At 67.9% G+C, this 45,567-nt stretch carries 52 protein-coding genes and 1 tRNA gene (1 of these 53 only partly in view); 36 read left to right on the top strand and 17 right to left on the bottom strand.

The window, feature by feature from the left end; translation table 11 throughout:
- From AB0I43_RS08165 to AB0I43_RS08215, 11 genes are all read left to right on the top strand, one after another.
- On the top strand, positions 1 to 1,294 hold the 3' portion of the coding sequence (locus AB0I43_RS08165) for a phage tail protein (RefSeq protein ID WP_356972164.1). It extends 323 nt beyond the left edge of the window; 1,294 of the gene's 1,617 nt are visible here — the last part of the coding sequence; its start codon lies off the left edge, out of view; its stop codon occupies positions 1,292 to 1,294.
- A gap of 15 nt (positions 1,295 to 1,309) precedes the next feature.
- Positions 1,310 to 2,362, top strand: a complete 1,053-nt coding sequence (locus tag AB0I43_RS08170) for a hypothetical protein (protein WP_357431581.1) — start codon at positions 1,310 to 1,312, stop codon at positions 2,360 to 2,362.
- Positions 2,363 to 2,368: 6 nt separating this feature from the next.
- Entirely contained in the window at positions 2,369 to 3,439 is a 1,071-nt protein-coding gene (locus AB0I43_RS08175) for a hypothetical protein (RefSeq protein WP_357431583.1), read from the top strand.
- Positions 3,439 to 4,488: a hypothetical protein gene (locus AB0I43_RS08180; protein WP_356972167.1), complete on the top strand. Its 1,050-nt coding sequence runs from the start codon at positions 3,439 to 3,441 to the stop codon at positions 4,486 to 4,488. The genes AB0I43_RS08175 and AB0I43_RS08180 overlap by 1 nt, the downstream gene beginning before the upstream one ends.
- Before the next feature lie 58 nt (positions 4,489 to 4,546).
- Positions 4,547 to 5,830, top strand: a complete 1,284-nt coding sequence (locus AB0I43_RS08185; protein ID WP_356972168.1) for a hypothetical protein — start codon at positions 4,547 to 4,549, stop codon at positions 5,828 to 5,830.
- On the top strand, positions 5,830 to 6,255 hold the full coding sequence (locus AB0I43_RS08190; protein ID WP_356972169.1) for a hypothetical protein: 426 nt from the start codon (positions 5,830 to 5,832) through the stop codon (positions 6,253 to 6,255). Before AB0I43_RS08185 ends, AB0I43_RS08190 begins: the two co-directional genes overlap by 1 nt.
- Positions 6,256 to 6,269: 14 nt before the next feature.
- A complete protein-coding gene (locus AB0I43_RS08195) occupies positions 6,270 to 6,635 on the top strand; it encodes a hypothetical protein (RefSeq protein ID WP_356972170.1) in 366 nt (121 codons plus the stop codon).
- Between the two features lie 2 nt (positions 6,636 to 6,637).
- On the top strand, positions 6,638 to 7,924 hold the full coding sequence (locus AB0I43_RS08200; RefSeq protein WP_357431585.1) for a hypothetical protein: 1,287 nt from the start codon (positions 6,638 to 6,640) through the stop codon (positions 7,922 to 7,924).
- The gene (locus tag AB0I43_RS08205) at positions 7,924 to 8,367 is read left to right on the top strand and encodes a hypothetical protein (RefSeq protein ID WP_356972172.1); all 444 of its coding nucleotides are present in this window, start codon (positions 7,924 to 7,926) and stop codon (positions 8,365 to 8,367) included. Before AB0I43_RS08200 ends, AB0I43_RS08205 begins: the two co-directional genes overlap by 1 nt.
- Positions 8,368 to 8,577: 210 nt before the next feature.
- Entirely contained in the window at positions 8,578 to 8,757 is a 180-nt protein-coding gene (locus AB0I43_RS08210) for a hypothetical protein (protein ID WP_356972173.1), read from the top strand.
- An 80-nt stretch (positions 8,758 to 8,837) separates the two neighbouring features.
- Complete coding sequence (locus AB0I43_RS08215) at positions 8,838 to 9,416, top strand: ImmA/IrrE family metallo-endopeptidase (protein ID WP_356972174.1); 579 nt, start codon at positions 8,838 to 8,840, stop codon at positions 9,414 to 9,416.
- Positions 9,417 to 9,481: 65 nt separating this feature from the next.
- Here the strand turns inward: AB0I43_RS08215 and AB0I43_RS08220 are convergent, their stop codons facing one another.
- Complete coding sequence (locus AB0I43_RS08220) at positions 9,482 to 9,742, bottom strand: hypothetical protein (RefSeq protein WP_356972175.1); 261 nt, start codon at positions 9,740 to 9,742, stop codon at positions 9,482 to 9,484.
- 278 nt (positions 9,743 to 10,020) lie between these two features.
- Here AB0I43_RS08220 and AB0I43_RS08225 point away from each other — a divergent pair, with 278 nt between their 5' ends.
- The 5 genes from AB0I43_RS08225 to AB0I43_RS08245 all read left to right on the top strand — a co-directional run bounded on the left by AB0I43_RS08225 (position 10,021) and on the right by AB0I43_RS08245 (position 13,236).
- The gene (locus tag AB0I43_RS08225) at positions 10,021 to 10,401 is read left to right on the top strand and encodes a helix-turn-helix transcriptional regulator (RefSeq protein ID WP_356972176.1); all 381 of its coding nucleotides are present in this window, start codon (positions 10,021 to 10,023) and stop codon (positions 10,399 to 10,401) included.
- A gap of 54 nt (positions 10,402 to 10,455) precedes the next feature.
- The gene (locus AB0I43_RS08230; protein ID WP_356972178.1) at positions 10,456 to 10,881 is read left to right on the top strand and encodes a hypothetical protein; all 426 of its coding nucleotides are present in this window, start codon (positions 10,456 to 10,458) and stop codon (positions 10,879 to 10,881) included.
- A gap of 157 nt (positions 10,882 to 11,038) precedes the next feature.
- The gene (locus tag AB0I43_RS08235) at positions 11,039 to 11,800 is read left to right on the top strand and encodes an N-acetylmuramoyl-L-alanine amidase (RefSeq protein ID WP_357431587.1); all 762 of its coding nucleotides are present in this window, start codon (positions 11,039 to 11,041) and stop codon (positions 11,798 to 11,800) included.
- A gap of 189 nt (positions 11,801 to 11,989) precedes the next feature.
- A complete protein-coding gene (locus AB0I43_RS08240) occupies positions 11,990 to 12,232 on the top strand; it encodes a hypothetical protein (protein WP_356972180.1) in 243 nt (80 codons plus the stop codon).
- Positions 12,233 to 12,867: 635 nt separating this feature from the next.
- Positions 12,868 to 13,236 carry a hypothetical protein gene (locus tag AB0I43_RS08245; RefSeq protein ID WP_356972181.1) on the top strand — a complete coding sequence of 123 codons (369 nt, stop codon included), beginning with the start codon at positions 12,868 to 12,870 and terminating at the stop codon, positions 13,234 to 13,236.
- An 83-nt stretch (positions 13,237 to 13,319) separates the two neighbouring features.
- On the opposite strand, the gene AB0I43_RS08250 is transcribed toward AB0I43_RS08245, so the two are convergent.
- Together AB0I43_RS08250 and AB0I43_RS08255 are read right to left on the bottom strand one after the other, a co-directional pair.
- Positions 13,320 to 14,402: a DUF4185 domain-containing protein gene (locus tag AB0I43_RS08250; RefSeq protein WP_356972182.1), complete on the bottom strand. Its 1,083-nt coding sequence runs from the start codon at positions 14,400 to 14,402 to the stop codon at positions 13,320 to 13,322.
- A 127-nt stretch (positions 14,403 to 14,529) separates the two neighbouring features.
- Positions 14,530 to 16,356 (bottom strand): acyl-CoA dehydrogenase, encoded by a 1,827-nt coding sequence (locus tag AB0I43_RS08255; protein ID WP_356972183.1) that lies wholly within the window; start codon positions 16,354 to 16,356, stop codon positions 14,530 to 14,532.
- 291 nt (positions 16,357 to 16,647) lie between these two features.
- Between AB0I43_RS08255 and AB0I43_RS08260 the strand changes: the two genes are divergently transcribed.
- Positions 16,648 to 17,244, top strand: a complete 597-nt coding sequence (locus AB0I43_RS08260) for an alpha/beta family hydrolase (RefSeq protein ID WP_356972185.1) — start codon at positions 16,648 to 16,650, stop codon at positions 17,242 to 17,244.
- A gap of 3 nt (positions 17,245 to 17,247) precedes the next feature.
- Here AB0I43_RS08260 and AB0I43_RS08265 read toward each other — a convergent pair whose 3' ends face one another.
- Positions 17,248 to 17,937, bottom strand: coding sequence for a class I SAM-dependent methyltransferase (locus AB0I43_RS08265; protein WP_356972186.1), 690 nt, complete (start codon positions 17,935 to 17,937; stop codon positions 17,248 to 17,250).
- 116 nt (positions 17,938 to 18,053) lie between these two features.
- Here AB0I43_RS08265 and AB0I43_RS08270 point away from each other — a divergent pair, with 116 nt between their 5' ends.
- Complete coding sequence (locus AB0I43_RS08270) at positions 18,054 to 19,487, top strand: alpha/beta hydrolase (RefSeq protein WP_356972187.1); 1,434 nt, start codon at positions 18,054 to 18,056, stop codon at positions 19,485 to 19,487.
- Between the two features lie 56 nt (positions 19,488 to 19,543).
- Here the strand turns inward: AB0I43_RS08270 and AB0I43_RS08275 are convergent, their stop codons facing one another.
- The 3 genes from AB0I43_RS08275 to AB0I43_RS08285 all read right to left on the bottom strand — a co-directional run bounded on the left by AB0I43_RS08275 (position 19,544) and on the right by AB0I43_RS08285 (position 22,296).
- Positions 19,544 to 20,632 (bottom strand): DUF4185 domain-containing protein, encoded by a 1,089-nt coding sequence (locus AB0I43_RS08275; RefSeq protein ID WP_356972276.1) that lies wholly within the window; start codon positions 20,630 to 20,632, stop codon positions 19,544 to 19,546.
- Positions 20,633 to 20,827: 195 nt separating this feature from the next.
- Positions 20,828 to 21,577 (bottom strand): crotonase/enoyl-CoA hydratase family protein, encoded by a 750-nt coding sequence (locus tag AB0I43_RS08280; protein WP_356972188.1) that lies wholly within the window; start codon positions 21,575 to 21,577, stop codon positions 20,828 to 20,830.
- 20 nt (positions 21,578 to 21,597) lie between these two features.
- Positions 21,598 to 22,296, bottom strand: coding sequence for an HAD family hydrolase (locus tag AB0I43_RS08285; RefSeq protein ID WP_356972189.1), 699 nt, complete (start codon positions 22,294 to 22,296; stop codon positions 21,598 to 21,600).
- Positions 22,297 to 22,399: 103 nt separating this feature from the next.
- Here AB0I43_RS08285 and AB0I43_RS08290 point away from each other — a divergent pair, with 103 nt between their 5' ends.
- Genes AB0I43_RS08290 through AB0I43_RS08300 form a run of 3 tightly spaced genes read left to right on the top strand, consistent with a single transcriptional unit; the run spans position 22,400 to position 25,333 of the window.
- A complete protein-coding gene (locus AB0I43_RS08290) occupies positions 22,400 to 23,902 on the top strand; it encodes an acetyl-CoA acetyltransferase (protein ID WP_356972190.1) in 1,503 nt (500 codons plus the stop codon).
- Between the two features lie 13 nt (positions 23,903 to 23,915).
- The gene (locus AB0I43_RS08295) at positions 23,916 to 24,680 is read left to right on the top strand and encodes a crotonase/enoyl-CoA hydratase family protein (protein ID WP_356972191.1); all 765 of its coding nucleotides are present in this window, start codon (positions 23,916 to 23,918) and stop codon (positions 24,678 to 24,680) included.
- Entirely contained in the window at positions 24,665 to 25,333 is a 669-nt protein-coding gene (locus AB0I43_RS08300; RefSeq protein ID WP_356972193.1) for a TetR/AcrR family transcriptional regulator, read from the top strand. The genes AB0I43_RS08295 and AB0I43_RS08300 overlap by 16 nt, the downstream gene beginning before the upstream one ends.
- Here the strand turns inward: AB0I43_RS08300 and AB0I43_RS08305 are convergent.
- A complete protein-coding gene (locus tag AB0I43_RS08305; RefSeq protein ID WP_356972194.1) occupies positions 25,330 to 26,103 on the bottom strand; it encodes an alpha/beta fold hydrolase in 774 nt (257 codons plus the stop codon). The genes AB0I43_RS08300 and AB0I43_RS08305 overlap by 4 nt on opposite strands.
- A 111-nt stretch (positions 26,104 to 26,214) precedes the next feature.
- On the opposite strand from AB0I43_RS08305, the gene AB0I43_RS08310 reads away from it, so the two are divergent.
- Both AB0I43_RS08310 and AB0I43_RS08315 read left to right on the top strand, forming a co-directional pair.
- Positions 26,215 to 26,439: a hypothetical protein gene (locus AB0I43_RS08310; RefSeq protein WP_356972195.1), complete on the top strand. Its 225-nt coding sequence runs from the start codon at positions 26,215 to 26,217 to the stop codon at positions 26,437 to 26,439.
- On the top strand, positions 26,426 to 26,722 hold the full coding sequence (locus AB0I43_RS08315; RefSeq protein ID WP_356972197.1) for a hypothetical protein: 297 nt from the start codon (positions 26,426 to 26,428) through the stop codon (positions 26,720 to 26,722). The genes AB0I43_RS08310 and AB0I43_RS08315 overlap by 14 nt, the downstream gene beginning before the upstream one ends.
- A 4-nt stretch (positions 26,723 to 26,726) precedes the next feature.
- On the opposite strand, the gene AB0I43_RS08320 is transcribed toward AB0I43_RS08315, so the two are convergent.
- Positions 26,727 to 27,026, bottom strand: a complete 300-nt coding sequence (locus AB0I43_RS08320) for a DUF1905 domain-containing protein (RefSeq protein WP_356972198.1) — start codon at positions 27,024 to 27,026, stop codon at positions 26,727 to 26,729.
- Positions 27,027 to 27,082: 56 nt separating this feature from the next.
- Here AB0I43_RS08320 and AB0I43_RS08325 point away from each other — a divergent pair, with 56 nt between their 5' ends.
- Together AB0I43_RS08325 and AB0I43_RS08330 are read left to right on the top strand one after the other, a co-directional pair.
- Complete coding sequence (locus AB0I43_RS08325) at positions 27,083 to 27,433, top strand: hypothetical protein (RefSeq protein WP_356972199.1); 351 nt, start codon at positions 27,083 to 27,085, stop codon at positions 27,431 to 27,433.
- A 130-nt stretch (positions 27,434 to 27,563) separates the two neighbouring features.
- Positions 27,564 to 28,340, top strand: coding sequence for an N-acetylmuramoyl-L-alanine amidase (locus AB0I43_RS08330; protein WP_356972200.1), 777 nt, complete (start codon positions 27,564 to 27,566; stop codon positions 28,338 to 28,340).
- A 32-nt stretch (positions 28,341 to 28,372) separates the two neighbouring features.
- Here the strand turns inward: AB0I43_RS08330 and AB0I43_RS08335 are convergent, their stop codons facing one another.
- Together AB0I43_RS08335 and AB0I43_RS08340 are read right to left on the bottom strand one after the other, a co-directional pair.
- Positions 28,373 to 28,600 carry a hypothetical protein gene (locus AB0I43_RS08335; protein WP_356972201.1) on the bottom strand — a complete coding sequence of 76 codons (228 nt, stop codon included), beginning with the start codon at positions 28,598 to 28,600 and terminating at the stop codon, positions 28,373 to 28,375.
- A 27-nt stretch (positions 28,601 to 28,627) separates the two neighbouring features.
- Positions 28,628 to 28,698: transfer RNA gene (locus AB0I43_RS08340), tRNA-Gly, on the bottom strand.
- 250 nt (positions 28,699 to 28,948) lie between these two features.
- Between AB0I43_RS08340 and AB0I43_RS08345 the strand changes: the two genes are divergently transcribed.
- The gene (locus AB0I43_RS08345; protein ID WP_356972203.1) at positions 28,949 to 29,116 is read left to right on the top strand and encodes a hypothetical protein; all 168 of its coding nucleotides are present in this window, start codon (positions 28,949 to 28,951) and stop codon (positions 29,114 to 29,116) included.
- A 20-nt stretch (positions 29,117 to 29,136) separates the two neighbouring features.
- Complete coding sequence (dcd, locus tag AB0I43_RS08350) at positions 29,137 to 29,736, top strand: dCTP deaminase (protein ID WP_356972204.1); 600 nt, start codon at positions 29,137 to 29,139, stop codon at positions 29,734 to 29,736.
- On the opposite strand, the gene AB0I43_RS08355 is transcribed toward dcd, so the two are convergent.
- The 3 genes from AB0I43_RS08355 to AB0I43_RS08365 all read right to left on the bottom strand — a co-directional run bounded on the left by AB0I43_RS08355 (position 29,682) and on the right by AB0I43_RS08365 (position 31,523).
- A complete protein-coding gene (locus tag AB0I43_RS08355; protein WP_356972206.1) occupies positions 29,682 to 30,083 on the bottom strand; it encodes a hypothetical protein in 402 nt (133 codons plus the stop codon). The two genes, dcd and AB0I43_RS08355, sit on opposite strands and share 55 nt — an antisense overlap.
- A gap of 10 nt (positions 30,084 to 30,093) precedes the next feature.
- Positions 30,094 to 30,933: an AraC family transcriptional regulator gene (locus AB0I43_RS08360; protein WP_357431589.1), complete on the bottom strand. Its 840-nt coding sequence runs from the start codon at positions 30,931 to 30,933 to the stop codon at positions 30,094 to 30,096.
- A 140-nt stretch (positions 30,934 to 31,073) separates the two neighbouring features.
- A complete protein-coding gene (locus tag AB0I43_RS08365; RefSeq protein WP_356972209.1) occupies positions 31,074 to 31,523 on the bottom strand; it encodes a hypothetical protein in 450 nt (149 codons plus the stop codon).
- 606 nt (positions 31,524 to 32,129) lie between these two features.
- On the opposite strand from AB0I43_RS08365, the gene AB0I43_RS08370 reads away from it, so the two are divergent.
- The 3 genes from AB0I43_RS08370 to AB0I43_RS08380 all read left to right on the top strand — a co-directional run bounded on the left by AB0I43_RS08370 (position 32,130) and on the right by AB0I43_RS08380 (position 36,023).
- Complete coding sequence (locus AB0I43_RS08370) at positions 32,130 to 33,131, top strand: XRE family transcriptional regulator (protein ID WP_356972210.1); 1,002 nt, start codon at positions 32,130 to 32,132, stop codon at positions 33,129 to 33,131.
- 41 nt (positions 33,132 to 33,172) lie between these two features.
- The gene (locus AB0I43_RS08375; RefSeq protein ID WP_356972277.1) at positions 33,173 to 34,429 is read left to right on the top strand and encodes a pyridoxal phosphate-dependent aminotransferase; all 1,257 of its coding nucleotides are present in this window, start codon (positions 33,173 to 33,175) and stop codon (positions 34,427 to 34,429) included.
- Between the two features lie 298 nt (positions 34,430 to 34,727).
- Complete coding sequence (locus tag AB0I43_RS08380) at positions 34,728 to 36,023, top strand: YibE/F family protein (protein ID WP_356972278.1); 1,296 nt, start codon at positions 34,728 to 34,730, stop codon at positions 36,021 to 36,023.
- A gap of 41 nt (positions 36,024 to 36,064) precedes the next feature.
- Here AB0I43_RS08380 and AB0I43_RS08385 read toward each other — a convergent pair whose 3' ends face one another.
- A complete protein-coding gene (locus AB0I43_RS08385) occupies positions 36,065 to 37,528 on the bottom strand; it encodes an Hsp70 family protein (RefSeq protein ID WP_356972211.1) in 1,464 nt (487 codons plus the stop codon).
- Positions 37,529 to 37,652: 124 nt separating this feature from the next.
- Positions 37,653 to 38,975, bottom strand: coding sequence for a UDP-glucose/GDP-mannose dehydrogenase family protein (locus tag AB0I43_RS08390; protein ID WP_356972213.1), 1,323 nt, complete (start codon positions 38,973 to 38,975; stop codon positions 37,653 to 37,655).
- A gap of 311 nt (positions 38,976 to 39,286) precedes the next feature.
- Between AB0I43_RS08390 and AB0I43_RS08395 the strand changes: the two genes are divergently transcribed.
- From AB0I43_RS08395 to AB0I43_RS08420, 6 genes are all read left to right on the top strand, one after another.
- On the top strand, positions 39,287 to 39,766 hold the full coding sequence (locus AB0I43_RS08395; RefSeq protein ID WP_356972214.1) for a hypothetical protein: 480 nt from the start codon (positions 39,287 to 39,289) through the stop codon (positions 39,764 to 39,766).
- 54 nt (positions 39,767 to 39,820) lie between these two features.
- Positions 39,821 to 40,354: a YdcF family protein gene (locus AB0I43_RS08400; protein WP_356972216.1), complete on the top strand. Its 534-nt coding sequence runs from the start codon at positions 39,821 to 39,823 to the stop codon at positions 40,352 to 40,354.
- A gap of 142 nt (positions 40,355 to 40,496) precedes the next feature.
- Positions 40,497 to 41,726 carry an acyl-CoA dehydrogenase family protein gene (locus AB0I43_RS08405; RefSeq protein ID WP_356972217.1) on the top strand — a complete coding sequence of 410 codons (1,230 nt, stop codon included), beginning with the start codon at positions 40,497 to 40,499 and terminating at the stop codon, positions 41,724 to 41,726.
- The gene (locus tag AB0I43_RS08410) at positions 41,726 to 42,868 is read left to right on the top strand and encodes an acyl-CoA dehydrogenase family protein (RefSeq protein WP_356972218.1); all 1,143 of its coding nucleotides are present in this window, start codon (positions 41,726 to 41,728) and stop codon (positions 42,866 to 42,868) included. The genes AB0I43_RS08405 and AB0I43_RS08410 overlap by 1 nt, the downstream gene beginning before the upstream one ends.
- Positions 42,869 to 42,915: 47 nt before the next feature.
- Positions 42,916 to 43,383 (top strand): hypothetical protein, encoded by a 468-nt coding sequence (locus AB0I43_RS08415; protein ID WP_356972219.1) that lies wholly within the window; start codon positions 42,916 to 42,918, stop codon positions 43,381 to 43,383.
- A 14-nt stretch (positions 43,384 to 43,397) separates the two neighbouring features.
- Positions 43,398 to 43,748, top strand: a complete 351-nt coding sequence (locus AB0I43_RS08420) for a hypothetical protein (protein WP_357431591.1) — start codon at positions 43,398 to 43,400, stop codon at positions 43,746 to 43,748.
- Between the two features lie 54 nt (positions 43,749 to 43,802).
- On the opposite strand, the gene AB0I43_RS08425 is transcribed toward AB0I43_RS08420, so the two are convergent.
- On the bottom strand, positions 43,803 to 45,567 hold a 1,765-nt coding region (locus AB0I43_RS08425; protein ID WP_357431593.1), incomplete at its 5' end, for a heterodisulfide reductase-related iron-sulfur binding cluster.

A 45,567-nucleotide genomic window follows, 5' to 3' on the forward strand; every position in this document is an offset into this window, starting at 1 on the left:
CGTACGAGACGACAACGGCGTGGAGTCGGTGGATATCGAGGCGATCCACGCCTGGAACCATGTGTCGACGATCTGCTGCTGGGCGAGTCCGTTCGCGCCGATCCTGGCACAGTTCCCACGGCACCATATCTTGTTCGGGCCGGTCCGAAGCCTGGTCACGACGTATTTGACGATGAACCTCATGCGGTTGCAATCCGCTGGTTGGAAGCCCCCGGCTGCGGATGATTCGCCGGACTGGAGCGGCGTCGGAGACGCACTGTTCCCGATCGCCGTGGTCCCGGTCGATCCGCGATACGACACCAGTCGTTGGAGCGCAGCGTCGGCCCGCTTCGACATGGCGGACAAGCTCTTTCAACCGATGTTGGAAGACTCGGGCGTGATGCTCACGGCTCGGTTCTTCATTCCCGACGAGGACGAGCAGCCGGCGCCCGAGTGGTTCTATCTGGATAAGCCGACAGTGGTACTTGAGACGGTGGACAAATCGGGGGTCACCGGCCCGACCGGCACGCTGCTGGATGGAATCCGGTCGTGGATCGAAGAATTCGCCGACGACGGCACGACGCCGAAGCGCACGCCGCGCCTCGATTCGACGACCGAGTACGAATCGGTGTACGGCGAGCAGGGCGAGCTCGGCACATTCCAGAACTTCCCTTGGGTCTGGTACTTCGAGGGTGAGTATTCGGGGATCGGCGCTTCGGAGATCGCGTTGCACAAGCCGACCGCGACCGACGTCATCATCGGCGGGCGCTCACCGGGCTGGGTCAATGTCGGCATCGAGATCGCGATCAAGGGGTTGCTGTCGCTGATCGGGCTGGGCTGGCTCTACCGCGGTCAGCTGAATGATGTCTTCCTCGCGTGGAACGTATATCGGGACCAGGGCCGAGTCGGACGGGCCGGCCCTTATGCATTCCGCGAGCTGTATATCACCGGCAGTGACAAGGCCTTCAATCTCGACGGCCTGGTCGCCGCCCGGCAAGGTCTGCATCTGACCCGCGGTTACACCAGCCACCGGGTGACCATCGAGGACAATGCCCCCTACCTGCTCGGTCAGGACTTCGGACTCGGCGATCAAATCGGTTTCGCAGTCGGACAGCACGTCTTCACCGACTATGTCACCGAACTGACCTTTACCGACGACCGCGAGGTGCCGGCCGTCTGGCAGATCACCGTCGGTGACGGCTCGGACGAAGAGGACTCCATGGTCAAGGCCTGGCAGCGCCTGGGCCGGGTCGCCGCCGCCCTGAAGGATCTGGCCACCGACGTCGGCGCCGATCTCGATCTGCTCATCTTCTGATCTGGAGGAAACATCATGGCGGACATCAGCTTTCCCGCCCACCTCACGGTGAAACGGACGCCCGACGGCAATGGGCTGCCGATCTTGGAGGCGAGTGTCGGCGTTCCCGCCGATGTCGCTGGAGTCGGACTGCCGCCTGGGCCTGTGGGTCCGGAGGGGCAACGCGGGCGCGCCCGCACCACCTTTCGGAAGATGGGTGAGATCAACGGCCCCGGGGCCAGGCCCACCGGGCTCGGCCCGGATGACCGCGGGCAGTGGTGGCATCGGCTGGACGACCACGGCATGGACGTATGGACCGGCTCCGGCTGGATGCACTCACCGAACACCGTGGGCCCACAGGGCCCGATCGCGGCCGGGAATTCGATCACGGTCACCGGTACCGCGCACCGCGCGGATCTGACCGAAGCCGGCGTCGAGTTCAGCGGATCGGATGCGGCACAGCGCTTGTCGGTGACAGTGCCGGCCGGTCAACGGGGGCCGAAAGGACCGGCGGGTACGTCCGGTGCGATCAACTCCTCGGAGGATTTCGATACGACCGGCACGCTGACCCAGGGCGCCGTTTTCGCCTACAACCCGGGTATTCGGAAGTTCCGTCCACAGGCAGCGCCGGGCGGGACCGGGCCGTGGTCGTGGTCGGGCAACGACTTCAAATCCGCGGCCGACCCGGTCGCGGCCGACAAGCTGATCGCGGGCACCTTCACCATCCCCGCGCAGCCGTTCGACTGGCGTCCCGTGGTGCACGGTCACCTCTATCTCTTCTCCGAGGCGAACGACGCCCAGTACGCCGCCGTCACTGTGCGGCTGTTGCATTCGGAGGGTGTCGTGGTGGCTCACTACCGCTCGGGGTGGTCCGGCGGCTGGATCTTCGGCCCTATTTCCCCGCTGTACGGCGACAGTGAGTCGGTCAAGACGCTCTCGCCGTCTTCCACGTACGCGTCGGTGCCGGCCGGGCAAAGCGCGAACCTGGTCGTTGTCGTCGAGCGCCAAGGTGTGGCGAGCACCAGCGTGGGCAAGATCAACTACTCGACCGCCATGGCTTCGCTGGTCGCGTTCGCTCAACCCCTATGAGGTGAAATGTCCACTATCAAGCAGTATTTCGACTCCACGCTGATTCGCGGGATCGACGAGAACCTGGGCGAGCCGGGCTTGGTGCAGTCGTTTCACGGCACGCCTGGCGATGGCTCCCTCGAGCTGATGACGGGCACGCCCGGCGCTACCGGGCCGCGTGGTCCCGCAGCACACCGGTTCCGCTGGGAGGGCGATATCGCGGATCCGGCGGCACTGTCCGCGCTCACCCCGAAACTGGGCCCCGCCCACGCGGGCCGCGCCTGGCGGGTGAAGTCGACCAACACGCTGATGTACTGGAACGGAACCTCTTTCGAGTCCTTCGCCGATGCGTTCGGTGCCGCGGGCCCGGATGGCCGTAGCAGCACGATCAGTATCGGAACGGTCACCACCGGCACGGTGGACAGCGATCTCGAAGTCACTGTCACCGGCACGCCGCCGGAGCTGACACTGCATTTGAAGGTTCCGCGCGGCATCCCCGGCCAGAAAGGGCCGAGTGGCGGGCCGGGCCCGCTGCGCGAGGCGCCCGACTACACGAATGGGGTGCACGCCGACCGGGCAGTTCCGGTGTGGAATGCGAGCACTGGAAAATGGACGCCGCGACCTCATCCGGGTTTGCGCGGCCCCTGGTCCATCGTCGAAGCGTCCGCGTGGGACGGTGGCCCCGGTTTCGCGGCCACCCAGATCAATGTGGCCACCAGCCCGAATACCGTTGCCATGCTGAATATCCCGGCGCAGAACACCGCATGGCGTCCCGTCATCGCCGGCGGTGTCGTCGTCCGGTCCTATGGTGAGAACTTCGCCTACCGCATCGACGCCGAGGTCCGTATCGGTTCGATCAGCGGACAGATCATCGCGCTGGGCGCGGGGCTTCCCTTCGCCACCGATTCCTACGCACGGTTCCAGCCCTATTTCGGCGTCAATGCCATGACACCGGACAGCGCGGCCGGGGTCATTCCCGCGAATACCGCCGTGACCTTGTATGTCGTGCTGCGACGCGTCGCGGAGGGCAGCGGGAACTACAACTACAACATGCCCGGAGCCCACATCACATGCTGGGCCAAACCCGTGGGGATCTGATGACCGACAGCCAAAACGCCGACAACGCGGTCGTTTTCGACGACGCGGTGATGATCACGATGCGGGGCGTCTCCGACTCCGTCGGCTTGCCCTACACCGTGAACCCGATGCAACTGCTCGACCGCGAGGTGCTGATCGAACTCCGTGAGGGTCCGGCCGGGCCCTCGGGCGCCGCCGGTGAAACCTCGTGGCCGTGGCGCTGGCAGGGCGATATCGCCAACCCGGCCGCGCTCGCCGACCTGCGATCGACCGCGGACGACGCGGGCAAAGCGTGGCGGGTTGTTTCGGAGAACGCGATCTATTTCTGGACCGGCATGGAGTTCATCGCCTTCCGTGATGCCTTCGGTCAGGTCGGCAGGCCGGGCACGCCGAATGTTCTCACCGGTTCCGGTGTTTCGCTTCCCGCCGACGCTCAGGCAACCGCTCGCATGATCGGCGCCGCACCGAACCAGCAGCTGGAAATCGGTTTTCCGCGCGGCGTCCCGGGACCGATCGGCGATCCGGGACAAGCGGGAGCCATTCGCGACGCTGCCGACGTGCGAATCGCGAACGATCGCGAACTCGGGCGGGATTACATCTTGGCCTGGGATGCGACGCTGAGCGCGTTCCGGCCCACGCCGAGCCCGCGGCTGGGCGGCCCGTGGGCGATCGCCAGCGCGCAGTTCGCGGGCGGCTCGAATATTACCCAGGCCTCGCGGGCATTGGCGACCATCACCATCCCGGCGCAGCCCCTCGATTGGCGACCGGCCGTACAGGGGAGCATTCGGGTGTCCGGCAGCGACCTGGCTCGCTGCGATATCGAAGTCCGGCTCGGCGCGCCCGACGGGCCCATGGTCGGGCACGGTTTCGGACGGGCGAGCACCAATGATCAGCTGGTGCTGATCGGTCCGAAGTTCGAATACCCGCTGTCACCGCAGTCGCGCATCGGAGTCGTCCCGACCAACCAGACGACAACCCTGTATGTGCTCGCCCGGCGAGTATTCGGGACCGGTGCGTACACCATTCGCACCGACGGAGCCCAATTGGTCGTCTATGCCCAGCCCGTATAGGCCGCCCCTTCGCCGTCCCGGCGCGGCCGGGATCTCTTCTTCTCGAAAGGCCTGATAGATGGCCAGTTTGCCATTGAAATACGGAAAGGTCGTCGGCCGCTTCCTCGCGAATGTCATCGACGGACCCGATATCGACGACCGGCCCGAGTTCCTGCCACTGGCCGGTACCATCACCTTTACCGCCGCCGCAGCGAAAGTGCTTGTGTCGGAGGCAGGTACGGGGCCGGTTACGTATGTACAGCTGCCCGAGTACTACGAGTGTGAACTCGACGAATTCGGCTACCTCACTTGGCGCGGAAGTCGTGGTATCCGCTTGGTCGCACCCACCCCGGACCTCAATCCGCGCGATTGGACCTGGCGGGCGAGCTTCGACCTCTCCTATGACGGTCGCCGAGTGCCGATGGATCCGTTCGATTTCCACGTGCCGGAATACGTCCCCGGACCGAACCCGGAGAGTCCCGACATCGGATCGACCGGATTGATCGACTTGACCCTGGTCGCGCCGGCCCCGCACAGCTCGGGAAATACCGTGGTGACGGGTCCACGCGGTGCGAATTTGCAGATCGACGGCCAAGTACCGACCTATGCCGAGCTGCCGCTAGCTCCGCAGGAAGGCGCGCAGTTCGTCGTCAAAACCGACGGGCTGCTCTACGCCTTCCATGCGGCGGAGGGCGGCTGGATGCCACAGGGACAGGGCGTCGGCATTCGTGGTCCGGTCGGAACCTCGCATTGGAACGACATCCAGAACAAGCCGTCCACGTTTCCGCCGGTCATCGGATCCAGTTCGAACTCCGCTGTCGCGGGCAACGATCTGCGCCTGACCGACTCGCGGACCCCGCTGCCGCATACCCACCCGCTGGCGCAGGTCAGTGATTCGACTGCGCTGGGCCGGTCCTTGATGTCCGCGAGTGATGCCGCGTCGGTCCGGTCGACACTCGGTGTGGTGGCCGGCAACGACACCCGGCTCGCCGATATCCGCACGCCGACCGCGGCCAGCCAAATCTACGACATCACCCTCAAATCTCATATGGGAACGCGGGTCGCGGGTGCGGGCAATGTCATGCCGGAAGGTCTGCGCATCGAGCGGCCTATTCAGATCACCGCGTTGACCTTCTTCGGAAACTCGGCGGGCACCAGCGATCTCGTTGTGGAGCTGCGTAAGAACGGAACCACGGTCGCGGGTACGTCGGTGGCTGTGCCGGCGACCAATCATGTGCTCGGCAAAACCGTGACCGGCACCTGGAACTTCGCCGAAGGCGAGCGCCTGACCGTGCACATCACCACCGCCGATGCCAATGCCGGCATCGGCCTGCAGGTGAGCATGAAGGGCACGACACTCTGATGCGGCACGTAATCGTCGCGGGTGCGCAACCTTTCCGTCCCTCGGGGATCACCAAAGACGGCCAGCAACAGCTGACTTCGAGCTGGCGCGATATCGGCGGCTGGATCGCCGACAGCACTCTTCCTGGTTCGGCTGTGAGCGGCAACGGTGTCCTTGCCCAGGGTGCCGAGTCCAAAGCGCGGGTGACCGCGACAATTCCGTTCCAGATTGCCACCGGAAGCGGCGGACCGTCGCAGGCCGTGCGATTGCTCGTCAACGATGCCGTAGTCGCCACCGGGTCAACCGTCGGCGGGTGGAGCGGGACACTCACCGCCACCGTGACCGTCGCCCTGGACGTAGGTGACCGGGTCACGGTCCAGGGGTGGTCCACGCACGGCGCCTGGGTGCTGTCCGGCACCGGCACCACGCTGCGCATCGCGAAATAGAATTGGAGTTGGCCATGGCCAGAATCCATCGGGCCGAGATCCCGATCAGCAACGACTGGTCGGAGATCCTGCTTCCACAGGGAAGCGAAATCTTCTGGGTTCGTAACGAATCCGGTCGCATGATCACCTTCTGGACAGTGCCGAGCGGCCCGGCGGACGAGCTCCAGAGCTGGACGGTCCGGCTCGGAACGCTGCCCGACCCACCCGGTCCGCCTGGGCTTCCGCCGACCGGGGTGACCGAGATCCCTGATGCGACGCCGTTCTACGGCAGCGGCGTGCTGCTCTGGGTGCGGCAGCCGCCCGCGCCACCGAGTGCCGAGCCCCCACCTGCCGAGCCAGACGACAGCACGGCGGCCGTCTCGCAAACTGAAAGGTCTTGACCGTGGCTGATTTGCCTCCTCTGAAGTACGGAAAGGTTGTCGGGCGCTTCCTCGCCAATATCGTCGACGGCCCCGATATCGACGATCTTCCCGAGTTCCCGCCACTGACGGGCACGGTGACGTTCACCGCCGGCGCACCGAAAGTCTTGGTTGCCCAAGCGCAGCCCGCCCCGGCCACCTACGTGCAGTTGCCCGAGCACCACGAGTGCCATCTCGATGAGAGCGGCTACCTGAGCTGGCGTGGCGGTCGTGGCGTGCGACTGGTCGCACCGAGTCCGGCCACCAATCCGACGGACTGGACCTGGCGGGTTTCGTTCGACCTCTGGTTCGACGGACGCCGGATCCCGATGGACGCCTTCGATTTCGAACTACCAGAGTATGTGCCGGGCATCGACCCGGCCGATCCCGATTCGGGCTCGACCGGTTTGGTCGACCTGACCTTGGTATCGCCGGTACCGGGCAGCGGTGGCACCGGCGTCGTCGCCGGTCCGCGCGGCGACGGTCTCCGGATCGACGGCCAGGTAGCGACCTACAGCGCGCTACCTGCCGGAGTCGGCGAGGGCGCACAATATGTGGTTCGCGCCGATGGACTGCTGTACGTATTCCATGCCGCCGCCGGTGGATGGCCGGCGACGGGTCAGGGAATCGTCATTCGCGGTCCTGCGGGTTCCTCGAAGTGGGCCGATATCGTCGGCAAGCCCGAGACTTTCGCACCGATCATCGGGCCGGGTGCGACGGCCGCGGTGGCCGGGGACGACCCCCGGCTGCACAATCCCCGGACACCGGTTGCACATTCACACTCGGCAGCAGCTCTGAGTGACGTCACGGACCTGGGACGCGCACTGCTCCTAGCCGCGGACGCGTCCGCCGCTCGCATGGCGTTGAATGCGGTGGGCACCAACGACACCCGGCTTTCCGATGCGCGCCGGCCGACGCCCGCGGGCCAGGCCTACGACATCGCCTTCAAATCCCACATGGGAATCCGGGAGGCGGGCGCGGGCAATGTCAAGGCCGAAGGGCTGCGCATCGAACGCGATTTCACCGTCCAGGCGGTGACCTACCGGGGGGAGACGGCCGGCACCGGCAATCTCACCGTGGAGCTGCGTCGCAACGGCGTCGCGGTCGCGGGCACGTCCGCCGTGATCGCGGCGGCCAACCACAACAAGGACACCACTGTCACGGGTACCTGGAATTTCGTGGCCGGGGATCGGCTCACGGTGCACATCACCGCCGTCGACAGCCCCGCCGGTGATGGTTTGCAGGCCAGTCTGAAAGGCGTGACCGTCTGATGCCGCACCTCGCCGTCACAGGTCCGTTGATGCTGGCGCCGATGGGGATGGACAAGAACACCAACCAGACCGTCAAAGCCGCCACGGTCAATCAGCAGCTGATCAACTGGGTGAACCGGTCCGGCTTCGGGCGGACCCGGATCGTCGACAACGCACTGGTGATGAACGCCGCCGGCAGGGTGCGGGTCCGCTGCGGTGTGCAGCTGACCGCGGTCTGGTCCAGTTTCGATTCGGAGCTGAGCGTCAGCCTGATGCACAACACCACCGTCCTGCGGACCGCGAAGTTCGCCGATACCGCCGTGCTGACGCTGCCCGAAACGCAGCTCGATGTGCGTGGCGGTGACCAGCTGTGGATCCGGATGACCAACGCCGGAGGTGTCTTCAACGGGGATGCCGTCGTGAAGGCGGGGAACGGCACGTTTCTCACCAGTGAGCTGGGCTGATCCGGCGGCATCCGCTGTACGGAATTGCTGGATCACGGAACTATCAAGCCGTGCTCCCGAAAGCCGTTGCGGCATCGATGATTCGATGACACGACATTCTGAAATGCACCCAGGTCGCTTGAATCTTCGTGGGCAGGCTGACCTGGGGCGCAATGTCGGTCGGCCCGTGCGACAAGGGAGGTCCGATTAAGGGGCAGTATGCTGGCTCGCATGACGTTCGAGCTCGATCCGCACTGGCCTGAGGACTCCGATGGTGGCCTTGCTGCGCCGTGGGATGACGAGCAGGCCACGGCACCGCAGAAATTGGTCCGGGTGCAGGCCGGCGATCTTTCCGACTTGAATCAGCACGATAAATGCCTCATCGATGAGTTCCTCGCCACACTGCGGTAACGACGTCCGGCGGTGAGTCGAACAGGGAAGCTGCGTAATAGGGTTTCGTAGATATCGAGTGTCGAAGAGGTGTCAGCATCATGCCCGGTCGCAGAGCTAAGGCCAGGTACGATGCTCGCACACACGCCGCGAAACTCGATATCACGATCGCCGATCTGGCATTCGATTCCGAGATCGTCATCTGGGATCCGGAGCACCGCGCCATCATGATTACCGCGGAGTTGTCCGCGGTCGATCGCCGGGAAGGCTTGGCGCATGCTGTGGCACATGCGCAATTGGAACACACCGAGAGCGTTCGTAAAGCCCGCATGGGAAGAGAGTCCCGGCTCAGTACCGAACTGTGTGTTTACGAGGTGGCGTGCCGAAATCTGGTACCTGTGGACGAGCTCAAGGTGGCCCTGTCGCGATACCGTGGCATCGAAGAAGCCGCGGAATGGCTTCAGGTGAACCCTGATACCGTCCGATACAGATTGCGTACGCTTTCCCGGTCCGAACGCAGGGAAATACCGGCCGATAATGTGAATCGACTGAATTGGTCCGAGGTCGGCGAGGATCCGCTGCCGGTGAGTTGTATATGGACCGAAGCCGAACCGGTGCCGATACGCCGGAAGTTCTCCGAGGCTCTGCGGACGGCCATACCCGACATCATCGCGCGCTGAAACCGGCTGCGCGAGTTCGTGGCCGATGCCGGGCCCGGGAATGCCCGGCATTTCGGCGTGCGGGTCTAAGCGATCAGCTCCAGCGACACATCGGGGTTGTATCGCACATACACGGTGCCGCCCCGCACCTCGGATTCGAAGCCGGACCCGAACGCCGCGCTCATTCCGTTCCGCAGCCGGTGCTTGGTGGAGTGCGGCGACCGGGTGGGCCACGGGTATCTGGCCCACTGCCCGGGATGTCGGCGCAACTCGGCCGCGAACTCGCGGTTGGCGCGCTCCCGTGCCCGGGTCTGTGGCGCGGGCAGCTCGGTGTAGAAGTCGGACATGGCATCCTCCGGAAGAACATGCGGTCCGAAATGACCGCGACCAGCACGAACAGTGCGGCGTGACAGACCGTGGAGGCGGCGCCCCCTTGCAACGATGCTAGATACAGTGCATGCAATCTGCAAGTGATAGGCCTGGTCCTTGATGTCCGATTCTGGGGTGGATCTAGTGATGAAGTGTTGAAGCACAGGTAGATACCCATGTAGCGAGTCGACTAAACCCCGAGTGGCGGTGCATACAGCTGTATGTGTAAATGCAGGTAATGGCCTAGTATGTCTGCATGAGCAGTCGTCAAAGCGCCCCGGTGCCGAGGGAGATCAGCGCGGCGATCCGGGAAGCCCGGCAGGTCAAAGGCCTGTCTCGTGACGCCGCGGCGCGGGAGGCCGGCATCAGCGTCAGCTTGTGGACCCAGGTTGAGCTCGGCACGCAGTACAAGGGGGAGAAGAAGGTCGTCGTCCGAACTACCGCAAGAACTTTGCAGGCCATGGCTATGGCTGTGGGGATCGATCCGAGTCCGCTGCTGCGCCGGACCGGCTTCGAGGGGCCGGCCTCGGCGGAGGTGCCGAATCGGCGCCTCGGTACTGCGATCGACCTGTCCGGACTGTCCGACGACGATCTCGGCAAGGTGGCCGCGTTCGTGGCGGGTCTGCGCGCCCGCTGAACAAATGCAACCTTCGTTGTATGCAATTTCTGGAAGCTGTTGTAACCTCGCGGTGTGATTCAGCAACCACCTTGCGTCGGCCGGCCCGGCTTCCTGCAGCCCGACGACGTGTTGAATTGGCACGAGCTGCCGGAAACGGCCGCGGCGCAGGCGCTTTGCCGGGAAAGGTGCCCACGTGACACCTTTCTGGCCTGCGCCCTTTCGGCATTGACCGCCGGGGCCGGCAGCGGCGGCGATCGACAGCGCGCCGCCGACGGTGTGGTGATGGCCGGGATCGCTTGCCGCGGTGACGATCTCACGGTCAAGGCGCTACGCAATGTGATCAAGGTCCACACTCCCGTACCGGCCCGCCGGCCCGCCGCCTGTCTCTCCTGCCACCGCCCCATGACCACACGGCATCGGAAGCTGCCCGGTCATGTCATCCATGAGGCAGGCGGGCATTGCACCCGATGCCGCAGAGGGCAGCAGCGCGCCGCCTGATCCAGGCTCGCCCCGCCCGTTGGCCTCCCGCGCCCGCTCCCCGCGTTCGCGCGGTCGCAGGCCGACGGACGCCGGGGCGTTCGACGGCCCCACCCGTGCTTTCACCGCGGGTGGGGCCGTCGCCTTTCCATACGACGATTCGACGAAGGACACCATCATGTCTTGGACCGGCGACCCGGTATGGCTCGCAGATGTATTGCGCGAAGCCGGATTACGAGTGATCGAACACGAAGGCTGGCGCGGGCGCGGGCACGGCGACTTCGCCGACATCCGCGGCGTACTCTGCCATCACACCGCCGGCGGCAGCCACAACGACTGGCACATCGTCCAATACGGGCGGTCCGATCTGGCCGGGCCGCTGGCGCAACTGGTGCTGGAGCGGGACGGCACGTTCCGCGTCATCGCGGCCGGAGTGTGCTGGCACGCCGGGCGCGGCGCCTGGCCCGGCTGGCCGACCAACAACGCCAACTACCACGTGATCGGCATCGAAGCCGTCTCTCGCGGTGACGGGACCGACTGGACCCCAGCGCAATTGGATGCATACAAGCGTGGCTGTGCCGCGATTCTGCGCCGCGTCGGCCGCACGGCCGCGGACTGCGTCGCACATCGCGAATACAGCAGCGAAGGAAAAATCGACCCCGCCGGCATCGACATGGACGCCTTCCGTGCCGATGTGCAGGCCTTCATCGAAGGAGAGGACGCACCGATGAGCGCCTCGGAAGTCAACCAGATCCAGCATTTCATCGCCGAGTTCTGTGGTCCGATCGGCAGCGACGTCAAGGACCTCCGCGAGCAGCTGTGCGGCCACGCGCAGCGCGATCGGGGTGAGTACGGCGGCTGGCCGCAGCTCGGTGGTCGCACCGTCGTCGACGCGCTCGGCGAGATCCTCACCCGGCTCGACGAACTCGAAGCCCGATAAGACCACATGCGGCAGGCCCCCGGACAACCTCCTGGGTAATAGAGCGGGTTCAGAGCCCGCCGCATGCTCGCCTCCAGCGCGCCCGTCTCCCGCGGGTGGTACGCGGTCGCAGACGTCAGTGCTGCGCGGAGGCGTCTCGGCCCCGCCCCCGAACCGGGGGCGGGGCCTTCTACGTAAAAGGAGCACCCCATGAATCTTCTCGACGGTTTCGCCAAGGCCCCGGAACCCGCGCTGGTCCGCTCGGTCCTGGTCGCGCTCACCGGTGTCGCCGCCTATGCGCTCGGCCGGGAAGTGAGCACCGACTGGGTCGAAGCCGCACTGACGATCTACGGCCTGCTGACGCCCGTGATCGCCGGCGCGGCGATCCGGCCGGCAGTGACGCCCGTGGCCGGCGCTGCCCAGGCCGAGGAGGAGCTCTCTTCCGACATTTGAGCGCCGAGGTTCAGGTGCGGCGATGACCGCCCCTGATGGTCTCGTTCAGGTATCGCCGTCGGCACGTTGTCGCTGCGAGCGCGAAATCCGCAGTAGCTATCCCGAGAAAGCCCGGGCCCGTAACGGGCCCGGGCTTTTTTGTTTTCGGCGTTATACGTAACTAGTCCGGCATTCGGAAGCGCCAATCGGGTACGGACACAGAGCGTTACAGGTTCATTATTGTGAAAGATGTCTCATTGTAGCCTGCTGATAGCTGTGGTCGGCGCCGAAGGCCATGAAGTTGGGGGGCTGGCAGAATCTCCTGGTCGTCGCAGTGCCTCCCGCTTCGATTGCCGGATTGCGCAACATCTCACAGCTCGGATGCGTGAGGTGTGCGCCACGTCCTCGAGGTTTACCGCTTATCTGGACTGGGTATCAACAGTTTTCGCATTTCTTGCCTGCTGGATGGGAAACTTCCGCGGCGGACTCGGGTGCAGTGGTGCCGAGGATTCAAAATGAAAAACCCGTTATTGCTGAGCAATTGCTTCCGAGCCAACGCTCCCGCTCGTAATCCGAAGCGCAACAAGTGTTGTGATAGACATGGCTGGTCGGCGACAAGAGGTAGCCGAAACAGCTTTTCTAGGGGAGTTCTAGCAATGCGTAAGATTCGTACGTTCGGTATCGCTCTGGCCGCGACCGGCCTCCTGTTCGCCGGTGCCGGCGTCGCGTCCGCCGACGACGACACTCCGGTGGACACCGGTTCGGCCAAGCTGCTGACCACGCTGCTCACCGGCTCGGCCGGCGGCGGCACCGATACCGAAGAGGTCGCCGACGGCGACGACACTCCGGTGGACACCGGTTCGGCCAAGCTGCTGACCACGCTGCTCACCGGTTCCGCCGGCGGCGGCACCGATACCGAAGAGGTCGCCGACGAGGCCGACACCGGCTCGGCCTCCCAGGAACTCCTCGCGGCGCTCACCAAGCTCCTCACCGGCTCCGCGGGCACCTCGACCGAGACCGAGTAACACTCGCTCGGCCGGATTCGGCCCGCCATCTCGGCGAATGCCCCACTCCCTCAGGGAGTGGGGCATTTTCGTTTCTGCCGGTTCTACAGCGCGGTGCGCATGAGAATCACGTTGTACTGACTGTGCACCGTGGTCAAGAAGTACAGATCGCTGCCGGTCTGGTACGGGAAGATCATCGGGGCATAGGCGGTGGGCAGTTCACCGGCGGTGATGAGCACCCGGGGCTCGCCCCACGGCCCCTCGGGTGCGGGCGCGGTGCGCATGACGACGGAGTTCGCCGGATCGGTGGTCAGCATGACGAATTGCCCGAGGTACTGGTTCCACATCACCGACTGCTCGGCGACGCCGCCCACGATCGGGGCCGCGGCCTTCACATCCGGCTTCCACTCCTTGCCGTCCCAGTACTTGTAGGCGTCCAGGTTCGCGATATCGGGTTCCGGTGCGCGCGAGATGAATCCGGGATTGTCGCGGCCCGCGGGCGTGCCGTACCGGTAGACGAACCCGTTGCTCTTGACGAACGCGTTCTGCTGGAAGTTCTCGAATCCGTCGACGTTCGCGCGCCGGGTGTTGGGCAGCTGGACCCAGGTCTGGCCGCCGTCGCCGGAGACGGCGAGGGTGGAGAAGTTGGTGGCCCACTTGCCGTGGTCCAGCCATTCCCGCACCGACATCATGCTCATGTACTGGACGCCGCCGACCGAGATGCCCGCGGTCGGGATGAGGCTGATCTCGATGCCGGGGATCTTGGGGCTGGGCAGCGGATTCGGGACCACGCTGTCGAAATAGATGCCGTTGGACGGATCGTGGGTGCTGCTGCGGAACAGCATGTTCGAACTCCACGCCCACCAGCTGCCGGCGAGCAGGTTGGGCATGCCAAGGCCCGCGCTGTCGCCGAAGGCGGTGATCATGCGCCCGGCGCCGTCGTCCCACATGATGCCCAGGTCGGTGCCGATCATATTGACCTTTTCGGTCTTGTTCGGGCTGTCCATGCCGGTCATCTGGAAGACGGCCTGGGTAGCGCCCGGCAGCTTGGGCAGCCCCTGCCAGCCGTTGAGCACCGGGATCGGGTTGATGTTGTTGGGATCGGCGCTCGATGGTCCGGCGATTACCAAGCTCAGCGCGGCTACGGCAGCACCGGTTCTGGTCAGTACGGCGAGCGATCGTTTCATCCGGACGTTCCCCTTCTGTGGCGCGCGGGTCAGCCCGATCATTGTGCCCGCTTCGCACCGCGATGTGCGGACGCAAAACGGCCCGGGGCGTAAACCCCGGGCCGTGTGCCTAGTGGATCCGGCTACCTCAGAAGGCGGCTTCGTCCAGTTCCATGATGTCGTTGTCCAGGTTGGCCAGCACCGCGCGGGTGGCGGTCAGCTCCGGCAGGACGTTGCGCGCGAAGAACTGCGCGGTCGCGACCTTGCCGTGGTAGAACGCCTCGTCCGAGCCGTTGTCGAGCGCCTTGATGGCGACCTCGGCGCCGCGCAGCAGCTGCCAGCCGATGAGCAGGTCACCGACCGACATCAGGAAGCGCACCGAGCCCAGGCCGACCTTGTAGAGCTCCTTCGGGTCCTGCTGGGCGCCCATCAGGTGCCCGGTCAGGGTGGCGGCCATGGCCTGCACGTCCTCGAGCGCGGTGGCCAGCAGCTTGCGCTCGGCCTTGAGCCGGCCGTTGCCCGCCTCGGACTCGATGAACTTCTGCACCTGCCCGGCCACGTGGGCCAGGGCGACGCCGCGGTCGCGGGCGATCTTGCGGAAGAAGAAGTCCTGCGCCTGGATCGCGGTGGTGCCCTCGTAGAGCGAGTCGATCTTGGCGTCGCGGATGTACTGCTCGATCGGGTAGTCCTGCAGGAAGCCCGAGCCGCCGAAGGTCTGCAGCGATTCGGTCAGGTACTGGTAGGCCCGCTCGGAGCCGACACCCTTGACGATCGGCAGCAGCAGATCGTTCACGCGGAACGCGGTGTCCTTGTCCGCACCGGAGACCAGCTCGGCGATGTCGTCGTTCTGGTGCGCGGCGGTGTAGAGGTAGATCGCACGCAGGCCCTCGGCGTAGGCCTTCTGCAGGGCCAGCGAGCGCCGCACGTCCGGGTGGTGGGTGATGGTGACGCGGGGCGCGGCCTTGTCGGTCATCTGGGTCAGGTCCGCACCCTGGACGCGCTGCTTGGCGTAGTCCAGCGCGTTCAGGTAACCGGTGGACAGGGTCGCGATGGCCTTGGTGCCGACCATCATGCGGGCGTTCTCGATGACGTCGAACATCTGCGCGATGCCGTTGTGCACCTCGCCGACCAGCCAGCCCTTGGCGGGCACGCCGTGGCCGCCGAAGGTGACCTCACAGGTGGCCGAGACCTTGATGCCCATCTTGTGCTCGACATTGGTGACGAAGACGCCGTTGCGGTCGCCCAGGGTCTCGGTCTCGAAGTCGAAGTGCCACTTCGGCACGTAGAACAGCGACAGGCCCTTGGTGCCGGGGCCGGCGCCCTCGGGGCGGGCCAGCACCAGGTGCATGATGTTCTCGAACAGGTCGTCGGAGTCGCCCGAGGTGATGAAGCGCTTGACGCCCTCGATGTGCCACGAGCCGTCCTCCTGCTTGACCGCCTTGGTGCGGCCGGCGCCGACGTCGGAGCCGGCGTCCGGCTCGGTCAGCACCATGGTGGCGCCCCAGTTGCGCTCGGCGATGGTGGCGGCCCACTTCTTCTGCTCTTCGGTGCCGTTGTTGTAGAAGACCTCGGCGAAGCCGGCGCCGGCGGCGTACATCTGCGCGGGCGGGTTGGCGCCCAGGATCATCTCGCCCAGGGCCCAGCCGATGACGCTGGGCGCGCCCAGGCCGCCGAGCTCCTCGCGCACCGGGACCTTGGCCCAGCCGGCGTCTTCGAGCGCCTTGTAGGACTTCTTGAAGGACTCGGGGAGGGTGACGGTGTGGGTGTTCGGGTCGAAGACCGGCGGGTTGCGGTCACCGTCGACGAAGGAGTCGGCCAGCGGGCCCTCGGCCAGGCGCCGGACCTCGTTGAGCATTTCCTTGACGGTGTCGGTGTCCAGGTCGCCGTAGGCGCCGCTGTCCAGCAGGGAACCCAGGCCCAGCACCTCGAAGAGGTTGAATTCGAGGTCGCGGACGTTGCTCTTGTAGTGACCCATGTTGTCTCTCGCTCTCCATTGAGTCGGGTGCGGTCGGTGGTCTACCGTTCCCGCCCGTTGTGCGCCTACGGGTAGCCGTCGCTGCGGGCAGCTTGCTACTCGCGGGTAACTTACATGCCATATTACCGGCGGGTAATCAATGCGGCAAAGGCCCTGGCGCGCAATGTGACGCGAAAGACACTGCGGCGCATTGCCCCTGGTTGGGCTCGCGAGTAATGCGTGTTCAGCGCCTTGTCCGGGCCTCGGCCACGGCTTCGCGGGCTCTCGATTGCCGAACGGTTACGGTGAGACGTGCACATCGAGACGAGCGCCGGACCGGCCGAGATCGAGCTCGACAAGCCGCGTTCCCCCGCCTTCCTGCTCCTGCTGACGCACGGCTCCGGCGGTGGCGTCGACGCGAAAGACATTCTGGCGGTGCGGGATACCGCCCGCGGGTTGGGCGGGGCGGTGGCGCTGGTGACACAGCCCTACCGGGTCGCCGGCCGCCGGGCGCCCGGCGCCGCGGACAAGCAGGACGCCGCCTGGCTGGAGATCGTCGCCGCGCTGCGCAAGAAGGTGCGCAGCGCGCCGCTGATCCAGGGCGGGCGCAGCAACGGCGCGCGAGTGGCCTGCCGCACCGCCGTCGACGCCGGGGCGCGGGGCGTGCTCGCGCTGTCGTTTCCCCTGCATCCGCCCGGTAAGCCGGAGAAATCGCGGCGCGCGGAGCTGCTCGCGCCGGGCTCGATCCCGGTGGTGGTGATCAACGGCGGCAGCGATCCGTTCGGCATCCCGGAGCCGGCCGACGCCGCCGAGGTCAAGGTCGTCCCCGGTCAGCCGCACTCGTTCCGCACCGGATTCGACCTCATCCAGGCCACCGTCGAGCCGTGGCTGCGCGACTGGTCGAAGTAGCGATCAGGCGAGGTCGTCGCCGGGTTCCGGCGCCGGCCGGGTGGCCACCACCAGGGCGTCGATGGCGTCGCGGCCCTCGGTGGGCCGGTACACGCGGTCGGCCAGGCGAATGCGGATCCGGTGCGATTCCGGGCCCAGGTCGGCCGCGATGTCCTCGGGGGTGAAGAGGATCGACGGATCCTGCGGGCCGCCGTATCCCTCGGTGAGATTGCGGCTGTCGTGGCCGAGCACGAGCAGCGTGCCCTCGGGCGCGAGCAGGCTCGCGGCCTGCCGGACCACCGCGCGCCGCTGCTCGGCGGGCAGATGCAGGAAGACCATCAGCACCAGTTCGTAGGGCCCGGTGATCCCGGCCGCCGCCAGTTCGGTGACGTCGGCGCAGTGCCAGGCGATCCGGCCGCGCACCGAGCGTGACAGCCGGGTCGCGACCGTGCGCCCCTTGTCGATGCCGACCTGGGCGTAGTCGACGGCGTCGACCTGCCAGCCGTGCGTCGCCAGCCACAGCGTGTTGCGGCCTTCGCCGCAGGCCAGATCCAGTGCGCGCGGATGCTCGGGCGGCTCGCCGCCGGGTGTGTCGGGGCGCAGGGTGAGGCTGCGTTCCAGCCCGTAGACGTGCTCCACGACGGTGCTGTTCGGCGGCGCACCCCAGACCAGTTCACTCTGCGCGTACCGCGCGTCCCAATCGGCGGCTTCCATGGGTGCGAGTCTATGGGCCGCCCCGGTGCGGGTTCGCCGTCCAGTACCGCGGGGTGAGCCCGGTCTCCCTCGCCGGCGTGATGTGGCGCGGGGGAGCGCGATCCGATCATCGGGGCATGGTGTCACCTCGCAAGATCTCCGGCGCGCTGCTGGCGGCCGTGCTGGCCTGCGGCGCGCTCGCCGCGTGCACCGCCGCCGCGGCGCCGGAACCCACGCTGACCTGGCAGCCCTGTGCGGACAACGCCGCCCTCGAATGCGCGACGCTGCCGGTGCCCATCGACTGGGACGACCCCGCGGGTGAACGGGTCGGCATCGCCGTCATCCGGGACCGCGCCGACGATCCGGCCACCCGGGTGGGCACCCTCGTCTCGCTGCCGGGCGGCCCCGGCACCTCCGGAGTCGATCAGATCAGCCGTGGCGCACCGTTTTCCGCCACGCTGCGGGCCCGCTTCGACATCGTCAGCCTCGATCCGCGCGGGGTGGGGCGCAGCAACCCGGTGCGCTGCGACGCCGGACTCGCGACGGGGCGACCCGGTCTGGTCCCGGAGGCGGGCGGCCTGCTGACCGAAGTGCATTCCTATGCCAGGGATCTCGCGGCCAGCTGCCGCGAGCACACCGGCCCGCTGCTGGATCATCTCGACGCCGAGAGCGTCGCGCGCGACGTCGAGGCGCTGCGAATCGCGCTGGGGGAGCAGCAGTTCAGCCTCTACAGCCGTTCCTACGGCACCATGCCCGCGCAGCGCTACGCGGAGTTGTTCCCGAGCCGGCTGCGGGCCTCGCTCCTGGACAGCGTCGACGACCACAGTCTCGACGGCGCGGAATTCCTGGCGACCGAAGCGCGGGCCGGGGAGGACACCTTCGCCGAGTTCGCGGCCTGGTGCGCGCGGGACCGCGCCTGCGTCCTGCACGGCACCGAGGTGGCCGCGACCTATCGCGCGCTGTTCGCCGCCGCGACCCGCGGCGAACTCCGCGCGCCCACCGGCGCGGCGCTCGCGCCGATCGACCTCAGCACCAAGGTGACCCAGCGGCTCTACCGCCCGGAGTGGGCCGAACTGGCGAAAGACCTGCAAGCCCTGGCGGCGCACCCGCGGGGTCCGGCCGAGTCGCCCGCCCCGCCGCGCCGCACCGGCGTGATCGCGCCGTTCCCGCCGATCATCTTCTGCTCGGACTGGCGGTTCGACATCGCCGATCAGGAGCGGTGGAGCCGGCTGTGGCAGGAGCAACGCGCCAACGCGCCGACACTCGGCGCCCACTTCGCCTGGGGCGCAGCGAGTTTGTGTTCCGGCTGGCCGGTCGCCCCGCAGAACCCGCCGCACCGCCCGCAGATCACCGGCGGCCCGCCGATCCTGATCCTGAACTCCCGGCACGACCCGGCCACACCCCACGAGTGGGCGCTCCAGGTCGCGGCGCAGACCCCGCACGCCACGCTGCTCAGTTACGAGGGCTGGGGCCACGGCATCTACGACCGCACCCCCTGCACGATCGCCGCGGCGGATCGCTATCTGCTCGAGCTCCAGGTGCCGCTCGGCCCGTCCTGCCCGGCGGCTTGACGAAAAGGCAAACGGCCGCCCCGGTTTCCGGGGCGGCCGTCGGTTCGTGCGCTGGATCAGAGCCGGGTGCGCATCAGCAAGACGTTGTACTGGGTGTGCACCGTCGTGAGGAAGTACAGGTCGCGCCCGGTCTGGTACGGGAAGATCGACGGCGCGTAGGCGGTGGGCAGTTCGCGGGTGTCGATCAGCACCTCCGGCGGGCTCCACGGCCCCTCCGGGCTCGGCGCGCGCCGCATCACCACCGAGTTGAACGGATCGGTGGTGAGCGAAATGAACTGTCCGAGATAGTCGTTCCACATCACCGACAGTTCGCCGACGTTGCCCATGATCGGCGCGGCGGCGTTCACGTCACCGCGCCGCCACTGCTCGCCGTCCCAGTACTCGCGGGCGCCCAGATCGGCCATCGCGTCCTCGCGGACCCGGGCCACGAACGCCGGATTGTCGCGGCCGTCCGGGGTGCCGTACTCGTAGACGAAGCCGCCGGCCTTCAGGTAGGCGTTCTGCTGGAAGTTGGCGTGGCCGCCCGCGTTGGAGCGGCGGGTCTCCGGCAGCTCCAGCCAGGTCTCGCCGTTGTCGCCGGAGACCGCGAGACCGGAGTAGTTGGTGGTCCACTGCCCGACGTCGTCCCAGCTCGCCACCGACATCAGGCTCATGTACTGGGCGTTGTTGGCGGAGATGCCCGCGGTGGGGATGCGGCTGATCTCCAGCATCGGGATCTTCGGGCTGGCGATCAGGTCGCGGGCCTGTCCGAAGACGTCGCGGACGACGCTGTCGAAGTAGATCCCGTTGGCCGGATCCTTGGTGTGGCTGCGCACCAGGATGTTGCTGCGCCAGGCCCAGGTGCTGCCGGACAGCAGGTTGGGTAAGCCGATGCCCGCCGTGTCGCCGAAGGCGGTCAGCATTTCACCGTGGCCGTTGTCCCACATGATGCCCAGATCGGTGCCCAGCACGTTGTAGGTGTGCGTGCTGTTCGGGCTGGCCATGCCGGTCACCTGGAAGACGGCCTTGCTGCGTCCCGGTAGCTGGGGCAGCCCGTTGGTTCCGTTCAGGACCGGAATCGGATTGATGGCGTTCGGGTTTGCCGAGGCAGGGGTGGTGACCGTGAGTAGCAAGGCCGTGACACCCGCGACAGTCGACAGCAGGATGGAACCGGTCTTGTGCAAGTCGGTGGGGCCCTCCGGATCGCGCCGAAGCGGGCGCGCGGACACAAGACCTCGTTGTTATGTGTGTCGCGCCTCATTTCGACTGGCTGGCAAATCGACGAAATGCTAACAGCCGATCCGGGCGCAACTGTGTCGGGCATCACTATCATGCGAAATTGATATGTCTCATTTCGCTTGCTATTTGCTGCCACCCCGGGCCAGGCGCAGGATCAGCGGCAGCTGAGTGGCGCGTTCCAGGGCGAAAGTCCGGCGCGCCGACGCCTGCCAGGAGCGATCGAACATGCGCTTGGCGCCCGCGACCGCGTGCGGCGAGCGGGCGGCGATCCGGTCCGCGAGTTTTTCCGCGGCGGCCAGCGGGTCGGCGGTGACCTCGGTGACCAGGCCGACGCGCTCGGCGTAGGCGGCGTCCACGACGTCGGCCGTCATGGTCAGCAGCAGCGCCTTGTCGATGCCGATGAGCTGGGACAGCGACGCCGCGCCGGTCATGTCCGGCACCAGCCCGTGCTTGGCCTCCATGACCGAGAATTCCGCGTCCGGGGTGGCGAAGCGGACGTCGGCGGCCAGGGCGATCTGCAGGCCGCCGCCGAAGCACCGGCCGTGCACGGCGGCGATCACCGGCACCGGCAGCCGGCGCCAGGCCCAGCACGCCTCCTGGAACGTATTGGTCCCCCGCCACGGCAGCGGCACGAACGCCCGCACGATCGCCAGTGGATCGCTGGTCGCCTTCGCGACATCCAATCCGCTGCTGAAACTCGGCCCGTTCCCGGCCAGAATGACCGCACGCACCCCCTTGCGCGCCCTGATCTCATGCGCGGCGTCGATCAATCCGCGCAGCATCTCGATCGTCAGCCCGTTGTGCTTGTCCGGCCGAGCCAGGGCGACATAGGCCCGATCGCCCTCGAACCGCACCGTGATATTGGAACCCATGCCCGGATCTTACCCGTGAGTCAGTTCCCCGGCGGCGGTGTGAGCCCGGCGAGATTGGTGACCAGGTGCAGTTGGCGCTTGGTGTGATCGCGCAGCGGGGGAATGAGCAGCGTCGGCATGCCTATGTCGGCGGCCGCGCCGTCGCGGGAACTCCGGTCGCCGACCATCAGGGTGTGTTCCGCGCTGGTGCCGAGCCTGGTGAGCATCAGCTCGAAGATCGCCGGGTCGGGTTTCTGCACGCCCTCCTTGCTGGACAGCACGAATTCGTCGACCAGGCCGTCGAGTCCCGCTTCGGCGAATTCCGGTGCGATGTCGAAATGAATGTTGCTGAGAACGCCGATGCGGCAGCCGTTTTCGCGGAGCGTGCGCAGGGTTTCGGCGGCGTCGACGGCGAAAAGATTGTGCTCGGTGCTGGAATCGACGTCGAACAGGGCCTGGGCGAGATCGTCGTCGAGTTCGGCGTCGTGAAACACCTCGAAGTAGGTCTGCCGGTGCCGCTCGAAACTGATGTTGCCCTGCGGTGATTTGAGGCGGTTCGGTTCACCGGCGGCTCTCCGGATGTCGCGCAGCAGTCGGGTGACCGCGTCCTCGCCGGCCTCGCGGCCGATTCGGCGCAGCGCCGTTCCGGCCCAGCCCCGGGCCGACAGTTCCGAGACGAGGGTGCCCCGCCAGTCGAAGACCACGCCCCCGAAGGGTGTGCCGTGTGTGCTTGGGATCACATCGCGCACCTAACCACGTGTCCTCGGCCCATTGCCAGGCGATGCGGCCCTGTGGTCTGATTCCAATTACCGTCAGTGCTGACGGGAACTGGATGGAGGAACAATGCTGCCAGCCGGAATGGACCCGCGGACACCGGTCATCGTCGGTGCCGGACAGGTCGTGCACCGGTCGGGCGAGCCGGGGCACCCGGGCCCGGTGGAACTCGCCACCGAAGCGCTGCGCCGGGCGGGCGCGGACAGCGGCACCGGTGACCGCCTGCTGCGCTCCGCCGATCTGATCGCCGCCGTCGCGCCGGTGAGCAAGCCCTACCCGGACCTGGGCGCACTGGTCGCCGCCGAACTCGGCGCCGCGCCGCGCCGTACCGTGCAGTCCGCGCGCTTCGGCGGCGACGCACCGCAGCGGCTGCTCAACACCGTCGCCCAGGCCATCGCCGACGGACGTAGCGAGGTCGCGCTCCTCACGGGTGCGGAAGCCGTCGCCTCCTGGAACGCCGCGAAACGGGCAGGCGTGCCGGTGGATTGGCCGGAGCAGGACGAAACCGGTTGCGAGATCATCGGATCCGAGCGCGGCCCCAACTCCGATATGGAGACCGCCGCCGGGCTGTGGGGGCCGGTCTATTTCTACGCATTGATGGAGACGGCGCTGCGGGCCCGCCTGGGCCTGAGCGAATCCGAGCATCGCGCCCGGATCGGCGGCCTGTGGTCGCGGTTGTCCGAGGTGGCCGTGCGCAACCCGTACGCGTGGCAGCCCACCGCGCATTCCGCCGCCGAACTCACCACGCCGTCGCCGGCCAACCGGCTGGTGTCGACGCCCTATCCGAAACTGCTCATCGCGAACCTGACGGTGGATCTCGCCGCGGGACTGGTGGTGTGCAGCGCCGCCGCCGCGGACGCGGCCGGGGTGCCGCGCGAGCGCTGGATCTTCCCGCACGCCGGCGCGACCGCCACCGACGAATGGTTCGTCTCCGAGCGCGCCGACCTGAGCGCCTCACCCGCCATCGCCGCGGCGGGGCAGGCCGCGCTGGGTCACGCCGGACTCGGCATCGACGCGGTGGCGCACGTGGACCTGTACTCCTGCTTCCCGGTCGCGGTGCAGGTCGCGGCCGAAGCGCTGGGGCTGCCGATCGATGATCCCGCGCGCCCGCTGTCGGTCACCGGCGGCTTGACCTTCGCGGGCGGCGCGGGCAACAACTACACCACCCATTCGATCGCGACCATGGTCGCGCGACTGCGGGAGCACCCCGCGGACTTCGGGCTCACCACCGCGCTCGGCTGGTACATCACCAAACACGGTGTGGGCGTGTACTCGGCGAAACCGCCCGCGCGGCTGTTCCGTTCGATCGAAGCCGAGGTGCCGGCCGCGCGCCGCGAGCCCGCGCCCGGCTACACCGGGCCGGCGGCCGTCGAGGCGTACACCGTCGCGTATCGCAAGAGCCGCGACGGCGGCGACGAACCCGAAGCCGTGGTCGTCAGCGCCCTGAATCCGGCGGGCGCCCGCATACTGGTGCGGGCCTCCGACGCCGGGACCGTCGCGGCGTTCACCGACGGCGATCCGATCGGCGCCCGCGCCGAGATCGCCGCCGCGGACAAGCTCAATCTGCTCTGAGAGAGGGACTTTCATGACTGATCCGATTCTGGTCGAACGGCAGGACGCGATCACCGTGCTGACCGTCAATCGGCCCGAGGCACGCAACGCCATCAACCTGGCCACCGCCCAGGCCATCGAGGCCGCTCTCGACGAGTTCGAGGCCGACGACAGCGCGCGCGTGCTGGTGCTGACCGGTGCGGGCGGAACCTTCAGCGCCGGAATGGATCTGGTCGCGGCCTCGAAGGGGGAGATGCCGATGACCCAGCGCCGCGGCCCCCTCGGCATCGCGGCGCGGCCGCCGGTGAAACCGATGATCTCGGCGGTCGAGGGTTTCGCGCTGGCGGGCGGTTTCGAGCTCGCGCTCTCCGGTGATCTGATCGTCGCGGCCGGCAACGCCCAGTTCGGCATTCCGGAGGTCAAGCGCGGGCTGGTCGCGGTGGGCGGCGGCGTGCTGCGGCTGACCCAGCGCCTGCCGCGCAGCATGGTCGCCGAACTGGCGCTGACCGGCGGCCGCGTCGGCGCCGAGCGGCTCTATCAGCTGGGGCTGGTCAACCGGATCACCGAGCCCGGCGGCGCGCTGGCCGGTGCGCTGGAACTGGCCGCGGAGATCGCCGCCGCCGCGCCGCTGGCCGTCGCGGCGAGCAAGCGGATCATCGACGAGTCGCCGGACTGGACGGCGGCGGAGGCGTTCGCTAAGCAGGGCGAGATCGCCCTGCCCGCACTGTTTTCCAAGGATGCCGCCGAGGGTGCTCTGGCGTTCGCGCAGAAGCGCGAACCGCAGTGGCAGGGGCGCTGACCCCGATGGCGCAGCGCGTCCGGGAGACGCAGGCACAGCGCACCTCCCGGATGCGCACCCGGCTCCTGGACGCGGCGATCCAGAGCCTGGTCGACGACGGGTACGCGGGTACCACCACCTTGGCGGTGCAGAAGCTGGCCGGTGTGCCGCGCGGCACGCTGCAGCATCATTTCCCGACCAAGGCCGATCTGCTCGCGGGCGCGGTGGAGCACCTGGCCGCGCGCCGCGGGGACCAGCTGACCAGGGAATTCGAGGCGATCCCGGCCGGCGCCGACCGGCTCGAGGTCGCCGTCGAGCTGACCATGCGCATGCTCAGCGGCCCGTCTTTCCTTGCCGCGCTGGAGATCTGGGTGGGCGCACGCACCGATCCCGAGCTGCTGGCGAAGTTCCTGCCGCTGGAACACCGGCTCTTCGATCTGATGCACACCAGCATCCGCGAGGCGTTCCGGGCCGAATTCCCGGACGATCCCCGGGTGCCGACCATCACCGAGTTCACCATCGAGATCATGACCGGCCTCGCCATGCGCGCCCTGCTCACCGGCGACGTGGACCGCAATCGAATTCTGCAGTGGCGCTGGCGGAACGCGGTGCGGATCCTGCTCGGCACCGCGCCGCCGGAGACGCTGACGGCGGCGCGCGAGCCGGGCGCCTAGCGCGCGGTGTCGAGCAGCACCCGCGCGCACGCCGCCGGATCGTCGTAGAAGGGCGTGTGCCCGCTGCCGTGCAACGTGACGTGGGTGGCGCCGGGCAGCAGGGCCTTGGCGCGGCGGCTCTGGGTGCGGTAGGTCAGCAGGATGTCCCGATTGCCCCAGGCGATGGTGACCGGGAGTTCGGCGAGCGCGGCGAGGTCGGGCAGCCGGGCCGCGGCGAAGGAGTCCAGCGCGGGCTGGAACCCCAGGACCTGGGCACCGCGGGCGGTGTCGATGGCGATCTGCGGTGACAGCGCCCACGCCTTGCCGACGACCAGCGTCAGGAAGACGGTGCGGCCCGCGGCGGTGCCGAGGATGCGCGGCATGAGTGGTCCGAGCGGGCCGAGCAGCCCGCGCGACCGCCCCAGCGACTGCTGGCACCAGACGCGACCGGCCTTGTCCCAGAACCCGATCGGGGAGTAGGCGGTGACCGAGCGGCCCAGCCCGCGCGCCGCGAGTTTCAGGGCGATCAGGCCGCCCATCGAGTTGCCTGCCAGGTGTGCGCGCTGGATGCCTTGCGCGGCAAGGAAATCGGCGAGCGCGTCGGTGAGGGTGTCGACCGTGGTGTGTGGCAGCGGGGCGGATTCGCCGAAGCCGGGCAGGTCGACGGCGATCACCTCGAACGATTCGGCCAGCGTGTCGATGATCGGCTCCCAAACCTGCCAGCGGCTGCCGACGCCGTGCACCAGAACCAGCGGCTCCCCGGACCCGGTCCGATGGTGATTCAACGTCATGGCGCGACCCTCTGCTCCGGCTTACTGGCGATATGCCAACAGTAGCGTAACGGACCGGTACCGACCGGGAAACCGCTGGCCGGGAGCCGGTTCATCGGTACGATAAAAGGTATGGCAACACGTAAGGTCACGCTCTCGCTCGATGAGGCGGCCTGGTCCTACGCCGAACAGGCCGCGGCCCGCGCCGGCATGTCGCCCTCGGCGTGGATTTCCAAGGCGGCCCGGCGCGAGGCCGTGCGCACCGGGGTGGGGCCGGTGCCGGATATCAGCGCGCAAGCGGCCGCGGACGAAGCGGAGCTGGCCGCCGCGGAACGGGAGATGCGTGCGCAGGGGTGAACTGTGGACCTACCACCCGCACGGCTCCACCCGCCGGCGCACCATCGTGCTGATCAGCAGTGACGGCATCCACGAATCGCCCCGCCGCTGGCTGATCGCCGCGGAGGTGATGGACGAAAATCCGAACGACATCCTCGCCGTCACCCTGCCCGGCCACGGCTGGGTGCACGCCGGCAATATCGGCCGCATCTACCGCGACTGGCTGGCCGAGCGCGTCGACGAACTCGCGCCCGACATCGTCGAGCGCCTCGACACCGCCCTGCGCGCGGCCATGGACCTGTGAACCGCTAGAGCACGATCTCCAGATCGACCCGCGGCCGCGACCCGGCCTCCAGCCGCTCGGCGACCCGCACCGGTTTCTTCACGGGCAGCACATACGTGCCGCGCTCCTTGTCCGGGAACACCGATGTCGTCCAGAGGCTCGCCCCGATCCGCACCTGCACCTTCACCGCGCCGAAACCGTTGGCGCGGTGTGCGTATTGATCCTCGATCTCGTCGGCGACAGCCTCCGGCAGGGACACGAAATGCCAGGACCCCATGCTCGGGTGTTCCCACACCTCGGCTGTGAACGAATACTCCGATGCCACACCCGGACTGTAGCGGCGCACACCGACAACTCCCGGCGCTCGCTACGCTGGCGGAGGTGCCCCTAGTCGAGGTGACCTACGCCCCCCACGTCCCCGAATCCACCCTGCGCGAGCTGGCCGACCAGCTGCCGCACCTGGTCTCGGTGGCCGTCGAATGTCCCGAGGAGCCCTACGACGGCGACCTGCAACCCGGCGACGTCGAGATCCGGTTCCGCCCCCTCGGCCCCTTCGACCGCTCCGGCCTCGACGCCGTCATCGAGATCCGCTCCAAATACTTCGACAGCCGCGCCGCCGACCGCCAGGACCGCGTCGACTCCCTGCACGAGGCCCTCGAATCCGCCACCGGCCTGCGCGATTTCGGCATCTACCTCAGCCTGCCCGTCGCCGCCTGGGCGCAGAGCGAGTAACCCGGCAGAAAAATACCGGGCGGCCGGAACGCCATCGTGCGGGTGGCGTCGAATGCACTTCCGAAGATCCGAAGCCGATGCCGGGCGCGCGCCGCCCGGCTCCGAACCAAGATCAAGGAGGCCTGAGCCTGTGAGTGATCCGCTCTGGTTGGCCGATGTCCTACGCGCCGAAGGGCTGCGCGTGCTCGAGCACGACGGGTGGCGTGAGCGCGGGCACGGCGATTTCGGCGACATCCGCGGCGTGCTGTGTCACCACACCGCCGGTGGCGGCGAAAACGACTGGCGCATCGTCCAATACGGGCGGCCAGATCTGGCGGGCCCGCTGGCGCAGCTGGTGCTCGAACGCGACGGCACCTATCGGGTGATCGCGGCGGGCGTCTGCTGGCACGCCGGGCGCGGGTCCTGGCCGGGCTGGCCCACCGACAACGCCAACTTCCACGTGATCGGCATCGAGGCCGTCTCGCGCGGCGACGGAACCGACTGGACCGCAATCCAGCTCGACGCCTACAAGCGCGGCTGCGCCGCGATCCTGCGCCATCTCGGCCGCGACGCCGGCGACTGCGTCGCGCACCGCGAGTACAGCAGCGAAGGCAAGATCGACCCCACCGGCATCGATATGCACGCCTTCCGCCACGACGTCCAGACCATCATCGACGGCATCCCAGGAGGGACCATGGCAGCGCTCGAGGAAACCTTCGTCAACTTCAAGGGCGAGCGGGTCACGCTCGGCACCGCGATCCGCCACATCGACCAGTACGTCAACGAACTGCGCGAGCAGATCGGCGGCCCCATCCCGCTGAAGGGCTGGCCGCAGCTGGGCGACCGCACCCTCGTCGACGCGGTGGCCGCGATCGGCGCCGAACTCCGTATCGACGGCTTCACCGACCTGTCGCGCGTCGAGAAGTAGCCGCCCGCCGGACCAGGGCCCGACCGCGCCGCTCAGCGCCGTTCGACCCTGGTCACCCGGTGACCCCGCCGCGCGCTCGTCTCCCAGTAGGTCCCGTTCCGCCACTGCCGCCAGACGGCGATCTGGCGCCTGCGCGCCCCGTCGTCGACCAGCCCGGACAGATAGGCCAGCTGCTCCTGCGTCAATTCGAGATCGTCCGGCACCTTCATGACCGCTTGGACGCAGCCCGCCCGCCCGGCGTTCCACAGAAAAATCCCCACCTGCGAAACAGCAGGTGGGGATCTCGGAGCCGATGACGGGAATCGAACCCGCGCTGTCTGCTTGGGAAGCAGAAGTTCTACCATTGAACTACATCGGCGTACGCCAGAGCATGGTCGCGAGCTTAGCAGACCCGCTCCGCCGGGGGTCAACTCCATTACCGTCCGGCGCGCGCGGTGGTTCGCCGGACCCGCCGGTCGGCGCGATCGAATCGGGTGCGGCACAACACTATTGCCCCGGTGCTACCTTCCGGCCGTCTGACCTGGTACTTATTAGGAAGTCGAAGGTTGCCGGATGGGGGTCGGGCCCGTCGATTGGCTATTCGGTGACTATCGGAGGAGGCTCGACGAATGAGTCAAGAAGACGGGTATGTACCCGGGCTATTCAGTCACGAGAGTGCGCCGCTGACGGCGTACCCCGCCGCCGACGACAGCGGCGCGCACCATCGGCCGGTGTTCAGCGCCGACGATTCGGGTGCGAAGCTCGATGAGCCGGGTCCCGGGCAGCGCGGCAACTAGCAGGCACTACGCTGCTGGGCGTGCTGCTTTCCGATCGTGACATTCGCGCGGAGATCGCCGCTGGGCGGCTCGGGGTCGAACCGCTGCTGGCGAACCTGATCCAGCCGTCGAGCATCGATGTGCGGCTGGACCGGCTCTTCCGCGTCTTCGACAACTCGCGCTACACCCATATCGATCCGGCGCAGCGCCAAGACGAGTTGACCAGCCTGGTGGAGCCCGCCGAGGGGGAGCCGTTCGTGCTGCACCCCGGCGAGTTCGTGCTCGGCTCCACTCTCGAGGTGTGCACGCTGCCCGACGATCTGGCCGGACGGCTGGAGGGCAAATCCAGCCTGGGCCGGCTCGGCCTGCTCACGCACTCCACCGCGGGCTTCATCGATCCGGGGTTCAGCGGGCACATCACCCTGGAGCTGTCGAACGTCGCGAACCTGCCGATCACGCTGTGGCCGGGCATGAAGATCGGGCAGCTGTGCCTGATCCGCTTGAGCAGCCCGGCCGAGCATCCGTACGGCAGCGCGACGGTCGGCTCCAAGTACCAAGGCCAGCGCGGCCCGACGCCGTCGAAGTCCTACCTCAATTTCCCGCTGTCCGCGGACGTGGTCAGTTCCGTCGAGTCCCGCTGAAAGTGCTTGCGGGCCGCGGCCGGTAGCCACAGCAGGGGCAGCACGATCGTCGAGAGCGTCCAGCCGAACAGCAGGGCGGCGTGCACCCCGGTTGCCGGGAACAGCGCCCACACCACGAAACGCCCGGCGAACTGGCAGCCGAGCAGCACGGTGACGGTGCCCCGCGCCCAGCCGCGGCCCCGCCACAGCGGCAACAGCAGCGCCGCGTAGAGCGGCGCGCCGATCAGGTGATAGACGGTCCCCGGATTCCAGCCGAACGGCGGAACCGACAGGACGACAAGGTGGTTGACCGCGTGCACGCCGACCCCGACGGTCGCGATCCGCACGGGAAGCGGTGTTCCGGACATGGGTGTGACGCTAGAACCGCACCCCGGCGGCGGTCTTGGACGAATCGGCCGCGGCCCGGATCAGCCGGCCCGGCGGCGCACCGGCGAAGCGCTGGAAGGCGCGGGTGAGATGGGACTGGTCGTAGTACCCGAAGCGGGCGGCGACCGCGCCGGCGTCGGCCCCGGGGCGCGTCAGCGCGTCGAGCGCACCCGAGAACCGGAGCAGGGAACCGTAATCCTTCGGCGCCAACCCGACCTGATCGGCGAACCGGCGGCGGAAATGCCGGTGACTCCAGCCGATCTCGCGGGCCAGCACCCCGATCGGGACGCCACCCCCGCTGTGCCGCAGCACCCGCACCGCGTGCGCGACCACCGGGTCGGGCGGCTCGGCCGCCGCGAAGCGCTCCCGCAGGAAGGTCGTGACCTGGGCGAACCGCTCGGGCCAGGTGCCGGTTTCGGCGAGCCGCTCGGTCAGCTCCGCGACGGGAGGGCCGAGCAGTTCGTCCAGGGGCGCAGCGGTGTTGCGCAAGTCGTCCAGCGGCACGCCGAGTAACCGGCGCGCCGCCAACGGTTCGAGCTGCAGTTGCACACTGTGCATCCGACCGGCGTGCTCGGTCATCCCCGCGCGATCGTGCAACCCGACCACCAGGGCGGTGGGCTGTATCGATCGCCCGCCGAACACGCCGTCCAGCGCGAACACGATTTTCACCGTCCCGCCCGGAATCTTGCGCCGCCGCACCGGTTCCGGCTCGGTGACGTCGAACCCGAAGCAGCGCAGGACGTCGAGCCCGGCGGTCAGCGCGGCGGGTGCGTGCACGACCTGCCGCGCGCGCACCTGATAGGTCCCGCGCAGGTCCAGTGCGGCGTCCATGGCTCCACTATGCCGAATGTGGTTGCGCCACGGCCGGGTCCGCCTCGTCGACTGTTCAGGGTGAGGCGGACCCGGCCGGTTCAGCAACGCCCCGGGCGCGGGCGAACCCGGGGCGGCGGCGGGGACCGACGACGCAATTTTCAGTCCCCGCCACCCGCTCCCACCGCCAGGGCCGTCGTGAGGACGACGGACAGCGGTGGGAGCGTGTCGCCGCGTCTCGGCGGGCTGACCCAGAAGCACCCTTCCCGGGTCCAGCGACCGAGACCGGTCGGCAACATCACGGCACTGCCGATCGCAGGTATACCGATGTCGAGCCGGTTCAGTACCTCCAATACCTGCGTTCCCGGCCGGCTGTCCGGCGCGGCGAGGAAGCTCCAGCGAATCTGCCGGGCCAGCATCGGACCCCTCGTCCCCTGCTGTTCCAGTGCCGCTCTTACCTTTTCGGCGCGAGCCGTAGGCAGGTGCACGACACAGATACGGCCGCTGATGGGCAGCATCGCGAATCCACCACGCTCGAGCACCGGTAAGTCGTACTCGTGTCGGTAGAAGGCCACCCAATCATCGACTGACCTGAGTTTGTCCACATTCACGGCCAACTCCTTGCCTCCTGCATCAAGGGTCGCCTGTGTAACGCGTATGCGGTAACGCCCTGCTACCCGCATTCCGCTGCCCTTTCACTGCCTTTGCCGGCGGGCCGCCAGGACTCAACCGGATGAAGTGATAGCTACACCGAATTGTTTGTGGCCGTAGACACAAAGCGCTCGTACCCTGGGAAAGAGTTGATTCGAAGGGATGACATCGTGGTCAGGCAGTGGTCAGGAAGAGAGACCCGTGCCCTTCGCGATGCCAAGCGGATGAGTATCCGGGAGTTCGCCGCTCACCTCGGAGTGCACGAACGCCTGGTATCGAAGTGGGAGGCGGGCGGCGCCCGCGTCCATCCACGACCGATCAATCAAGCCGCACTCGACACATCCCTGGCAAGGTCCGACGATGTGGTGCGGGCCCGGTTCGTGGACTTGATCGAGCACCTGGGTACTCCCGGCCCCGGGTCCGCTGGGTCTGCCGCGCCTGGTTTCGAGACATCGGCCGCCGCGGCCGGTGTGACTTATTCGAGCGACGCGGACCTTTTGGCTCTCATAGATGCCGGTGCGATGAGAGGCGATGCGTTAGCAGCGATTTCGGAGAGGGATCTGATCATGGCGGCTGCCCACGAGGCCAGCGAACACGCCGGCCAGGCCGAGAGCACCAATGTCGGTGCCAGCACCCTGGACCAGCTCGATGCCGATGTCACGCGCATCGCGAACGACTACGTGCACATTCCACCGGTGCCGATGATGGTCGAGATGCTGCGGGTGCGGCGCCGGGTCTACCGGCTGCTGGAGGGGCATCAGCGCCCCGCCGACACCTCGCACCTGTACCTGCTGGCCGGCACCCTGTCGGGGTTGCTCGCCAACGCCAGCACGGATCTGGGCTATTACGACGCGGCGGGCGAGCAGATCCGCGCGTCCTGGGCGTACGCGGAACTATGCGGGCACAACGGCTTACGAGCCTGGACCCGCGGCATGCACGCGCTCATCGAATACTGGTCGGATCGCCCGCGTCGCGGTGTGCTGCTCGCGCAGAGCGGGCACGAGTACGCCGATTCGGCCACGGCGAAGGTCCGGCTGCTCAACATCGAGGCCAGGATCTGGTCGATGATCGGCAGCCCGGTCGACACGCACCGCTGTATCCAGGCCGCCGAGCAGGCGCGCGAGATGGCGGCCACCGACGATCTGCACGACGAGGTCGGCGGCGTCTTCGGTTTCCCGGACGCCAAGGCGCAGTACTACGCGGGCGCCACCTACATCCATCTCGGCGAGGCCGAACCGGCCCTGGCCGCCACCCAGCACGCGATCGAGCTGTACGCCGGCGGCCCCTCGGAGAAGCGCTCCTACGGCGCCGAGGCGCTGGCCCGGGTGGACAACGCGGCCGCGCACCTGATCAACGGCAGCCTGGACGGCGCGGCCGAGGCGCTGCACCCGGTGCTCGGCCTCTCCGAGGACCGGCGCATCGTGCAGCTGGAAGCCCGGCTGACCGGCGTGCGCCGGCGGATCGCCGCGCCCACCTTCCGCAACGCGTCGGAGGCGCGTTTCCTGGACGAACGGATCGAGGAGTTCTGCGGCGCGACGGCGGCGAAAGGCATACCGCCAGGTAGTTAGGTGCGCGGGCCATCGATAAAAGGATTGCCGAGGATGGCACCATTGATCGGGTGAGCCCGAGTCATCTACCCCATCAGCCGCCGCGCGCCCTCGAGCAGTCCACCAAGCTGCAGAACGTTCTCTACGAGATTCGTGGGCCGGTACACGCGCATGCGGCACGGTTGGAGGCCGAGGGGCATCGCATCCTCAAGCTCAACATCGGCAATCCGGCGCCGTTCGGTTTCGAGGCGCCCGATGTGATCATGCGCGACATCATCGCCGCGCTGCCCTACGCGCAGGGCTACTCGGAGTCCAAGGGCATCCTGTCGGCGCGTCGCGCCATCGTGACCCGCTACGAGCTGGTGCCGGGCTTCCCGGAATTCGACGTCGACGACGTCTTCCTCGGCAACGGCGTCTCCGAGCTCATCACGATGACCATGCAGGCGCTGCTGAACAACGGCGACGAGGTGCTGATCCCGGCGCCGGATTACCCGCTGTGGACGGCCATGACCAGCCTGGCCGGCGGCACGCCGGTGCACTACCTGTGTGACGAGGCCAACGGCTGGCAGCCCGATATCGCCGATATCGAATCGAAGATCACCGACAAGACCAAAGCGCTGCTGGTGATCAACCCGAACAATCCGACCGGCGCGGTGTACTCCACCGAGGTGCTGCAGCAGCTGGTCGACCTGGCGCGCAAGCATCAGCTGCTGCTGCTGGCCGACGAGATCTACGACAAGATCCTCTACGACGACGCCAAGCACATCTCGCTGGCCGCGCTCGCGCCCGATCTGCTCTGCCTGACCTTCAACGGCCTGTCCAAGGCCTACCGGGTGGCGGGCTACCGGTCCGGCTGGGTGGTGATCACCGGCCCGAAGGAGCACGCGGCCGGTTTCCTGGAGGGCCTGTCGCTGCTGGCCTCGACCCGTCTGTGCCCGAATGTGCCCGCACAGCACGCCATTCAGGTGGCGCTGGGCGGTCATCAGAGCATCGAGGATCTGATCCTGCCGGGCGGTCGACTATTGGAGCAGCGCGATGTGGCCTGGGAGAAGCTCAACATGATCCCGGGCGTCTCGTGCGTGAAGCCCAAGGGCGCGCTCTACGCCTTCCCGCGCCTGGATCCGAATGTGCATGAGATCCACGACGATTCGAAGCTCATCCTGGATCTGCTGCTGCAGGAGAAGATCCTGATGGTGCAGGGCACCGGCTTCAACTGGCCCGATCACGATCATCTGCGGATCGTCACGCTGCCGTGGGCGCGCGACCTCGCGGTGGCGATCGAGCGGTTCGGCAACTTCCTCGCCAGCTACCGGCAGTAGCCCAGGCTTCCGGGCTGAAAACAGACCGCCAGTCTGGATAAGTTGCGCTTTTAAATACTTACTAGCGCAAAACTCTGAGTTTTGTGTACAGTAGCTCTCGGCACTTCTAGTGCCCGGTCGGGTTGTCTACCCCCCCTGGACAACCTGGCCCTCGGGTTCGGCCGCCTACCCCCCCTGGGCGCCGGCCTGCGGGCGGCGGAGACATCCCCCTGCTCTCCGCCGCCCCCTCCCGAAAACTCTTCGCGCAGTTCAGCGCACCCGCCACCGCGAGTTTGAAAATGAAATCCTTTAAGCTCGGCTGGTGACGGAGCACCATCATCACCACCACGACCATTCCGGGCCCATCGCGATCGGCGACACCGCCGCGCGCGTGGTGATCGGGTTACTCACCGTCATCGGGATCGCCGTCATCGCCGGCGCCGTCCTGCTGTGGCCGAGCAAGCAGCACATCGACATTCCCCTGCCCATGCAGAACGCGGGCGGCGGCGCGGTGCAGACCGAAGCCGGCACCGTGGTGCTGCAGGACGTCGGCCCCTGCGGCAGCCCCTCGATCGGCAAGGTCTTCCCCGACAAGCCCCTCGCGCCGCGCAACGACGCCTACCAGTGCCAGCGCAGCATCATCACCATCGACTCCGGGCCGCACCAGGGCAGCCGGACACTGCTCGAAATCGCGCCCGGGCCAGGTCAACCCGACCTGAGGGCCGGCGACGAGATCCGCATCGTGCGCCAAGCCGATCCCAGCGGAACGCCGATGTACTCCTTCGAGGACTACTCGCGCGGGCTGCCGCTGCTGCTGATCTTCCTGGTCTTCGTCGTCGTGATCATCGTGGTCGCGCGCTGGCGCGGCTTCCGGGCGCTGATCGGCCTGGTGATCGCGTTCGCGGTCCTGGTCGGGTTCATGCTGCCCGCGCTGCTGGACGGCAAGCCCGCGATTCCGGTCGCGCTGGTGGCGGGCTCGGCGATCCTCTACGCCGTGCTCTATCTCGCGCACGGGGTCTCACTGCGCACCAGTTCCGCGCTGCTGGGCACCCTCGCCTCGATGCTGCTCGCCGCGGTCCTGTCCTGGCTGGCGATCGAGATCACCCACCTGACCGGGCTGTCCGAAGAACAGAACACCAACGTCGCCACCTACCTCGGGCACGTCAGCATCACCGGCCTGCTGCTGGCCGGCTTCATCATCGGCTCGCTCGGCGTGCTCAACGACGTCACCATCACCCAGGCCTCGGCCGCCTTCGAACTCGCCGCGCTGGACCGCGAGGCCACCCGCCGCGAGGTTTTCGCTGCCGCCATGCGCGTCGGCCGGGACCACATCGCCAGCACCGTCTACACGCTGGTGCTCGCCTACGCCGGTGGCGCGCTGCCGCTGCTGCTGCTGTTCAGCGTGGCCGGCCGGTCGATCCGGGACGTGCTCACCGGCGACGCGGTGGCCATCGAGATCGCCCGCTCCTCGGTCGGCGGCATCGCGCTCGCGCTGTCGGTGCCGCTGACCACGGGCATCGCGGTCATGCTGGCGCGTCCGTTCGGCCGGGGGCGGCGACCGCAGCGCCGTCCACCCGCCCCGGCGCCCCGGCGCGCGCGGCACGCCCGGACCTGAGCACGCGAACGCCCCTCTGGTTCCAGAGGGGCGTCGGCCGATCAGCCGCCCGGCGGCGGCGCCGGGAACAGATCCGGCGGGATCGTGGGCACCACGATCGGCGGAAGGAACGGCACCGTAAAGGTATTCGGGCCCGGCGTGGGCGGCGGCGCGGTGGTGGTCGTGCGCCGCGGCGGCGGTGCGGCCGCCGACTCGGTCTCGGTGGTGGTCGTCGCGGGCGCGACCGCGATCTGCGGTTCCAGGGTGGTGGTGCGCGGGACGCTGGAGGTGGTGGCCGGCGGCGACCCCTCGCTGCTGTTGGAATCCCGGGTCAGCACCTGCTGGCCGTAACCCAGGCCGATGCCGATCGCGGCGACCACCGCCAAGGCGCTCACGGTGAGCACGGCGCCGTTGAGTTCGCGTTTGCGGCGCGGGTGATCCGCCAGGGCGGCCGGCGTCTCGTCGTAGGAGCGTTTGCGGGCCTTGGGCGGCCGAGCCTGGCCCCAATCCTGGCCGGGATCCTCGTTGCCGAGCCAATCGTCGTCGGCCAGATCGTTCTTGCGCTTGCGCTTGCCCTTCTTCGGCGGCGCCGATAGCCAGGCCGGCGACAACTCCTCGTCGTCGAAGGCCATGGTGGCCGGCGCGGGCGCCTGCGCCGCGGCGGGACGGACCGCCGGGCGGGCCAGCAGCGCGGCGCCGCGCGCGGTGACCGTCTCGGGGCTCTCCGGCACGATGACCGGCACCCCGATCCAGTGCTCGAGCACCTTGGCGACCAACGGGATCCGGGCACAGCCGCCGATGACGAGCACGCCCTGCACCGGTCGGCCGGCGCGGGCGATCACATCGCGGGTCATCCGGGCCGAGGACTCGATCGCCGTCACGACCAGCGCCTCGAAATTCTCCTGCGCGAGCAGGACCAGGCCCTGTTCGCTCGGCAGCGCGACGGCGGTGTTCGACGAGAGCTGCTCTTTGGCCTCGCGGCACAGCGCGTCCAGGGCCGCCAGGCCCGCCGGGTTCTGCGGGTGCGCGATCCGGCCGGAGGCGATCTGCTGCTCCCGGATCAGCGAATCCAGGTAGTCGCCGCTGATTTCGCTGGTGCGCTCGGTGTAGCGGACCTCACGGGTCTGGGTGTCGACGACGCTGACCGTCAGGCCGGAGCTGCCCAGATCGTAGACGGCGAGAGAATTGATGCCCCGGATTTCGCCTGTCGCCGTGGCGTATTCGAGTGTGGCGAAGATCTCGGGGACCAGCTCGTAGTCGGTGAGCTGCTGGCGGGCCATGGCCGCGCGCACCGAGCGGGCCTGCTGCTCACCGCGATAGGCGATGGCGGTGGCGCGGATATCGGGCGCGGTTTCCAGGGTGACGCCGACCGCCTCGGCCGCGGCTTCCTCGCCGGGATGCTCGCGGACGGGGATGGTGTGCAGGTCGAAGCCCTGCGGACTGACCGGGCCCTGGGGGTTCTGGGCGTGCGGGCGCGCCATGCGAACAGCGCCGGCCCCCACCGAAACTCCCAGTACCGAACTCATCAGCTGCCTATCTTGTCACGCTTTCCGACATGCGAGCCCGCGTCGGCCACGACGGAGACTGCAGGGGACCTTACCGGCGATGTTCGATCCCACTCAAGCGCCCAGTGCCTGGCACGCTGCAACTCTACGGTGTGCCGAGACCCGCGTACACCCATCCGGCCGCTCTCCAGGTGGCACGATTGAGACAGTTCCGGCCGTCGATGATGGAGCGTGCCCGCACCACCCGGTCCAGTTCCGCCGGGCGCAAGGCGGTGAATTCGTCCCACTCCGTGAGCACCAGCACCACGTCCGCGCGATCGCAGGCCTCCGCGACCGAGGTGGCGTAGTTCAGGGTCGGGAAGACGCGGCGCGAATTCTCCACGGCCTTCGGGTCGTACACGGTGACCACCGCGCCGTGCAGCTGGATCATGCCGGCCACGTTCAGCGCGGGGGAGTCCCGCACGTCGTCGGATTCGGGTTTGAACGCGGCGCCCAGCACCGCGACATTCGCGCCCAGCAGCGAACCGCCGCAGGCCCGGGTCGCCATGTCGACGACCTTGGTGCGGCGGCGCATATTGATGTTGTCGACCTCGCGCAGGAAGGCCACCGCGTGATCGGCGCCCAGCTCACCCGAGCGGGCCATGAACGCGCGGATGTCCTTGGGCAGGCAGCCGCCGCCGAAACCCAGCCCCGCGTTGAGGAATCGGCGGCCGATGCGGGCGTCGTAGCCCAGTGCGTCGGCCAGCATGGTGACGTCGGCGCCGGTGGCCTCGCACACCTCCGACACCGCGTTGATGAACGAGATCTTCGTCGCCAGAAAGGCGTTCGCGGACGCCTTGACGAGTTCGGCGGTGGCCAGGTCGGTCAGCAGGAACGGGACCTCGTGCTCGATCAGGTCCGCGTAGATCTCGCGGACCAGGTCCTCCACCCACGCCGAATTCGCGCGCTCGCGATCGACGCCGAGCACCAGCCGGTCCGGGCGCAGCGTGTCCTGGACGGCGAAGCCCTCGCGCAGGAACTCCGGATTCCACGCCACCTCGACTTCGGCGCCCGACCGCGCGCGGGCCCGATCGCCCAGTGCCGCAGCGGTTCCCACCGGCACCGTGGACTTGCCGACGATCACCGACGGCCGCTCCAGCAGCGGGGCCAGCGTATCCACTACGGCGTGCACATATTTCAGGTCCGCGGCGTACTCGCCCTTCTTCTGCGGCGTGCCCACACCAAGGAAATGCACCTGCGCGTGTGCCGCCGCCTCCGGATAGGACGTGGTGAACCGCAACCGCCCCGCGTCGAGATTGCGCCGCAGCACCTGCTCCAGCCCGGGCTCGTAGAACGGCACCACCCCGTCCGACAATTTCGCGACCTTGCCCGGGTCGACATCCACCCCGATCACGTCGTGCCCGAGATCGGCCATGCACGCCGCGTGCGTAGCCCCGAGGTACCCGGTTCCGAAAACTGTGCAGCGCATGATCGATTGGTAGTCCCCGACGATGGACATGCCCCGACCGCGAAGCGAGGCATGCGGCAACATCAGGTGTACATGTGGTGCCCGGCCTCATGACCAGGGTTTTTGTCAGCCTTCGGGGTGCGCACACTGCAGTCGCGGACAGACCGGAAGTCTGATCGGAACCCCACGGACGGTAGGGATTCAACCCCGTAATTCAGTGAAACGTCGTTCGGTCGCCCCGAGTCCGGGAGAACATTCTGGCGCCGCATCAACTCCTGTCGGGGGGAGCTCACCTGCGGTCGAATCAGCCGCCGGTGCCAGGAGTCCGTGTTATGAGCATGCCGCAACAATCGTCCAAGAAGCGCACGCCGGTCTGGGTGTGGGTCGTCGCCGTATTCGGCGTTTTGCTGGTCATCGGAGCGATCGGCAATGCCGGGGGTAACGGGGACAAGGCTGCGCAGCCGATCACCACGACGCCCTCGGGCGCAGCCATGCCGTTGGTGGCCGCACCGACCACCGCGCAAGCGCCGCCGGTCGTTTCCTCCGAAGCCCGACCGCCCACCACGCAGGCCGCTACCCGAGTGGCCATGCCCAGCGTCGTCTGCATGAATCTGCAAGCAGCCCAGAACGCGATCCAGGCCGCGGGCGTCTTCTACTCGCGTTCCACCGATGCCACGGGGAAAGGGCGGATGCAGTTGTCGGACCGGAACTGGATCGTGGTCTCGCAATCGCCGTCACCGGGTGTGCTCATCGGTGAAGGCGATGCGGTGCTGTCGGTGGTCAAGATCGGCGAGCCGAGTATGTGTAGCTGAACACGTCCCGCACGTCGGTAGGTCGGTGCAGGTCACCGCACTAGCATCGGATTGATGCGACGAAAGGGTATCGCCGCGACGCTGCTGAGCGTCGTCGTTCTCACGGTCGTCGTCGCCGGATTGTGGCCGGTCTACGTGCGGCCGCGCACGGATGTGCCGGTGCGGGCGGATGCGGTTCTGGTGCTGGGTGGGGCCCATGACGGGCGGGAGCAGTTGGGGTTGCGGTTGGGGCGGGAGGGGGTCGCGCCGTGGGTGGTGTTCTCGGATCCGTATACGAACAGCGCGATGATCAATCGAATCTGTCACGGGGGCTACAGCTTCCGGGTCAGTTGTTTCGATCCCGAGCCGCGCACCACCCGGGGGGAGGGGCGGGCGCTGGCGCGGCTGGCGCGGGAGCACGGCTGGCGGCGGGTGGTCGTGGTGACCTTCACTCCGCACATCTCGCGGGCCCGCTACATCCTCGGCAAATGCTGGCCCGGTGAACTCCTGTTCGTGGACCCGCGGCCGCGGCTGTCGGTGGCGCGCTGGGCCTACGACTACGTCTATCAGTCGGCCGGCTATGTGAAGGCGTACTTCGAAGACTGCTGACCGGCGCGAACGCAGAATGCCTGGTCAACTGCGGGCGGGTGGCATCAGTTTGATTTCGCGGGTGGCCGGGCTTACATTGGCGGCAGGCGGGCCGGTCCTGGCCTGCGGTAATGCAGTGTGGCAACCCCCTCTGGGAGGGCAGATGGAATACGACTGGTCAGCTGAAGATCTGGCCTTCCGGGACGAGGTCCGGCAGTTCCTCGAGGCGAACCTGACGCCGGAACTGCGCCGCGCCGGGCGACTGGCGACGAGCGTGTACGCCGACCACGAGGCCAGCATGCAGTGGCAGCACATCCTGCACGCGCGCGGCTGGGCCGCGCCGGCCTGGCCCGTCGAATTCGGCGGACAGCCCTGGAGCCTGACCCAGCACTACATCTTCGGGCGCGAACTCACCCTCGCCGGTGCGCCGCTGCTCTCGCCGATGGGCATCCGCATGGTCGCGCACGCGATCATCGCCTTCGGCACCGAGGAACAGAAGTCCTACTTCCTGCCCCGCATCCTGACCGGGGAAGTGTTCTTCTGCCAGGGCTATTCCGAACCCGAGTCCGGCTCCGACCTCGCCTCGCTCAGCATGGCGGCGGTCGAGGACGGCGAGGACCTGATCTGCACCGGCAGCAAGATCTGGACCACCCACGCCACCGAGGCGAACTGGATCTTCTGCCTGGTCCGCACCTCGCGCGCCGGCAAGAAGCAGCAGGGCATCACCTTCCTGCTGATCGATATGACCACGCCCGGCATCGAAATCCGGCCGCTGGTCATGTCTTCCGGCGAGGAGATCCAGAATCAGGTCTTCTTCGACAACGTGCGCGTGCCCAAGGCCAATGTGCTCGGCCGCCTCGACGAAGGCTGGACCGTCGCCAAATACCTGCTCATCCACGAACGTGGCGGCGCGCTCTCGCCGATGCTTCAGGTCCTGGCCGAGGACGTGGCCACCGCGGCCGCCGACCAGACCGGCCCGGACGGCAACCAACTGCTCGACGATCCCGCCTTCGCCCGCAAGCTGGCCGAGGTCCGGATTCGCACCGAAGTGCTCGAAATCCTGGAATACCGCACGCTTTCCGCGATGGCACAGGGCAAGAATCCCGGGCCCGCCTCCTCGATGCTCAAGGTGCTCGGCACCGAATTGAGCCAGCAGCTCACCGAATTGAAGCTGGAGGCGGCCGGACCGCGCGGACGGGTGTACCAGCCGCACGCCACCAAACCGGGTGGACCCGTCGCCGAATACACCCCGCCCGCAGACGGTTACGTCAGCGGCGCGGAGTGGCAGGCCGTCGCGCCGCTGCACTACTTCAACGACCGGGCGGGCTCGATCTACGCGGGCAGCAACGAAATTCAGCGAAACATCCTCGCCAAAGCAGCATTGGGGCTCTGATGGACTTCTCACTCAGCAAGGAGCAGGAACTCCTGCGCGCGGCGCTCGCCGGATTCCTCGGCGCTCGCTACGACTTGGAGCTCAGCCGCAAAGCCGCCAAGGGCGGCGCGGGCTGGCAGCCCGAGGTGTGGCGCGGATTCGCCGACGAGCTCGGCATTCTCGGCGCCACCCTGCCCGAGGACGTGGACGGTATGGGCGGTGGGCCGGTCGAGCTGATGGTCATCGCCGAGGAACTGGGCCGGGCGCTGGTGGTCGAACCGTTCATCGACACCGTCGTGGTCGGCGCGGGTTTGCTCCGGCGGGCCGGGGGAGCGGAAGACACGCTGCGCCAAATCGTTTCGGGTGCGGTGCGGACGGCCTTCGCGGCGCTGGAACCGTCCTCGGGGCACACGCTGCACGACGTGTCGACCACCGCGCGCCGTGACGGGGACGACTGGATCCTGGACGGCACCAAGATCGTGGTGACCAGCGCACCGATCGCGACCCACCTGATCATCAGCGCGCGCACCGCCGGCGCGCGGCGGGATCAGGACGGAATCTCGTTGTTCCACCTCGCCTTCGATCCCGCCGACCCACCGGCCGGGGTCGAGCTGCACGCGTACCGCACCATCGACGACCGGCCCGCCGCCGACCTGGTGTTCACCGGATTCCGGCTGCCCGGCACGGCGCTGCTCGGCGCCGAAGGCGCGGGCTGGGCTGCGATCGAGCCGACCGTGGACGAGGCCATCGCGGCGACCTGCGCGGAAGCCGTCGGCGCGATGAGCAAGGTACTCGCCGACACCGTCGAGTACACCAAGCAGCGGCAGCAGTTCGGCGTCCCGATCAGCAGCTTCCAGGCCCTGCAGCACCGCATGGTCGACATGCACATGGAACTCGAACAGGCCATCGCCGCAACCTATCTGGTGATCTACTCGCTGCACGCCGGCCCGGCGGCCCGCGCCCGTGCCGCCTCCGCCGCCAAGGTCACCATCGCCCGCGCCGCCCGCTTCCTCGGCCAGAACGCCGTCCAGTTGCACGGCGCCATGGGCATGACCGAAGAACTGGCCATCGGCCACTACTTCAAACGCCTGACAGCCATCGAATCCGAATACGGCACCACCGACGCCCACCTCACCCGCTACGCGGCCCTGACCAGGGCATAGCCGCTTCGGCGCCAGGATATCTGAACTAGTTCTGATATCCTGGCGCTATGAAGACGACAGCAACGTGGTCGGAATTCCTACGCGATCCCAACGGGGTGCTGGCGGCCATGGAGCAAAGCGGCGAAGTCGTACTCGTGCGCCGCTCCGCCCCCGCCCTGCGGCTGTCCGACGACCGGGCGGCCTCGGCTACGGAGGAGACGCTCGCCGCCCTCACTCAGCTGCTGGCTATCGCCATGGACGACACACTGCTCGAGCAGTTGGCCGGTCGGCTCACGCTCGTCTTTCCCTGGATCGAACTGCTTCCGGCGTCCGCCCGTCTCGAATTCGTGGCCGAGTTCCTGAATACGGCACGCGGGGGTCTGTCCGTCGGCAACCTGGACAGGTTGACGATCGTCCTGGGCGCTTGGCGCGATACCGCTGCGGCCTACGCCGATCCGAACATCGAGGTCGATGGCACCGATCTGGATCGGCTCCCCGAACCGGAGCCTGCGCCTGACCCTCGGGCCACCTCATGAGCAGAGCACAGGACGTGCCGCGACCGCTGAAGCGGAGCGAGTACTCGCTCGAGTTCATCACCAGCCAGGCTCGCAAAGGGTGGGTCGATTGTGTCGCCGTCGCCCGGAACGCGATGGCCGATGCTTGGGACACACTCACCAGGGAACCGGAGCGGCAGTCGCCGCGCCTGTATCCCCTTCGCGCGGAGTTGCGCTACGGCACCTATGCGGGCCGGACCTACGAGCGCTATCAGTACAAGTTCAGCGACGGTGGTCGCTTGTGGTATTTCGTCGACCCTGCGCCGAAAGGCAGTCGCAGTGCCGGGCGGGTTTTGCTCGAGCGGTGTATGCCCGGGCATCCGAAAAGAAACCGAGTAGTGCTCTAGCCCAATAACAACGACCCGGGTCCAGTGGACCCGGGTCGTCTTGTTCAGGTGGTGCTAGTTCTTGCGGCCGGGGGCCTTCGCTCCCGACTTGAAGCCGAGGCCGCCTGGCTTTGCGGTCGGCGGGGCAACCGAGGTGGTGCCGTTGCCGTTGGCGGGCTGGTCCGGGGCGGTGGTGGCTTCCGGGGCATCCTCGGCCGGAGCCGATTCGGCAGGAGCCGATTCAGCCGTGCCCGACTCCGCCGGGGCTGATTCAGCCGGGCTCGACTCCACCGGGGTCGACTCCACCGGGGTCGACTCCACCGGGGCAGAGTCGGCCGGGGCCGACTCTGCCGGGGTGGCGGCCGATTCAGCCGGGGCGGCGTTGCCGGGGGCCTTCGGGCCGGGGCGCTTGAAGCCGGACTTCATGGCCAGGCCCTTGGCCGCGACGGTCGGTTTGACCTCCTCGCCCGCGGGGGCGGACGGTTCGGGGGTCGAAGCCGGTTCGGCGGTGGCAGTTTCGGCAGGGGTGGAGTCGGCGGGGGCCGGTGCCGGGGTGGCTGCCGGAGCCTTGGCGCCCGGGGCTTTCGCGCCGGGGGCCTTGGCCTTGCCCTTCATGCCCAGGCCCTTGACCGGAGCGGCCGGAGTCTCGGCCGCCGGTGCTTCGGTAGCCGGGGTTTCGGCGGCGGGAGCCGAGTCGTCCTTGGCGCCCGGGGCTTTCGCCGCACCCTTCATGGCCAAACCCTTGCCAGGGGCCTTGGCCGGGCCCTTCATGGCCAGACCCTTGACCGGGGCCGCGGGCTTCTCCTCCGCGGCCGGTTCAGCCGGAGCCGCGGCCTTGGCGCCGGGAGCCTTGGCGGCACCCTTCATGCCCAGACCACCCGGAGCCTTGGCGGGGCCCTTCATGGCCAGACCCTTGGCCGCGGGCTTGTCCTCAGCCGCCGGTTCGGTGGTCCCGGCACCGGGGGCCTTGGCGGCACCCTTCATGCCCAGACCACCGGGAGCCTTGCCGCCCTTCATCGCCAACCCGCCACCAGGGGCCTTGCCGCCCTTCATAGCCAACCCGCCACCAGCGGGCTTGGCCGCCGCCGCAGGAGCCTCCGCCGCAGCGGCAACCGGTTCAGGCTCCGGTTCGGGTTCGGGTTCGGGGGTTTGTTTGGGTTCCTGGATTACGACCAGGTTCGCACCCAACTCATCAGCCTCGACTCGGGTGATCGCGTCCAGCATCAACTGGGCCACATCCACCACCTCGACCCGGTCGGCGGCATCGATCTCGGCTTGGCGCGCGGTCACACCATCGGACAGCATGACCCGGCAGAACGGGCAACCCGTCGCGATCTTCGTGCCCGCACCCGGGCTGGAATCGATCGTTTCCAACGCTTCGTCGACACGGTCGTTGTTGATCCGTTTGCCGAGTTGTTCTTCCATCCACATCCGCGCACCACCCGCGCCGCAGCACATCGAGCGTTCCCCGTGCCGGGGCATCTCGACCAGAGTGGAACCCGAGGCTTCCATCAGCTCACGCGGAGCGTTGTAGACCTTGTTGTGGCGGCCCAGATAGCAGGGGTCGTGGTAGGTGATCTGCTGGCTGACCGAGGCCACCGGCACCAGTTTCTTCTGCCGCACCAGCCGGTTCAGCAGCTGGGTGTGGTGCACGACCTCGTAGGTGCCCCCGATCTGAGGGTATTCGTTGTTGAGGGCGTTGAAGCAGTGCGCGCAGGTGACCACGATCTTCTTGCGGGACTGCTCGACACCGTCGAAGACCTCGTTGAGGGTTTCGATGTTCTGCTGGGCCAGCTGCTGGAACAGGAACTCGTTGCCCGCGCGGCGGGCGGAGTCACCG

This window comes from Nocardia sp. NPDC050435 (assembly GCF_040655395.1).
GTDB lineage: Bacteria > Actinomycetota > Actinomycetes > Mycobacteriales > Mycobacteriaceae > Nocardia.

Excerpts from the sequence above, each read along its gene's own strand:
- AB0I43_RS08400 (WP_356972216.1), top strand. The coding sequence starts at position 39,821 with ATGCGACGAAAGGGTATCGCCGCGACGCTGCTGAGCGTCGTCGTTCTC.
- AB0I43_RS08185 (WP_356972168.1), top strand. The coding sequence starts at position 4,547 with ATGGCCAGTTTGCCATTGAAATACGGAAAGGTCGTCGGCCGCTTCCTC.
- AB0I43_RS08225 (WP_356972176.1), top strand. The coding sequence starts at position 10,021 with ATGAGCAGTCGTCAAAGCGCCCCGGTGCCGAGGGAGATCAGCGCGGCG.
- AB0I43_RS08290 (WP_356972190.1), top strand. The coding sequence starts at position 22,400 with ATGCTGCCAGCCGGAATGGACCCGCGGACACCGGTCATCGTCGGTGCC.
- AB0I43_RS08360 (WP_357431589.1), bottom strand. The coding sequence starts at position 30,933 with ATGGACGCCGCACTGGACCTGCGCGGGACCTATCAGGTGCGCGCGCGG.
- AB0I43_RS08210 (WP_356972173.1), top strand. The coding sequence starts at position 8,578 with ATGACGTTCGAGCTCGATCCGCACTGGCCTGAGGACTCCGATGGTGGC.
- AB0I43_RS08265 (WP_356972186.1), bottom strand. The coding sequence starts at position 17,937 with ATGGAAGCCGCCGATTGGGACGCGCGGTACGCGCAGAGTGAACTGGTC.
- AB0I43_RS08205 (WP_356972172.1), top strand. The coding sequence starts at position 7,924 with ATGCCGCACCTCGCCGTCACAGGTCCGTTGATGCTGGCGCCGATGGGG.
- AB0I43_RS08415 (WP_356972219.1), top strand. The coding sequence starts at position 42,916 with ATGAAGACGACAGCAACGTGGTCGGAATTCCTACGCGATCCCAACGGG.
- AB0I43_RS08395 (WP_356972214.1), top strand. The coding sequence starts at position 39,287 with ATGAGCATGCCGCAACAATCGTCCAAGAAGCGCACGCCGGTCTGGGTG.
- AB0I43_RS08310 (WP_356972195.1), top strand. The coding sequence starts at position 26,215 with ATGGCAACACGTAAGGTCACGCTCTCGCTCGATGAGGCGGCCTGGTCC.
- AB0I43_RS08220 (WP_356972175.1), bottom strand. The coding sequence starts at position 9,742 with ATGTCCGACTTCTACACCGAGCTGCCCGCGCCACAGACCCGGGCACGG.
- AB0I43_RS08270 (WP_356972187.1), top strand. The coding sequence starts at position 18,054 with ATGGTGTCACCTCGCAAGATCTCCGGCGCGCTGCTGGCGGCCGTGCTG.
- AB0I43_RS08215 (WP_356972174.1), top strand. The coding sequence starts at position 8,838 with ATGCCCGGTCGCAGAGCTAAGGCCAGGTACGATGCTCGCACACACGCC.
- AB0I43_RS08295 (WP_356972191.1), top strand. The coding sequence starts at position 23,916 with ATGACTGATCCGATTCTGGTCGAACGGCAGGACGCGATCACCGTGCTG.
- AB0I43_RS08245 (WP_356972181.1), top strand. The coding sequence starts at position 12,868 with ATGCGTAAGATTCGTACGTTCGGTATCGCTCTGGCCGCGACCGGCCTC.
- AB0I43_RS08410 (WP_356972218.1), top strand. The coding sequence starts at position 41,726 with ATGGACTTCTCACTCAGCAAGGAGCAGGAACTCCTGCGCGCGGCGCTC.
- AB0I43_RS08405 (WP_356972217.1), top strand. The coding sequence starts at position 40,497 with ATGGAATACGACTGGTCAGCTGAAGATCTGGCCTTCCGGGACGAGGTC.
- AB0I43_RS08235 (WP_357431587.1), top strand. The coding sequence starts at position 11,039 with ATGTCTTGGACCGGCGACCCGGTATGGCTCGCAGATGTATTGCGCGAA.
- AB0I43_RS08390 (WP_356972213.1), bottom strand. The coding sequence starts at position 38,975 with ATGCGCTGCACAGTTTTCGGAACCGGGTACCTCGGGGCTACGCACGCG.
- AB0I43_RS08345 (WP_356972203.1), top strand. The coding sequence starts at position 28,949 with ATGAGTCAAGAAGACGGGTATGTACCCGGGCTATTCAGTCACGAGAGT.
- AB0I43_RS08195 (WP_356972170.1), top strand. The coding sequence starts at position 6,270 with ATGGCCAGAATCCATCGGGCCGAGATCCCGATCAGCAACGACTGGTCG.
- AB0I43_RS08240 (WP_356972180.1), top strand. The coding sequence starts at position 11,990 with ATGAATCTTCTCGACGGTTTCGCCAAGGCCCCGGAACCCGCGCTGGTC.
- AB0I43_RS08190 (WP_356972169.1), top strand. The coding sequence starts at position 5,830 with ATGCGGCACGTAATCGTCGCGGGTGCGCAACCTTTCCGTCCCTCGGGG.
- AB0I43_RS08385 (WP_356972211.1), bottom strand. The coding sequence starts at position 37,528 with ATGAGTTCGGTACTGGGAGTTTCGGTGGGGGCCGGCGCTGTTCGCATG.
- AB0I43_RS08170 (WP_357431581.1), top strand. The coding sequence starts at position 1,310 with ATGGCGGACATCAGCTTTCCCGCCCACCTCACGGTGAAACGGACGCCC.
- AB0I43_RS08250 (WP_356972182.1), bottom strand. The coding sequence starts at position 14,402 with ATGAAACGATCGCTCGCCGTACTGACCAGAACCGGTGCTGCCGTAGCC.
- AB0I43_RS08305 (WP_356972194.1), bottom strand. The coding sequence starts at position 26,103 with ATGACGTTGAATCACCATCGGACCGGGTCCGGGGAGCCGCTGGTTCTG.
- AB0I43_RS08370 (WP_356972210.1), top strand. The coding sequence starts at position 32,130 with ATGGCGGCTGCCCACGAGGCCAGCGAACACGCCGGCCAGGCCGAGAGC.
- AB0I43_RS08280 (WP_356972188.1), bottom strand. The coding sequence starts at position 21,577 with ATGGGTTCCAATATCACGGTGCGGTTCGAGGGCGATCGGGCCTATGTC.
- AB0I43_RS08180 (WP_356972167.1), top strand. The coding sequence starts at position 3,439 with ATGACCGACAGCCAAAACGCCGACAACGCGGTCGTTTTCGACGACGCG.
- AB0I43_RS08175 (WP_357431583.1), top strand. The coding sequence starts at position 2,369 with ATGTCCACTATCAAGCAGTATTTCGACTCCACGCTGATTCGCGGGATC.
- AB0I43_RS08355 (WP_356972206.1), bottom strand. The coding sequence starts at position 30,083 with ATGTCCGGAACACCGCTTCCCGTGCGGATCGCGACCGTCGGGGTCGGC.
- AB0I43_RS08255 (WP_356972183.1), bottom strand. The coding sequence starts at position 16,356 with ATGGGTCACTACAAGAGCAACGTCCGCGACCTCGAATTCAACCTCTTC.